Origin of the sequence: Corynebacterium sp. c8Ua_99 (assembly GCF_039907185.1) — a bacterium.
Classification (GTDB): Bacteria; Actinomycetota; Actinomycetes; order Mycobacteriales; family Mycobacteriaceae; genus Corynebacterium; species Corynebacterium jeikeium_D.
In genome coordinates this window covers 1-57671 of sequence record NZ_JASBOG010000009.1, presented here as the reverse complement: position 1 = coordinate 57671, position 57671 = coordinate 1, and the positions used below count along the sequence as shown (strand labels likewise).

53 protein-coding genes (1 of these 53 running past the window's edge) are annotated in these 57671 nt (G+C 59.3%); 15 read left to right on the top strand and 38 right to left on the bottom strand.

Going from position 1 to position 57671, the window contains the following annotated elements:
* The 4 genes from mtrA to QKE19_RS06740 form a co-directional block, all read right to left on the bottom strand.
* Positions 1-559, bottom strand: partial view of an MtrAB system response regulator MtrA gene (gene mtrA / locus QKE19_RS06755; RefSeq protein WP_016422206.1) — the 5' portion only. The gene continues 116 nt to the left of window position 1, outside the view; only the first 559 of its 675 coding nucleotides appear in the window; it begins with the start codon at positions 557-559; its stop codon lies off the left edge, out of view.
* Between the two features lie 54 nt (positions 560-613).
* The gene (locus QKE19_RS06750) at positions 614-1243 is read right to left on the bottom strand and encodes a dTMP kinase (RefSeq protein WP_284847196.1); all 630 of its coding nucleotides are present in this window, start codon (positions 1241-1243) and stop codon (positions 614-616) included.
* 45 nt (positions 1244-1288) lie between these two features.
* Positions 1289-2743: an adenosylhomocysteinase gene (gene ahcY, locus QKE19_RS06745; RefSeq protein ID WP_049172800.1), complete on the bottom strand. Its 1455-nt coding sequence runs from the start codon at positions 2741-2743 to the stop codon at positions 1289-1291.
* Between the two features lie 67 nt (positions 2744-2810).
* Positions 2811-3185, bottom strand: coding sequence for a DUF4259 domain-containing protein (locus QKE19_RS06740; protein ID WP_049191146.1), 375 nt, complete (start codon positions 3183-3185; stop codon positions 2811-2813).
* A 349-nt stretch (positions 3186-3534) separates the two neighbouring features.
* On the opposite strand from QKE19_RS06740, the gene QKE19_RS06735 reads away from it, so the two are divergent.
* On the top strand, positions 3535-4311 hold the full coding sequence (locus QKE19_RS06735; RefSeq protein WP_284839796.1) for a hypothetical protein: 777 nt from the start codon (positions 3535-3537) through the stop codon (positions 4309-4311).
* On the opposite strand, the gene manA is transcribed toward QKE19_RS06735, so the two are convergent.
* The 4 genes from manA to QKE19_RS06715 form a co-directional block, all read right to left on the bottom strand.
* Positions 4308-5510 (bottom strand): mannose-6-phosphate isomerase, class I, encoded by a 1203-nt coding sequence (manA, locus tag QKE19_RS06730; protein WP_048731660.1) that lies wholly within the window; start codon positions 5508-5510, stop codon positions 4308-4310. The two genes, QKE19_RS06735 and manA, sit on opposite strands and share 4 nt — an antisense overlap.
* Before the next feature lie 87 nt (positions 5511-5597).
* The gene (locus QKE19_RS06725) at positions 5598-6614 is read right to left on the bottom strand and encodes a hypothetical protein (protein ID WP_070643144.1); all 1017 of its coding nucleotides are present in this window, start codon (positions 6612-6614) and stop codon (positions 5598-5600) included.
* 38 nt (positions 6615-6652) lie between these two features.
* Positions 6653-8032 carry a phosphomannomutase/phosphoglucomutase gene (locus QKE19_RS06720; RefSeq protein ID WP_080985611.1) on the bottom strand — a complete coding sequence of 460 codons (1380 nt, stop codon included), beginning with the start codon at positions 8030-8032 and terminating at the stop codon, positions 6653-6655.
* Between the two features lie 116 nt (positions 8033-8148).
* Complete coding sequence (locus tag QKE19_RS06715; RefSeq protein WP_005509890.1) at positions 8149-8556, bottom strand: DUF3499 domain-containing protein; 408 nt, start codon at positions 8554-8556, stop codon at positions 8149-8151.
* A 172-nt stretch (positions 8557-8728) separates the two neighbouring features.
* Here QKE19_RS06715 and QKE19_RS06710 point away from each other — a divergent pair, with 172 nt between their 5' ends.
* The gene (locus QKE19_RS06710; protein WP_016422197.1) at positions 8729-9211 is read left to right on the top strand and encodes a metallopeptidase family protein; all 483 of its coding nucleotides are present in this window, start codon (positions 8729-8731) and stop codon (positions 9209-9211) included.
* 372 nt (positions 9212-9583) lie between these two features.
* Here QKE19_RS06710 and QKE19_RS06705 read toward each other — a convergent pair whose 3' ends face one another.
* From QKE19_RS06705 to rfbD, 4 genes are all read right to left on the bottom strand, one after another.
* On the bottom strand, positions 9584-9952 hold the full coding sequence (locus tag QKE19_RS06705) for a WhiB family transcriptional regulator (RefSeq protein ID WP_005510060.1): 369 nt from the start codon (positions 9950-9952) through the stop codon (positions 9584-9586).
* A gap of 320 nt (positions 9953-10272) precedes the next feature.
* Positions 10273-11430, bottom strand: a complete 1158-nt coding sequence (locus QKE19_RS06700) for an NDP-sugar synthase (RefSeq protein WP_048731655.1) — start codon at positions 11428-11430, stop codon at positions 10273-10275.
* Positions 11431-11471: 41 nt separating this feature from the next.
* Positions 11472-12395, bottom strand: a complete 924-nt coding sequence (locus tag QKE19_RS06695) for a glycosyltransferase family 2 protein (RefSeq protein ID WP_070706035.1) — start codon at positions 12393-12395, stop codon at positions 11472-11474.
* Positions 12396-12406: 11 nt separating this feature from the next.
* Positions 12407-13381, bottom strand: coding sequence for a dTDP-4-dehydrorhamnose reductase (rfbD, locus tag QKE19_RS06690; protein WP_347890661.1), 975 nt, complete (start codon positions 13379-13381; stop codon positions 12407-12409).
* 274 nt (positions 13382-13655) lie between these two features.
* Here rfbD and QKE19_RS06685 point away from each other — a divergent pair, with 274 nt between their 5' ends.
* Positions 13656-15152, top strand: a complete 1497-nt coding sequence (locus QKE19_RS06685) for an LCP family protein (RefSeq protein WP_224783753.1) — start codon at positions 13656-13658, stop codon at positions 15150-15152.
* On the opposite strand, the gene QKE19_RS06680 is transcribed toward QKE19_RS06685, so the two are convergent.
* Both QKE19_RS06680 and QKE19_RS06675 read right to left on the bottom strand, forming a co-directional pair.
* Complete coding sequence (locus QKE19_RS06680; RefSeq protein WP_070603458.1) at positions 15149-15409, bottom strand: HypC/HybG/HupF family hydrogenase formation chaperone; 261 nt, start codon at positions 15407-15409, stop codon at positions 15149-15151. The genes QKE19_RS06685 and QKE19_RS06680 overlap by 4 nt on opposite strands.
* A 4-nt stretch (positions 15410-15413) precedes the next feature.
* Entirely contained in the window at positions 15414-16769 is a 1356-nt protein-coding gene (locus tag QKE19_RS06675) for a nickel-dependent hydrogenase large subunit (RefSeq protein ID WP_347890660.1), read from the bottom strand.
* Between the two features lie 40 nt (positions 16770-16809).
* Here QKE19_RS06675 and QKE19_RS06670 point away from each other — a divergent pair, with 40 nt between their 5' ends.
* Positions 16810-17169 (top strand): hydrogenase maturation nickel metallochaperone HypA, encoded by a 360-nt coding sequence (locus tag QKE19_RS06670; RefSeq protein ID WP_172954599.1) that lies wholly within the window; start codon positions 16810-16812, stop codon positions 17167-17169.
* Here QKE19_RS06670 and QKE19_RS06665 read toward each other — a convergent pair.
* The 6 genes from QKE19_RS06665 to QKE19_RS06640 all read right to left on the bottom strand — a co-directional run bounded on the left by QKE19_RS06665 (position 17166) and on the right by QKE19_RS06640 (position 23562).
* Complete coding sequence (locus QKE19_RS06665; protein WP_016422188.1) at positions 17166-17804, bottom strand: hydrogenase maturation protease; 639 nt, start codon at positions 17802-17804, stop codon at positions 17166-17168. The two genes, QKE19_RS06670 and QKE19_RS06665, sit on opposite strands and share 4 nt — an antisense overlap.
* A gap of 7 nt (positions 17805-17811) precedes the next feature.
* Positions 17812-19080, bottom strand: a complete 1269-nt coding sequence (gene cybH, locus QKE19_RS06660; protein ID WP_016422187.1) for a Ni/Fe-hydrogenase, b-type cytochrome subunit — start codon at positions 19078-19080, stop codon at positions 17812-17814.
* Positions 19077-20825, bottom strand: a complete 1749-nt coding sequence (locus QKE19_RS06655) for a nickel-dependent hydrogenase large subunit (RefSeq protein ID WP_049193295.1) — start codon at positions 20823-20825, stop codon at positions 19077-19079. Before QKE19_RS06655 ends, cybH begins: the two co-directional genes overlap by 4 nt.
* A gap of 13 nt (positions 20826-20838) precedes the next feature.
* A complete protein-coding gene (locus QKE19_RS06650) occupies positions 20839-22077 on the bottom strand; it encodes a hydrogenase small subunit (protein ID WP_016422185.1) in 1239 nt (412 codons plus the stop codon).
* A 332-nt stretch (positions 22078-22409) separates the two neighbouring features.
* Positions 22410-23228, bottom strand: coding sequence for a hydrogenase nickel incorporation protein HypB (hypB, locus tag QKE19_RS06645; protein WP_049193294.1), 819 nt, complete (start codon positions 23226-23228; stop codon positions 22410-22412).
* Between the two features lie 16 nt (positions 23229-23244).
* Positions 23245-23562, bottom strand: coding sequence for a hydrogenase maturation nickel metallochaperone HypA (locus tag QKE19_RS06640; protein WP_081636710.1), 318 nt, complete (start codon positions 23560-23562; stop codon positions 23245-23247).
* 76 nt (positions 23563-23638) lie between these two features.
* Here QKE19_RS06640 and QKE19_RS06635 point away from each other — a divergent pair, with 76 nt between their 5' ends.
* Positions 23639-26047: a carbamoyltransferase HypF gene (locus QKE19_RS06635; RefSeq protein WP_347890659.1), complete on the top strand. Its 2409-nt coding sequence runs from the start codon at positions 23639-23641 to the stop codon at positions 26045-26047.
* Here the strand turns inward: QKE19_RS06635 and hypE are convergent.
* A complete protein-coding gene (hypE, locus tag QKE19_RS06630) occupies positions 26044-27186 on the bottom strand; it encodes a hydrogenase expression/formation protein HypE (protein ID WP_049172775.1) in 1143 nt (380 codons plus the stop codon). The two genes, QKE19_RS06635 and hypE, sit on opposite strands and share 4 nt — an antisense overlap.
* Positions 27187-27309: 123 nt before the next feature.
* Here hypE and QKE19_RS06625 point away from each other — a divergent pair, with 123 nt between their 5' ends.
* Both QKE19_RS06625 and hypD read left to right on the top strand, forming a co-directional pair.
* Positions 27310-27579, top strand: a complete 270-nt coding sequence (locus QKE19_RS06625; protein ID WP_049172773.1) for a HypC/HybG/HupF family hydrogenase formation chaperone — start codon at positions 27310-27312, stop codon at positions 27577-27579.
* A 16-nt stretch (positions 27580-27595) separates the two neighbouring features.
* Positions 27596-28747: a hydrogenase formation protein HypD gene (gene hypD, locus QKE19_RS06620; protein WP_049172770.1), complete on the top strand. Its 1152-nt coding sequence runs from the start codon at positions 27596-27598 to the stop codon at positions 28745-28747.
* Here hypD and QKE19_RS06615 read toward each other — a convergent pair whose 3' ends face one another.
* From QKE19_RS06615 to QKE19_RS06550, 14 genes are all read right to left on the bottom strand, one after another.
* Positions 28748-29611 (bottom strand): CoA ester lyase, encoded by an 864-nt coding sequence (locus QKE19_RS06615; RefSeq protein ID WP_016422177.1) that lies wholly within the window; start codon positions 29609-29611, stop codon positions 28748-28750.
* Between the two features lie 133 nt (positions 29612-29744).
* Entirely contained in the window at positions 29745-30953 is a 1209-nt protein-coding gene (locus tag QKE19_RS06610) for an acetyl-CoA C-acetyltransferase (RefSeq protein WP_347890658.1), read from the bottom strand.
* A gap of 58 nt (positions 30954-31011) precedes the next feature.
* A complete protein-coding gene (locus QKE19_RS06605; protein WP_005509864.1) occupies positions 31012-31680 on the bottom strand; it encodes a CoA transferase subunit B in 669 nt (222 codons plus the stop codon).
* The gene (locus QKE19_RS06600; RefSeq protein WP_016422175.1) at positions 31681-32433 is read right to left on the bottom strand and encodes a CoA transferase subunit A; all 753 of its coding nucleotides are present in this window, start codon (positions 32431-32433) and stop codon (positions 31681-31683) included.
* Between the two features lie 4 nt (positions 32434-32437).
* A complete protein-coding gene (locus QKE19_RS06595; RefSeq protein WP_070601221.1) occupies positions 32438-34192 on the bottom strand; it encodes an AMP-binding protein in 1755 nt (584 codons plus the stop codon).
* A 102-nt stretch (positions 34193-34294) separates the two neighbouring features.
* Positions 34295-35173 carry a CoA ester lyase gene (locus tag QKE19_RS06590; RefSeq protein ID WP_069359444.1) on the bottom strand — a complete coding sequence of 293 codons (879 nt, stop codon included), beginning with the start codon at positions 35171-35173 and terminating at the stop codon, positions 34295-34297.
* Between the two features lie 7 nt (positions 35174-35180).
* The gene (locus QKE19_RS06585; RefSeq protein WP_069359443.1) at positions 35181-35723 is read right to left on the bottom strand and encodes a MaoC family dehydratase; all 543 of its coding nucleotides are present in this window, start codon (positions 35721-35723) and stop codon (positions 35181-35183) included.
* 2 nt (positions 35724-35725) lie between these two features.
* Entirely contained in the window at positions 35726-36895 is a 1170-nt protein-coding gene (locus QKE19_RS06580) for an acyl-CoA dehydrogenase family protein (protein ID WP_069359442.1), read from the bottom strand.
* A 79-nt stretch (positions 36896-36974) separates the two neighbouring features.
* Positions 36975-39068 carry an acetyl/propionyl/methylcrotonyl-CoA carboxylase subunit alpha gene (locus QKE19_RS06575; RefSeq protein WP_069359441.1) on the bottom strand — a complete coding sequence of 698 codons (2094 nt, stop codon included), beginning with the start codon at positions 39066-39068 and terminating at the stop codon, positions 36975-36977.
* Positions 39069-39122: 54 nt separating this feature from the next.
* Complete coding sequence (locus QKE19_RS06570; protein WP_347890657.1) at positions 39123-40703, bottom strand: carboxyl transferase domain-containing protein; 1581 nt, start codon at positions 40701-40703, stop codon at positions 39123-39125.
* 307 nt (positions 40704-41010) lie between these two features.
* Positions 41011-41604 carry a TetR/AcrR family transcriptional regulator gene (locus QKE19_RS06565; RefSeq protein WP_016422168.1) on the bottom strand — a complete coding sequence of 198 codons (594 nt, stop codon included), beginning with the start codon at positions 41602-41604 and terminating at the stop codon, positions 41011-41013.
* Positions 41605-41803: 199 nt separating this feature from the next.
* Entirely contained in the window at positions 41804-43351 is a 1548-nt protein-coding gene (purH, locus tag QKE19_RS06560; protein WP_016422167.1) for a bifunctional phosphoribosylaminoimidazolecarboxamide formyltransferase/IMP cyclohydrolase, read from the bottom strand.
* Positions 43348-44001, bottom strand: coding sequence for a phosphoribosylglycinamide formyltransferase (purN, locus tag QKE19_RS06555; RefSeq protein ID WP_016422166.1), 654 nt, complete (start codon positions 43999-44001; stop codon positions 43348-43350). The genes purH and purN overlap by 4 nt, the downstream gene beginning before the upstream one ends.
* Before the next feature lie 57 nt (positions 44002-44058).
* Complete coding sequence (locus tag QKE19_RS06550; protein WP_016422165.1) at positions 44059-45888, bottom strand: DUF6350 family protein; 1830 nt, start codon at positions 45886-45888, stop codon at positions 44059-44061.
* A gap of 536 nt (positions 45889-46424) precedes the next feature.
* On the opposite strand from QKE19_RS06550, the gene QKE19_RS06545 reads away from it, so the two are divergent.
* Both QKE19_RS06545 and QKE19_RS06540 read left to right on the top strand, forming a co-directional pair.
* On the top strand, positions 46425-47132 hold the full coding sequence (locus QKE19_RS06545) for a M23 family metallopeptidase (protein WP_070851171.1): 708 nt from the start codon (positions 46425-46427) through the stop codon (positions 47130-47132).
* A 151-nt stretch (positions 47133-47283) separates the two neighbouring features.
* Positions 47284-47775 carry a hotdog fold domain-containing protein gene (locus QKE19_RS06540; protein WP_347890654.1) on the top strand — a complete coding sequence of 164 codons (492 nt, stop codon included), beginning with the start codon at positions 47284-47286 and terminating at the stop codon, positions 47773-47775.
* A 66-nt stretch (positions 47776-47841) separates the two neighbouring features.
* Here QKE19_RS06540 and QKE19_RS06535 read toward each other — a convergent pair whose 3' ends face one another.
* A complete protein-coding gene (locus QKE19_RS06535) occupies positions 47842-50541 on the bottom strand; it encodes a UvrD-helicase domain-containing protein (protein ID WP_347890653.1) in 2700 nt (899 codons plus the stop codon).
* A 65-nt stretch (positions 50542-50606) separates the two neighbouring features.
* Here QKE19_RS06535 and QKE19_RS06530 point away from each other — a divergent pair, with 65 nt between their 5' ends.
* A complete protein-coding gene (locus QKE19_RS06530) occupies positions 50607-50981 on the top strand; it encodes a chorismate mutase (RefSeq protein WP_049171980.1) in 375 nt (124 codons plus the stop codon).
* A 22-nt stretch (positions 50982-51003) separates the two neighbouring features.
* Here QKE19_RS06530 and QKE19_RS06525 read toward each other — a convergent pair whose 3' ends face one another.
* Positions 51004-52485, bottom strand: coding sequence for an NAD-dependent succinate-semialdehyde dehydrogenase (locus QKE19_RS06525; RefSeq protein ID WP_347890651.1), 1482 nt, complete (start codon positions 52483-52485; stop codon positions 51004-51006).
* A 224-nt stretch (positions 52486-52709) separates the two neighbouring features.
* On the opposite strand from QKE19_RS06525, the gene pgi reads away from it, so the two are divergent.
* Positions 52710-54347 carry a glucose-6-phosphate isomerase gene (gene pgi, locus QKE19_RS06520; RefSeq protein ID WP_070545722.1) on the top strand — a complete coding sequence of 546 codons (1638 nt, stop codon included), beginning with the start codon at positions 52710-52712 and terminating at the stop codon, positions 54345-54347.
* Positions 54348-54439: 92 nt separating this feature from the next.
* Here pgi and QKE19_RS06515 read toward each other — a convergent pair whose 3' ends face one another.
* On the bottom strand, positions 54440-54853 hold the full coding sequence (locus QKE19_RS06515; protein ID WP_049171975.1) for a YccF domain-containing protein: 414 nt from the start codon (positions 54851-54853) through the stop codon (positions 54440-54442).
* A gap of 171 nt (positions 54854-55024) precedes the next feature.
* On the opposite strand from QKE19_RS06515, the gene QKE19_RS06510 reads away from it, so the two are divergent.
* The 4 genes from QKE19_RS06510 (at position 55025) to QKE19_RS06495 (ending at position 57605) form a co-directional block, all read left to right on the top strand.
* A complete protein-coding gene (locus QKE19_RS06510; protein ID WP_038627816.1) occupies positions 55025-55780 on the top strand; it encodes a 3'(2'),5'-bisphosphate nucleotidase CysQ in 756 nt (251 codons plus the stop codon).
* Positions 55781-55796: 16 nt separating this feature from the next.
* Positions 55797-56633 carry a thymidylate synthase gene (locus QKE19_RS06505; protein WP_070545720.1) on the top strand — a complete coding sequence of 279 codons (837 nt, stop codon included), beginning with the start codon at positions 55797-55799 and terminating at the stop codon, positions 56631-56633.
* Positions 56634-56656: 23 nt separating this feature from the next.
* A complete protein-coding gene (locus tag QKE19_RS06500; RefSeq protein WP_070545717.1) occupies positions 56657-57187 on the top strand; it encodes a dihydrofolate reductase in 531 nt (176 codons plus the stop codon).
* A gap of 139 nt (positions 57188-57326) precedes the next feature.
* Complete coding sequence (locus tag QKE19_RS06495; RefSeq protein ID WP_038627805.1) at positions 57327-57605, top strand: mycoredoxin; 279 nt, start codon at positions 57327-57329, stop codon at positions 57603-57605.
* Positions 57606-57671 lie beyond the last annotated feature (66 nt).

Sequence of the window (57671 nt, the reverse complement as noted above, 5' to 3'; positions counted from 1 at the left end):
CCGAGGTGTGCTGATATCCCCAGACCTTTTCCAACAACTCATCACGGGAAAAGACCTGCTTCGGACGGGATGCAAGAGTGTGCAATAGGTCAAACTCCAACGGGGTCAGAGAAATCTCCTTGCCATCACGGAACACGGCGTGACCGGGCACGTCGATGGTCAAGTCGCCGACCTCGAGAGTCTCACTCGGGCTGTCTTCTTGACGACGCAGCCGAGCGCGCACGCGCGCCACGAGCTCCTTCGGCTTAAAGGGCTTCGTGACATAGTCATCCGCACCGGATTCCAGGCCGAGGACCACATCGACCGTGTCGGTCTTCGCAGTCAACATGATGATCGGCACCGCCGATGTCTCTCGCACAGTGCGACAGACATCGACACCACTCATGCCCGGCAACATGAGATCCAGCAGAATCAAATCTGGGTTCTCCCGCTCTGCTGCCTTGACAGCTTCGAGGCCATCGTCGACTACTACTGTGTCGAAGCCCTCGCGCTCCATCACCATCGTGAGCATTTCGGCGATGGCCGGATCATCATCAACAACCAGGATTTTTGAGCTCATGCGTCATATTCTAAACGTAAAGCTATCTAGTTCTGTAGTTTCCAGTTGAGGTGGCTAGCGCAGGCGTGCACTAATCCATTCCACAAGGCGGTCCGCCCCATCGTCTCCCGTAAGCATCAGCCATGGTGACTGCCACGAGCCCTCCGCGAACTTTTGGTACGCCGCCAGCGTGCGCTCCTGCAAACCCGAGTCCTTTTCGTAGGCATCCCTCGTTCGCTGCACATCAGAGGCTTCCCGCTTGCGTGCGCGGTCGGCTGCCACTCCCACCGACGTGGCCAGACAGACCTGAACGTCGGGAAGCGGAAGTTGGAAATCTCCGAATTCGGTCTTCTCAATCCACCCGACGATCGCCGGATCCTGTGTGCGCGCCAGGGAGTATGCCGCATTGGATGCGACGTAGCGATCGATAATCAGAACATCGTTCTCGCGCGCTGCATCAACAATCGCTTCACGACGTTCTTTGCGGTCCAGAGCGAACAGGAGTGCCATTGCCCAAGCGGAGTCCGCGGTGTCGCCGAGCTGACCGTGCAAGGCTTGATCGGCGAAATCAGCGAAGATTGTCTGCCGGTACGCCGGAAAGGTCATCGAAGAAACGGAGTGTCCTTGACTTCGGAGTTGATTGGTAACAGCTGTGACAAGCGTGTTCTTGCCAGCACCGTCGATTCCTTCGACTGCGATAATCAAATTCTTCTCCTCGCACACATGGCTACGGCCTAGCCTTGGCTAGAACTAGTAGCGGTAGTGCTCTGGCTTATACGGGCCCTCGACGTCAACGCCGATGTATTCGGCCTGTTCCTTGGACAGTCGGGTGAGCTCACCGCCGAGTGCCTCGACGTGAATGCGAGCGACCTTCTCATCCAGAATCTTCGGCAGACGGTGGACAGTGTTGTCGTACTTATCACCGTTGCAGTAGAGCTCAATCTGCGCGATTGTCTGGTCGGCGAAGGAGGTCGACATTACGAAGGACGGGTGTCCGGTGGCATTGCCCAGGTTGAGCAGACGCCCCTCGGAAAGCACAATCAGAGAGCGCTCCTCGCCGTCTGCATGCGGGAAGATGTACTCGGTGACCTGCGGCTTGATTTCCACACGACGGACATCATCGCGGTGGTGCAGGCTGTGCATGTCAATCTCGTTGTCAAAGTGGCCGATGTTGCCCAGCAGCGCGTGGTTCTTCATCTGCTGCATGTGCTCGAAAGTGATGACGTCCTTGTTGCCTGTGGCGGTGATGACAATGTCGACATCTGCGATGACGCTCTCAGTAGCGACGACGTCGAAACCGTCCATCAATGCCTGCAATGCGTTAATCGGGTCGGCCTCGGTGACCTGAACGCGAGCGCCCTGCCCCGCCAGCGCCTCCGCGCAGCCCTTACCCACATCGCCGTAACCGCAAACCAGCACATTCTTGCCGCCAACCAGCATGTCGGTACCGCGGTTAATGCCGTCCAGAAGGCTGTGGCGGGTGCCGTACTTGTTATCGAACTTGGACTTGGTGACGGCATCGTTGACGTTCATGGCCGGGAATGGCAGCACGCCCTGCTCTGCGAAGTGGTAGAGGCGGTGGACACCAGTGGTGGTCTCCTCTGTGACACCCTTGACCGACTTTGCAATTCGGTGCCAACGGCCGGCATCCTTCTCCAAGCTGGCGCGAAGCATGTCCTTGAAGGCAATAAACTCGTCCGAATCCGACTCTTCTGCAGGCGGCACCAGGCCAGCATCCTCGAATTCCATACCCTTAATGACAGCCATGGTGGCGTCGCCGCCGTCGTCCAGAATCATGTTGGCATCTTCATCGCCCCAGTCAAAGATGCGGTCGAGGCACCACCAGTACTCCTCCAGCGTCTCGCCCTTCCAAGCGAAAACCGGAACACCCTGCGGATCCTCCGGAGTGCCGTTTCGCCCAACGACGACAGCCGCAGCGGCCTCATCCTGAGTGGAGAAGATGTTGCACGAGGCCCAGCGGACCTCTGCGCCCAGCGCCGTCAAGGTCTCGATGAGCACTGCGGTTTGAACCGTCATGTGAATGGAGCCGGAAATACGGGCACCGGCCAGTGGCTGCTGCTCTGCGTACTCTTCGCGCAGCGCCATTAGGCCTGGCATCTCGTGTTCAGCCAGACGAATCTGGTGACGACCGGCCTCAGCCAGGGAGAGGTCTGCAACCTTGAAATCAATGTTCTTCGAGGACATGTAACGCTTTCTCTAGATTCTTTGACGTGAGATTCTTCTTAAAGAATCAGTACTGGGGACGCGAGAATTACTCTACCGCTTCGACGCAGTTTTCCAGCGCCGCCTGGTCAGACTCACTGAGTTCCCCCAGAAGACTATCGAACACCTCGGAGGCGATAGCCAACGCATCCTCCTCGCTGCCGTGTGCCTCCGAGATTCCCTCCCGAATGAAGCTGTAGTCCTCCACAATGTCACCGCCGCTAAATGGCGCACCATTCCAAATTGCAATAATCACAGCCGCCGCGAGTGCGCATGCTTTCTCATCGCTACTTTCGGAATCCACCCCAATGCGGCCAGCATCAATCAATGCACCAACGCGATCCTGCGAGTCGAGATCCTGAACCTCATCGAACAGTTCAATGACCGAATCGCTACCAAAAACCTCAGTCTCCCAGATGGACATGATAGTTGGCCACGCTCCTTTCGCGCTTCGAACCAATTGCCAGTTTTCGTCTTCGACGAGCGCTTTCCAAAGAGCGCTTTTCGACGAGCCCACGGTAATCTGGCCGCCGACCTAATAGCTGTCGTCTGCACGCGCCGCTAGCCGGAAAACCGCATGTGGCCTTACCGAAGTTCTACCCGACTTTTCGCCACTTTTACAGTGCGAGAGACTTATTTAATCCCCTCAACACAATTTTCACCCTAGAGAGAAGATAACGGGCATGTTAAGTTAGTTCCCAGACCTCGTAATGCAACTGTTATCTTTTTCGTTACAGGGCGACCTCACGCACGACACGAAAGGAGTACCTACCATGGTGAAGAAGGCTTTTGGAGCTCTTCTGCTCGCAGCCCTTCCCCTGAGCGTTTCGCTCGTTGGCTGCTCCGATAGCAATGCTGCCGAGGGGGCGAATCCGGAAAACGCCGGCTCTCAGTCGAAAATGGAGACCTCTGCTCCACTACCTCCAGTTCCTAGTGATGCCGAGCTGCAGCAGAGCACTGAATCGAATTCAGATTCCTCGCTGACTGAGACGACTGGCAGTCTGGTACCTCGTCCGACCACGCCATCGAGCACCGAGATCGTTGAGGATCCGTACCTGCCACCGCAGGCGTACATCCCGCCGACTTCCACAAGCTCAAGTACGACAACTCCGACGTCGACGACATCAACAGCTCCGACGACCACGGAGACCACAGAGCCCACTTCTGACGACGTTTCTTCGCCGACGCCCAGCAAGCCGGTGCCACTGCTACCGGAAGATAACTCGGAAAAGCCGAACGACAGTCTTCCGGAAGGCGACGGTGGCGCAGCAGCTGAGCCGAAGCCGCCTTCATCGCAGGCGCAGTCCCAGTCGGGTACGCAAACCACAACTCCGTCCGAGACTCCTCAGAAAACTCCTTCGAAGGAGCCGACGTCCCCGAAGGAGCCGACACCTCCGAAGGTGCCGACACCGCCGAACAACCAGGCCCCTTCGAAGGAGAAGGACACCGCTGGCGGCAACGGGGCTAGCAATAGCAAGATTTCCCCAATCCCGGAAAAGCCAAAGGACTCCGGATTCCTGGGAAATCTCTTCGATAACGACGAGGACTAACCCACCCGCGGGACGGTCGCGACAAAGACGGTTGCCCCGTCTTGGCGCGCAGTCAGCTCAATATCGGCTGCGTCGACAGCCGGAACCCAGGCCGCATGGCCGCTGGGGACCTCAACCACGGAGTCGTCGTGACGCAACGTAACCGTGCCCGCTGTAGACAACACAACCGTGGCGGAATCTTCGTCGAGCAGAACATGTTCGCCCGGCTCCAGGTCCCGCGAACGGAGGCGGAACTCGCGCACCGGCGCGTCATAGTCATTCCAGCCATCATCGGTCAGCCGCGACTGCAGCACCGGATCTGGCAGCGGGCGGAAAGAGAGCACGCGCAGTAGCTCCACGACATCGACATGCTTAGAGGTCAGGCCTCCGCGCAGCACGTTATCGGAGTTGGCCATGATTTCCACGCCCATGCCATTGAGGTAAGCATGCAGCTGTCCCGCACCAAGGTAGATGGCTTCGCCCGGCTGTAAGCGAAGGCGATTAAGCAGCATCGAGCCCAGGACTCCCGGGTCCCCCGGATACTTTCGAGCCAGTTCGCAGGTGGTCTCGGCTACTCGCGAGAACTCCTCGTCCTCGCCACTGTAATCCGCGCACTTGGCAGCCACGGCTTCGACCAGCTCATCGAGGACATCCTGGGGCAACGTCAACCACGTTGTAAACAATGCCCGCAGAGCGCTCTCGTCATCGGCGGCATCGAGCAGTCCCATGTAGTGGTCGAACTCCGGTACCGCCAGCGCCGCGAGCAACTCCTTCGTGCGCTCCACCGGGCGGAATCCGGCCAACGCGTCGAAGGTAGTCAGGGCGACAATGAGTTCTGGCTTGTGGTTATTGTCCCGGTAATTGCGGAAATGTGCAGTGGCCGGAATGCCCTCCGCATTTTCGCGTGCAAATCCCTCCTGAGCTTCTGCCAAGGTGGGGTGTGCCTGCAGCGACAGCGGCTCATCGGCTGCGAGCAGTTTCAACAGGAACGGCAGCCTGCCGTTGTCGGTGTCAATTGCGCATCCGAGCGCAGCCGCCGGATCCTGCGCAATGAGCTCATCCAGCGGCGTGCCGGCTACGGTGGCCGATGCCAGTGCATGCGCACCAAACCACAGTTCCGCCCAGGGCTTCGATGTGGGAGCGTCCGCACCGGTGATTCTCGCCAAATGTGTACGAGACCCCCAGGGGTACGACTGCAGCACGGGGTCCAACAGCTCCATGCCCGTATCACTCCTCTAATAGTCACTACTGGCGCAAGCACGCCAATCTCACCGAAGCCCCCAAAAGCCTTCGGTGACACCCGGCGATTACGCAGAAAACGCCGCAATCGCACCAACTCTGGCTGCAGTAACACATACTTCAACCAGTGGATGATGAGTCTCCGCATCGAGCGCAGGGCACTCCACACGAGCCCATCCAGCTTCGCCGTAGTGGTCCCGGTAGTGGCTCACATTGTTCGGCGCAGCTAAAACAATCGCCCCCAACGGTAGCACTGTCGCCCCTTCATCCCCACCATCAATGAACGGGTCATAGAAAATATCCCGGCTTGCCTGGGGTTCTGCAGCGAGCAATGCGCCCACGCTAAGAGACAATTCGCTTATCGACGACGCTGCCGAGACCACGCCTGCCTCGAGCATCTGTAACGATGCCAGCTCCGCTACCGGCGCCAGCGCCGAGGTCGTCGACACTGCAAGCATTCTGCGGCCTGCCAACCACTGCGCTACCTGCCGCGCGGGGTTAACTGTTTCATCTCGCTGCGGAGCACAAGCGGCAATATCGGCGTCCACCGCATCGGCGACTTCCTCGACTATCCCAGCCGGAGCCAGAGCGGTGGCGCCACATTCGGTGAGCGCGCTGGCGATGGCACCGACATAGGCGGTAAAGGACGCCGACTCCGCCATCGCCGGGCGCGGAACCACAACCGTATCGGGGCTACCTGCGGCACGCAATGGCCCTTCCCCGGGATCCACCACGACCGTGGCTGCTCCTCGCCTATCAGCTTCAGCCAGAGCTGCACCCAGTGGGCTGCCGGGGTTGTCGTCACAGACGATGACCAAATCGAGGGCGCCGACATAACTGGGCAACTGATGCGCAATTACGACCGGGCAGCGGATGTCGTCGGCAAGCGCGCGCACGGATTCGGCGGCGAGCTGCGCCCGACGATTTCCCACGAGGATGACCGCGCTGCGCGGCAGTGGAAGTTGAGCAAACGCTCCCCCGCGAGTCGCGGAGGCAGCAGCTCTGAGACCTGCGCCGGCAGTGGCCATACGGTAGAACAGGGCCTCTTGGCGCGGGTTATGGGAGGAGTCGAATGACGAGGTCATACTCCCAAGCATGCCTGAAAACGGGCGTGTGGGGTTGATTAACCGCGGATGATGCCGAGAACTTCGTCGACAAGAGCGTCGACCTCAGCACGCGTCGGCGCCTCGACGTTCAGACGCAACAGCGGCTCCGTATTGGAGGCCCGGACGTTGAACCACGCCTTGGAGTCCGCCAGCTCAATGGTCAGGCCATCCATCCAGTCCGAGGACTCGGTGCGATCGGCAAACGCAGTCTCGATTTCCTTCTGCTTTGCCTGCTGCTCCTCTGCGCTGCCCAGGCGGGAATTAATCTCACCGGAGGCCTCGTAGCGGTTGTACTCGGCCATGAATTCGCTCAGTGGCTTGTCCTGCTCTGCCAGTGCGGCCAGGACGTGCATGGCGGCGAGCATGCCGGAGTCAGCGTTGAAGAATTCCTTGAAGTAGTAGTGTGCCGAATGCTCGCCACCAAAAACAGCACTGTGCTCGGCCATTTGCGCCTTAATAAAGGAGTGCCCAACACGGGTACGAACCGGGGTTCCGCCGTTTTCCACAATCATCTCCGGCACGACGTGTGAGGTGATCAGGTTATGGATGATAGCCGCGCCCGGGTTCTGCTCCAGGTAGCGGGTGGCCACCAACGCACAGATGGCCGATGGGCTGACCGGGTTGCCCTTCTCGTCGACGACGAAGCAGCGGTCAGCGTCGCCATCGAAGGCAATACCGATGTCTGCGCCCTGCTCCACCGTGAACTTCTGCAGGTCAACGAGGTTGGCGGGCTCCAATGGGTTGGCCTCGTGATTCGGGAAGTTGCCGTCGAGCTCAAAGTAGAGGTCAGCAACATCCATGTCTTCTCCGAGCACTGCCGGGACTGTCAGTCCTCCCATACCGTTACCGGCATCGACTGCGATCTTCAGGCGACGGCCAGAGCGGATGTCGACCAGCCCATGGAGGAACGCCGCGTAATCCTGCAGAACATCCTCGTGATCAATTTCGCCCGGAGTGCCGGTGTACTCCGGGATTCCGTCGACAAGCAGATCCTTAATCTGAGCAAGCCCTGTCTCCTGCCCGATCGGGCGGGCGAGCGAACGGCACATCTTGATGCCGTTGTATTCAGCTGGGTTGTGGCTGGCAGTGAACATCGCGCCCGGGCATTCCTTTACTCCGGAGGCGAAATACAGCTCGTCCGTAGAGGTCAGGCCGAGCAGGGTGACGTTGAGCCCCTGTGCAGCCGCGCCGTCGGCGAAACTAGCCGCCAACTCCGGTGAGGACTCACGCATATCGTGGCCAACTACGGCACGTGTTGCGCCCTCTGAACGCATGATGTGTCCGAAGGCGGCGCCGATGGCTCCGACAAGATCCGCGTCGATGCCCTCACCGACAACACCGCGCACGTCATAGGCCTTGATGACGGCATCCAAATCGGAACGATTGTAAGTGCCCACGAAAAACCTCTCTGGGTAAGTATCAGTTTTGTGAAAAATGATACTAGCCACAGAGAGGCTCTCACAAAGAAATGCCGCGGCAAGATGGCATGAGCTGGGGCACGGCGCCCGACCCGTTAGTCGTCCGAATCCTCCGGATCGCGAACTACATGCAGGTGACCGCGCGCGGATTTCCGCGTCGACGGGTGGCGGCTGGAATCAATCTTGTAGGTCTGCGGACGGTTGTCGACCTCATCCCGCAGCACCAGGCCAGTCGCGTTGCGGCCAGCTTCACGGACGGCTTCCGCCAGTGCGGTCAAATCATCATCGTCCTGGGCGGGCGTCGGCACGTCGTAACGAACGAGCTCCCACCCCAGCGGTGCGGTGATAGAACGCGCGTGCTTCTCACAGAGATCCCAGCTATGCGGTTCGGACGCGGCGGCGAGCGGACCCACCACAGCCGTCGACTCCGCGTAGGCATACGTCAACGTAGCTACGGCAGGTTTGCCACAGCCGGGCCGGCAACAACGTCTAAAAACACTCACGGCATCAAAGTCTAGACCCTAACTTTAAGTTTCGATAGTTTTTCTCCCACTCGGGCGTTTTTCGCTTTCCGACGCTCCCCCGGGGCACCCCAGCCTTACCCAGTAAACCTGCGACATGGCCGGAAGCTGGCCTCACCCACGTTGACGATCCGACCGATTAAGCTCAACAAATATGAATTCATCGGCTTATACTCCGCGCTCTTTGCGACGCTCACTGCGACGCGGTCGCGGACCTCGGGGACCTCTGTTGCCGCCGGAGGTACCCCGCTGGAAGAGCCGTTCAGAAGCTTTTGACCAGGCGGTTATTGACGCCTACGCCCCATTGGATCAGCGCTGGTCCCGACAACTGTCACACCTGGACATCGCCATCGACACGATTCCTCGCATGCAGTTACGCCCGGACATGTACTTCCCGGAAGAGATTGTCGCTGACGGACCTGTACCACTGGGACGGCTTATCCCCGCTGGCATTGACCGCGTAGGCAACCCCACCCGCCCCTGCGTAGTAGTGTTCCGCCGCCCCATTGAGCGCCGTGTCTCGGGCCGAGTGGAACTCGACCAGATGCTGCAATATGTACTGACCCGCCTGGTAGCGGTATATCTGGGCATTGACCCGGTTGAGGTGGACCCTAGTTTCAACGAGAACTTCCTGTAGAAAGCTTTCTCCTAAGGAGCTCCCTAGAGACCGGGTTAATAGACAAACAGTGTGTGATTCTCAAGATAGTAACTGGTCAGGCCCCATAAATTACCGGCTGCACGCGTGAATACGGGCTGCAAATGTGAAACTGTGTGAGTTTATGATACTTTCAGGCCATTTTTCGGGCGATTTTTGTCATAAACGCAGTCAGTAACTCGCATTAAGAACTAAGCAACAAAAGGGCCCACCCAGCGACACGCTGAGCGGACATATTTTCGTCTATTAACCCTAGAGAGCGGAGAAAAACTCGTTCACCGAAAAATCCCCCAGGGTATTACCCAAGGGGAAACTGCGAGGTCGAGCGAAGGATAAAATGCAGACCCGGCTGCCCTAGCCAATCTGCCGCTTCAAACGGCGGCGCTCACGCTCAGAGAGGCCACCCCAAATACCGAAGCGCTCATCATGCTCGAGAGCAAACTCCAGGCACTCATCTCGCACACCACAAGCACGACAAATACGCTTTGCTTCGCGAGTGGATCCACCCTTCTCAGGGAAGAAAGCTTCTGGATCGGTCTGGGCACACAGAGCTTGCTCCTGCCAGTCCTGATCGACGGCTTCAAACAACCCCGAAAGGTCATCTGCCCACTCTGTCAACGGCCGAGGCTGGTTTTCAGAGGAGCTATCATTCACAGCGATGTCACCCGCATTCGTCTCACTATCCACAGCAGAGCCGCCATCAAACATGCTGGACTTTTCCATGCCGAGGGCCTCCTGATGATTGTTGCTGCGGGTCTTTAAATTGGGCTTAGTGTGCGAAACACACATTTGTGATTACACACGTGTAACCCACCATCGGTCAAGCCGAATAGAGAATTTGCCCCAATACTTTTCATTGCCCCTGAAGCCCCTCCCCCCGCGTTGGGGATTAAGTTCAGGTTGAAGGATGGCCCCCGAACTCTAAACCTGCCACCTGAACTCAATCACATTCGCCACATGCCTCTCACCAGCACCTTTGGCGACACTTCGGCAACTCTAATCAGATATTGCCGACAAAAGTCTGACACGCCGAAGGCTGCAGACTAGACATCCGTCGAAAAACGTACTCCGTGATCTGGAATCTGGACGCCCGGCCACACACGGATACCGTTGATCAATTCACAGCGCGCACCAACGACGGCACCCTCGCCGATAATGGCATCACTGATGACCGTTCGCGGGCCAATATCGGCACCATCGGCAATCACAGAGCGCTCGATCACAGCACCGGCACCGATGCGTGCGCCGTCGAAGATCACCGATTGATCAATCCGAGCTCCCGCACCAATCTCCGCCCCACGGCCGACAACAGAGCCACCGTAGAGAAGAGCGCCGCCACCGACCGACGCAGATTCGTCGACAAGCGCTTCGCCGTGCTTACCCTCTAGAAGTGGTGACGGCGCGATACCGCGGACCAAATCGGAGGAGCCGCGGACGAAGTCACCCGGAGTCCCCATGTCACGCCAGTAGGCGTAATCAACGTGACCGTAGACGTTCATACCGCGGTCAAGCAGCGCTGGGAAGATTTCACGCTCAACGCTAATGGGGCGACCAGCCGGAATCGACTCGATAATCTCGCGGCGGAACACGTAGATACCGGCATTAATCTGATCGGTCGGCGGATCCTGGGTCTTCTCCAGGAACTCCAGGACGCGCCCATCCTCATCGGTCGGAACACAGCCAAACGCGCGTGGATCCGGCACACGGACGAGGTGCATCGTAACGTCCGCATCCTTCTCCGCATGAGTACCCAATACCGCGCGCAAGTCGGTACCGCCGAGGACATCGCCGTTGAAAATCATCGCGGTGTCATAGCGCAGCTTGTCTAGGACGTTTCGGATACCGCCACCGGTTCCCAGCGGCTCAGCCTCAAAGACGTATTCAATTTCGAGACCCAAATCCGAACCGTCGCCGAAGTGTTCTTCAAATACTTCAGCTCGGTAGGAGGTGCCCAATACCACGTGCTTCATACCTGCTGCACGAATGCGGCCAAGCAGATGCTCCAGGAATGGATGCCCTGCCGTGGGCAGCATCGGCTTCGGCGTATTCACGGTAAGGGGACGCAAACGCGTACCTTGCCCGCCAACCAGAATGACAGCGTCAGTCTGTTCAGCCAACGTGGCTCCCGCCTGCTGTGCAGCATCCGCTCCCGGCTGGAAGGCGGAGCCATGCCCAGCACTCGGACGAACTTCGGTAGTCATGAAATCGGTAACTTTCTTCGATGGATCATTCCAACAGTTAATTAATTCCTACGCTTTTTGACCGCGATTATGACTTTGCCACGCAGGAACAGCCCCAAACGCAATGCCAGTCGCACAGGTGCCAGCGCCGGCCCCGGCAGGCGATCTGACATAAAACGGTATGCCGACTCGTGATGGGCCTTTACGGTAATTTCCGGGTGCTTACTGGCAGAATGTCCCTGCGCGTGACGAATCTCTGCACGGGGACAGAAAATATTGATCCAACCGGCCTTGCCCAGTCGGTCACCCAAATCCACGTCCTCCATGTACATGAAGTAGCGGGTATCAAAGCCATCAATCTGGTCGAACGCATCCCACCGCAGCAGCAGGCACGCGCCCGACAACCATCCCGCCGATCGCTCACGATCCATATCCGTGTCATCCCGGTAGCGCCGTGAGAAAGGGTTAGTAGGCCAGATATCGGCAAGCAGCGCGTGCCCGATACCGCTGACAAGTTTAGGAACCGCGCGTGCCGACGGGTACACGCTGCCATCCGCCTCGCGAATCAGCGGACCAATCGCTCCGGCTTTGGGATTGCGCTGCGCGCATTCCAACAGAATATCGATTGCGCCAGGGGCAAACACCACGTCAGGATTGACCAGCATGACGTAATCAGGATTGATTTCACCGGCACGGCGAGCCCGCCCCAGCTCCGCAATGCCACGGTTGGCGGCCGCGCCATAGCCAATGTTGCCGCCGGTGCGCAGAAGCTGAACATCCGCTCCGGTCTCCTTGGCCCGAGCTTCTTCCTTCTCCACGGAACCATCCGTCGAGCCGTTGTCGGCCATAATCAGGCGCGTGGAGGCACTGGCGGCGGGGCCCAGCGAATCCACCAGCTTGCTCAAGTGCTCACCGGGCGAAAAGGTCACGGTGACCACACCGAGCGGAAGCTGCGAGGGTTGCGGGGAATTCGAGGTTACATTCACAAACCTAGACCCTAGGTCAGGACTGCCCGCAAAGTGTCCTGCCACTCCGGAAGCGCATGTAGACCTACCTCACTCCATGCCGAACCATCCAACACGGACCAGGCCGGACGCGGGGCCGGACGTGGGAACTCACTGCTGGTACAAGCCGCCACACGCTGCGGATCGTGACCGGTGAGCCGAAACACTTCGCGAGCCACTTCGAACCATGTCGCCTCACCGCTGCCCGTGACATGGAAGGTGCCGGTCGGTGCGCTGCTCGGTTCGGACAACACACGTTCGGACAACTCCCAGATAGCTCCGGCGAGATCACCGACAAATGTGGGGTTTCCGTGCTGATCGTCAACGACCTTAATAATTGCCGGATTGCCTTTGTCGTCAGTCGCCGTCTCTGCCAGACGCATCATCGTGGAAACGAAGTCCTTGGCCTCCGGCTGTGTGGGCCCCGACCAGACCCACGCCGTGCGCAAAATAGCGAAACGCGCACCCGAATCACGCACATTATTCTCCCCCACTAACTTGGTACGTCCATACATAGTCCGAGGCGCGGTGAAATCATCAACTCGCAGCGCTCGGCGCTGCCCCGTCATCTCATCGACTGCTACATCACCGAAGACATAGTCGGTGGAGATGTGAATGAGATACGCGCCTTCTTTTTTCGCCCGAGCCGCCAAGTACTTCGGTCCAAGTGCATTGATAAGGTGCGCCGAACCGGGATCGGATTCTGCGCCATCGACATCGGTCGCCGCTGCCGCGTTAATGATGATGTCGACGTCGTCAAGCAGAGGCGTTGCCTCCACAGCAGCCGAATCAGTGATATCCAACTGCGCCCGCGTAAGAGCGCGCACCTCAACATCGGCGGCGAAAGAATCACACTGAAGCGCAGTACCCAGCTGTCCCGCCGCGCCAGTTATGGCGACAATGGGACACCGCGAGTTGCTGTGGGTTGGTCCAGGAGTGGCGAAATGCGAGACTGAAATTTCAGACATATTCTTCTTTATCACTATCGTAGATACGATTGACACTGTGTTGAGGTGCAACCGCACACGGTTGGACGGTTAAGGTTTATGTAGTTTCCGCAGCTGCTTACTGCCCTCCACGATGTGTGGAATGCCCACGCAGACATGCAGCACAAATTATATTTTCGAAAAACGGTTTAAGAGGAGCCCCGGTTTGAGCAGCCACACGCCACGCGCGCGTCACGCACGCGATATTCAAGCGCCACCGTCCTCTGCAGAGAGTACAGCCCAAGCTTGGCCGCCGATGCTGCGCAATGCGCTTGTGCTGCTCTCAGCCATTATCCTGGTTATTTCCGCAGTTGGCTGGTGGACACTTGGTAGGACCACCGACAACTTGGGTTCAGGTGGCGACTTCGGTCTGGGCAGTGAGAAGGACGGTGCAACCGATATTCTGCTCGTCGGCTCCGACTCTCGCACCGATGCCCAGGGCAACCCGCTGACTCCGGAAGAAGTTGAGCTTCTGCGTGCCGGCGACGAAGAAGCCACGAATACAGACACGATTATTGTGATTCGTGTTCCTGCCGATGGTTCCTCAGCGACGGCAATTTCCATTCCGCGCGATACCTATGTCCACACCAATCGCCTAGGCAACACAAAGATTAATGGTGTCTACGGCAACACAAAGCAGATGGTCGAAGAGGAACTCGCAGGAAGCGGCGCCTCGCCGGAAGACATTGAGCGTCGCTCGACCGAGGCCGGACGTAGAGCTCTAATTGAAACCATTAGCGATCTCAGCGGTATCACTGTTGACCACTACGCAGAAGTTGGCCTGCTCGGCTTCGTCCTGCTCACCGATGCCATTGGTGGTGTCGATGTATGTCTGAATGAGGCTGTCTACGACGAGTTCTCGGGTGCAGATTTCCCAGCGGGCTCACAGACATTGAAGGGCGCCGACGCGCTCTCATTCGTCCGCCAGCGCCATGGTCTGCCCCGCGGTGACCTCGACCGAATTACTCGCCAGCAGGTCTTCATGGCCTCGTTCACCAATAAGCTGCTCGGCGCTGGCACGCTGTCTAATCCCGCGAAGCTGTCTGAACTGGGCAACGCCGTCCAGCGTTCGGTGGTGCTCGACGACAACTGGGATGTCACCGGATTTGCCACCCAGATGCAGGGCCTCAGTGGTGGCAACGTGAAGTTTGAAACTATCCCGGTGACCTCGATTGACGGTGTCGGTGACTATGGCGAGTCGGTGGTCACAATCGATAAGGGCCAGGTTCACAAGTACTTCGAGACCCTGCTGGGCACCAAGGAAGAAAAAGCTCCGGCGAAGGAAGAAGACGAAAAGAAGGCTGACCCCAACGCGGCTGAAACTACGGTCAGCGTTTACAACGCCACAGGCATTGAAGGTTTGGCCAGCGGCGTCTCAGGTTTCTTAACGGAAAAGGGCTACACCCAGGGAGAGGTCGGCAACGCTGAGTTCGCCGGCGTTGCCTCCAGCCAGATCAATGCGGCTGACCCAGAGGATCCGGCAGCGCAGGCCATCTCTGAAGCACTCGGTGGCGTACCGATTGTCCACGATCCATACCTCGATCCACACCACATCTCAGTGACAATTGCCGGTGACTACGAAGGCCCGGGATTGACATCAGAGGGAATGGCCGCTGATTCGGGCGACGGTGCCGAACCCGCGCCTGAAGTCGAAGATGGTTCCAATGGCGATGTCATCGGCCAGGAAGGCGGGGCAATTCCGCAGGAAGATCGCCCCGCTATCGACGCCGCCGGCGTGACCTGCGTGAACTAGGCCCGTCCCTTCGGGGAGACCTCAGCGACATGTTCGATGAGGTTATATTCCTCAATTGCGGCCAAGGACTCCTTGGCCTCCTGTTCGTCCAGCACGTTCATGATGAACCCGTTCTGGACGAACACCCAATCACCTGCCACCAGCTCAGGCACGTACATCGCCGAGCATTGCCGCTTCTGCCCCGCCATATCCACCGTCGCCATCGGCAATGGACCATCGGCGATTGCCAAAACCCGGGCAGGAATTCCAAGACACATCGTGTTACTTCGTCCTCTCCACTACAGTGGGGGCGTCTGCCGAACCAGGGCTATCCGTTGTTATATTGTCCGCAGGTGCACCGGCATGTTCCTGCATCGTGAATGTCATCACTCCCGCAGGTGCCGAGCTACACGGTAGGCACGGATCAGCGGCCCAGATGGACTTCTCGACCCCCGCAGTCTCCCCGCCACCGCACAGCTGCTCGGTGAGCATACGCGTCAGCCAGGGTTCATTCTGCGCAGTTGGCGTCATAATCTGACAATCCGTGATGATGCCGTCAGCTCCTGCCGTATAACGATGCACTAACAGCCCGCGCGGCCCGTCGATCATCCCGACACCACTGCGATGCCCTTCAAAGTCAGCATTCTCAATCGCCGCCGCGGCATTCGGTTCGCACACATGGTCGCCGAGCAGTTCCCCGTCGGCAAACACCCGCTTCGCCCAAGCCACGGTGTCGGCGAGAAGCTGGCGTTGGGCGTCGCGTGGGCTGATTCCACGCTTATCGACGACAACCTGCCTGGAGACCGGCCCCACCCGGTAGAAATCTGCCCGCTGACCTTCACAGCCATCCTTGCCCAGCTCCTTCGAGGCATCAAACACCGGTCTGGGAGCGGCATCGCCCGGACGGGATTCCCGAACACGTGTAGGCCAATCAGCAGCCGGGAAAATCTGCGCTGCGGTATCGGTGTCGTGCCGCGCGACTGCCAGGTAATTTCCCAGCGGAGCCAGCTCACCGTCAGCATCGACGACTGCGACGTCGAGACCGTCAAAAGTATCCGTCCAAGCATCAGGAGCATCAGGGGCGACAAGAGGCGCCACTTCCTTGATTACCGCCATCTCAGCCAGCGCCTCCAGAGCACTTTCTGCCTCAGTAACTAACGTCGTATCCACTGCCGCGCGCACACCGCCAGGGACGGCGACATCTGGGAAATGCGACGGTGCCCCCGCTGCACGCATCAGAGCTTTTCCCGCACGCTTCATTGCCCGCGCCCCCTCGCGGTCGGCGGCCACAAACTTGGTCGCTAGATTATCCAAGGTCGACCCGGCCGCCAGCAGCTCTCGAATCAACTGTGCGGTGCGGGGAATATCGGAAATCCCGTAGAGGTCCTCCACCGCCCGTACACCTGCAAGATGATGCACAACCGGGCACAGGCCACACAGCCGCTTGGTGATATCTGGCACATCTAATGCCTGCTTGCCCACGAGCATCCCGTCGATACGCGGCAGCCCTGAAAGGTCGAAGGACACCTGTGTGATGGCGCCGTTGTCATCGCGATAGACATCCAGTCGTGCCTCGAATGGGTCAACAAGCTCATCGAGCTGGATGTGCTGGGTAACCGGAACGGATTTGGATGACATGGTCCGCCTGCGCCTCCTTCGCGCTGAGTACTTCGCCATAATGGTATCTGTGCATGAGCTTGGATTGTTGACCAGCGTGGTGGAAAAGATTGCCGAGGTCTGCCCGGGACGTACCGTGACAAAGGTGTCAATGCGTGTGGGCGACCGCTCCGGGGTCGTCTACGATTCCCTCATCGCCGCATGGCCTGTGGCCAGTGCCGCGACGCAGTGTGAGGGCGCCGAGTTAGATGCCGAGCTCATTGTCTCGACGGTCTACTGCCCCACCTGCGAGGCTGAGCATGAAATTGATGAATTCTATGCTCTAACCTGCCCTGTCTGCGGCACCCCAACTGCGGATTTGCGGCACGGCCGCGAGTTTGAAATCTCCAGTATTGAGGTCAGCGCTGAGGGCGAGGGTTAGACGTCACTGGCGCGCTCGTCGGCAAGCCAGCTGTCGATGAGCTCGCGCGCAACCTCAGTCGCCTCCTCAATGCCGCCAAGTGCCGTGTTGCTGAGCCCCACCACCATGTCGGCAGACTCGTAGACCACTCCCACCACACCGACGCGCTCAGGCTCCTGCCCCAGCAGTCGCGCCGCGGTGAGCAAATCCAGCAAGCCGACCTGATGCGCGGACAGCTTTGCCGCCAATAGTCTAGGGATCTGGTCACCGACGAGCTTGACGACGGTACCGGGATCCCCCGGACCAGCGAGAGCGTCGAGCAACAATAGGTTCTTGGCCTCCTGCACGATGGGCAGCAACTCCATACCGCAGGTGCCACCATCGATGTAGGCAACCGCACCCGTCCATTCGTCCCCTCGCCCGGCGAGGTTCGCAGGATCATCGAGGTTGGAGGGCGACCAGACCAGATGCGCAGAATCCCCGGCCTGCGTTGTCTGCCCCATGCCTGCAGATTCCAGTTCTGGGGCAAGGCGCCTCAGCAGCTCGAGACCAATGCCGTCGTCGCCCATGACGGGGTTGCCGATGCCAAGAACCGTCACCAACGGAGTGCCAGCATCAGCACCGGTGACTGCGTCGGACACCTTATCGTTACCCAATGATCTCCTATCCAATGCGTGGAGAGTCAACCGGTTGCGTGCCGCGCGGTAGCCAGACAGAGCCACCAATCATCGAGGACAGACCACCGTGGTTGTGTACCGCATCAGAGCGGATAACCAGGTAGACGTGAATGATGGCGAAGAGCCAAATCAGGTACATGATGATTGTGTGAATCAGGCGGAAGTAGCCGATGCCAATCCAGTGCGTGGGCATAGCCAACAGCTGGAAGAACCAGTTGGACTGGTCCATCATCGCGTATAGCGACAAACCTGTGAGCATCTGGATGAAACACATCGCGTAAATGCCGGTGTACGCCAGCTGCTGCAGCGGATTGTGTGCGAAGTAGAACGGCCCTTCCTTGCGCAGGAAGAGGTAGTACTGCATCGTGTGCCAGAGGTCTTTAACATCCTGCTTGTTATAAATCGGCCATAGCGCACGCCATCGTGTTTGTCGGTCGTGGGTAACAAACAGCAGAATGACACGCCATAGCCCCACCGCGATCCATAGGAATCCGGCTAAGAAGTGCGCGAAACGGACATATCCCATCGCGAATCCCGCGGCCGAGCCGTCATAGGTGCGCTCAGTCAAATAGGGCTGCATGATGTACCAGCCAGTAAAGGTCATCACCAACATCAGCGCCAGGTTCAACCAATGTTGAACGCGCAGCGCCCATCCCCACAGGTGAACCTCGACCCACGAACCGGAGCCCTTCTTGTTCTCCGCAATGGCCTCGTCGAGTTTCCGCAGCCCCATTGCCACGAATCCTTCGAAGATGAACTCTCCGATGATATTTCCGTCTTTGTCAATGGGCGCAAGCGCGACGCCCATGCTGCGGTGCCCGCGACCATGATGCATGTTCGCGTTACGACGAAGTAGAACGCCTTCCTCACGGGACATCGTGGATGCCTCAACGACCGCATTCAATTCACCGCGCATGATGGCGACATCGACCGTTTGATCCGCAATGTTGAGGCCGTGCACCTTGGCAATGGAGTAACGGCGGTCAGGCGTCGCCGGGTCGTAGGAATCCGGGGTCAGTTTCATCAGTGGCGTGCCGTCGAGGTGGAAAAGATCGTCACGACGACGACGCAAGCTGACCTTTAGCGCAAGGTCGACAGGATCGCGGGAGTCGTCCGGGACAATTGCTGCGGCCTGAATGACCTCGGATGGCGACAACCAGTGGCTGGTGTGTGCGTCAATAACCGCAATAACCAGGGGGTTGCCCTTGGAATCTTTTAGTCGCAGTTCCGGATTTTCACTCACTGGGGGTGTCATGCCGTCGTCACCTTAAACATTTCCTGACCAGCCGGATCCAAAATGTGGACTGCGCAGGCCATACATGGATCGAAGGAATGAATCGTGCGAAGTGGTTCAAGCGGCTGCTCGGGATCAACCAGCGGATGTGTGCCATCGCCAGCCAGCGCGTGCTCGTATGGGCCAAGCTGCCCCTTCGAGTCACGGCCACCGGCCAGCCACGTGGTGGGAACCACGGCTTGGTAGTTGGTCACCTTGCCATTTTCAATTTTGACCCAGTGGCTGAGCATGCCACGAGCGACCTCGAGGAAGCCCACGCCCTGGCACTTTTCCGGCCACGTGGTCGGCTCCCAACGGCTGTTGTCGAAGACATCGATGTCGCCGTTCTTCAGGGCCTCAACGAACTCCGGGAAAATGTGATCTGCCAAGTAATTGGCGGTGGTCACAGACTCCACAGCACGTGCGTAGGTGCGTCCCGCAGTGGAGTTCATCTGCTCAATGCGCAGGTCGAGCTTATCCATGACCTCGTCGACCAGGCGCATTGTCTCCGGCTCCTTCTGCAGGTATGCCAACAGCACACGAGCAACCGGGCCAACTTGAACAGCGCGACCGTCGTAACGCGGCGCCTTCGACCAGGTGTACTTTTCATTGTCCGACAACCACTCGTACGGCGGCTTCGGGCCGGTGTAGTTCACAGTTGTTTCGCCGTCATACGGCTTGAGGCCGACATCATCGCCGGCTTCCTGCGTATACCAGGCGGAGTTGATGAATTCCTCGATCTTTTCCGGCTGGAATGGGTGGAGCTTGGTGTAGTCACCGTCGAGAATGACACCGGGCTTGATGTCTGGATGCACGGTCTGGACACGGGACTTAGCCGGGTCGCCGGAGTAAGTGGCGCCGGCCATGCCTACCGCCAGGAAGCTGTCGGAGGAGCGACCGATGTCGAAGTAGTCCTTGTAAACGCTCATGATGGCGACTGCATCTGGGTAGAAGCAGTCATTGACGAACTCCACAATCTCGTCGATCCAGGACTTGATCTGATCAATGCCGACTTGGTTGACCGTCTCAGAGCGTTCCGGGTCGATGGAGCACGCCATGCCTCCGACCAGGAAGTTCGGGTGTGGATTCTTACCGCCGAAGACGGTGTTAATGCGGATGATAGAGCGCTGGAAAGCCAAGGCGTCGAGGTAGTGCGACACTGCCATCAGGTTGGCCTCAGGCGGCAAGCGGTAGTCCTCATGTCCCCAGTAGCCGCCGGTGAAGATGGACAGCTGGCCGGAGTCCACAATGCCCTGCACGGTCTCCTTGACCCGGGCGAAGGTTTCTTCGTTGTTGCCCTTCCACGTCGAGCCGATCGACTGCGCGAACTCAACGGTCTTCTTCGGATCTGCCTCGAGAGCCTTCGTGACATCAATCCAGTCCAGACCGTGAAGATGGTAGAAGTGCACGACGTGGTCGTGAATCTCCTGCGAGCCAATCACCAGGTCGCGAATACGACGTGCCTGCGGGGGCGGTGTCGAGCCAATGGCATCTTCGACAGCGGCAATGGACGCCACCGAGTGAGTACCCGTGCACACACCACAGATACGACCAACGAATGCCCAGACATCGCGAGGATCGCGGTTTTTCACAATGGTTTCGATACCGCGGAACTGAGTAGTCTCACTCCACGCGGTTTTGATCTGGTCTCCCTCGCGTTCCAGCTCAATGCGAAGGTGTCCCTCGATTCGGGTAATCGGGTCGATTACAACTTTTTCCGTAGCCATGTCCTATGCCCCCTTAGTTGTCCTTCGAATCGGATGCTGTCTCGCTCTGCGTGCCTGGTGCGTTTGAAGGAAGGTCGACCATCGGTGGCTTCCGGCCTTCCACACCACCAAACGCAGCCAACACCTTTTCTTCGCCGTTGGAGCGCCTTATCTTCAGTTCCTTCACCAGTGTGAGTCCGCCATGGACCGCGGCACCTGCGGCAGTGGCAGCCAGCAGTCCAACGCCGACCGTGTTCACGCTGGACTCCACTCCAATACCCGGGATTCCCGGCAGCTTGTCGTAGAACGGAGTGAACTGGTCGAAGAAGTCCTTCTCAGTACAGCCAATACATGGGTGACCAGCACCAATTGGCCAACCGGACTTAAGGTTCCACTGCACGATTGGGCATGGGCTAAACGTGGATGGCCCCTTACAGCCGACCTCGTAAAGGCACCAGCCGTTTCGTGCGCCTTCGTCGTCGAAGGTTTTCACGAACTGACCGGCATCGTAATGCGCACGACGCGGGCAGGAGTCGTGAATACGCTGGTCATAGGCAAACTTTGGCCGCCCCTCAGCGTCGACCTCCGGTGTCTTGCCATAAGTGAGTACGTACGTCAGGGTGGCCGTAATCACCTCACCAATCGGCGGACAACCAGAGACGTTAATCACCGGCTTGTCCTTGATAATCTCATCGACACCCTTGGCACCGGTCGGATTCGGCTTAGCAGCCTGGACAGAACCCCAGACTGCGCAGGCACCAACGGCCAGGATTGCCGTGGCCTTCTCAGCGGCCTCGAGCAGCACCTGTTCTGCCGACTTACCGCCAATGGTGCAGTACGCACCGTTCTCGCCGGTCGGAATCGAGCCATTGACCACCAGAATGTGATCCTCGGCATTCATGTCGTCCAAAGCCTTTTCAGCCGCATGCCCGGACGGTGCCATGAGCAGCTCGTTGTAGTCCATCGAAACCAGGTTCAGCACCACATCTTCAGCAGTGGTGCCTCCGGAACGCAATACGGATTCCATACATCCGGTACATTCCTGCAACTGCAGCCAAGCCACCTTCGGCTTCTTTACAGCCGAGAGCTTATCTGCGATTTCCTCCGCCGAGGGAGTCAGTGACTGCGCCGCAGCCTCACCGACATTCGGAGTTCCGGCGGCAAAAATTGCCGCCATAGTGCCACAAAACTTCATGAAACTGCGCCGTGAGACACCAGCTCTAGCGAGGTTTTCGCCGAGGGTCCCTTCCTGCCAATTCGCGCCACTAATCATTTTTTCGCTGCGCCTTCTGCTTAGTTATTAGGAATATTGGTTTCGAGGTTTTACAACTACCAAGGCCCATTGCCTATACATGGCCAAGTATAGCGACCTAAGAACAACCTGAATAATGGTGCTGCGCTGCGGTTATAACAAAATAATATGCAAGATAAATGTTGCGTAAATATAGCTCCAGGTACAGGTAGTGAACGTGAAAAACCGCCGCAGATTACAGCGGGATATCACCTATCCCCCACTAAGGTGGAGCGAAGCGAGGGGGGGGTAACGGGGCCGTCGTCAAGCATGCCGTGACGCCCCCATTGCTTCACGACGGCCCCGGCGCGCGCTTAATCAACCAGCGCAGGGTTGACCCAACGGAGCCATTCGTCGATGCCCTCCCCGGTCTTAGCGGAGACCTCAATCACCTTCACGCCTGGATTGACCTTTTCCAGGTTGGCGCGGAAGAGCTCCATGTCGAAGTCAAGGTACGGGGCAAGGTCCATCTTGTTGATAACCACCACCTGTACAGAGCGGAACATCACCGGGTACTTGACCGGCTTATCCTCCCCCTCGGTGATGGAGTAGACCATTGCCTTGCGAGTCTCACCGACCTCAAACTCAGCCGGACAGACAAGGTTTCCCACATTTTCAATCATGACCAGGTCAAGCGTGGACAGATCCAGCCCCTCGAGCGCGCGGGAGACCATCGGGGCGTCCAAGTGGCATTCACCACCGAATCCGTTGCCCGTGTTCAGCAGCGAAATCTGTGCCCCATAACCCTCCAGGCGGTCGGCATCGAGAGCCGTCTCAATATCGCCCTCGATAATGCCGACGCGCAGCTTTCCCTGCGCAGCCGCCAGTGTCTTCTCCAACAGCGCAGTCTTGCCTGAACCCGGGGAGCTCATCAGGTTGATGGCTTCCACGCCATGCTCAGCAAGCAGCTCGCGATTATGCTCCGCGCGGTGGTCGTTCTCGCTGAAGATGTCCTCGAGGATGGTCACGCGTTCCACGCCGGTTTCATAACCCGAGTGGTCGCCGTGGCTAGTGTCATCGGGATCGGCGAGATGAACGTGGTCATGGCCGTGATGGTGGTCATGGTCGTGGTCATGATGATGGTGGTGATGGTGGTGTGCGTCATCGCCGTCATGCCGGTGGAAACGTCCCATGATAAAACCGTCTTTCCTACTTGTGCGTGTCGACGTCGATGTCGACGATTGTGAACTCTTCCCCCGAGATTACGCGTCCCGGCTTTCCACACGTGGGGCACAGCAGGCCGTCGAGTGGCCCCACCTGTTCGCGATGCCCGTGCGCGCATTCGACAACCGCAGGTACCCAGTCAATATCCAATTTCGCGTCCCCCAAACCGGTATCGCGACTGACGAAATCCCACGCGTATGAAAGGGTTTCTGGCACAACCTGCCGTAGAGCGCCTATCCGCAGGTGCACAGTGCGTACAGTTCGACCTTCGGCTGCTCTCGTGACAACCTTCGCTAACTGCATGCTCAACGCTACTTCGTGCACAATCTCCAAACTAGCAGTGCGAACGGACCCGAGCCGCTTACGTAAAGTTGAATGCATGGAAAAGGCAGGCGCGACCGGGGCGGGGATGGGTACGAGCATTCAACGCATTCGCTGGCGTATCGAAGGTATCGTCCAGGGGGTCGGATTCCGCCCTTTTGTCGCCACCATCGCCCGGCGCGCGGGTCTCGTCGGCTTCTGTGGCAACGATGAGCAGGGCGTATTCATCGAGGTAGAAGGCACGTCGGACGCCCTCGCTGCCTTCCGCAGCCAGCTTTTCACCGAACTGCCGGCGCTTGCCCGCATCATCAATCACTCCGCCGAGCACATCGCGACACTGGGCCATGAGCGCGAGTTCACCATCGTGCCCTCTCGCCACAGCTACTCCGGCCGCGCACTGCTTCCGCCCGACACTGCACTGTGCCCGGACTGCCGCCGTGAGTTTTTCGACCCTACCAACCCGCGCTACCTCTACCCTTTCATCTCCTGCACCAACTGCGGACCGCGCCTGTCCATCATCACTGAACTGCCCTACGACCGCCCGCGCACCACTATGGCGGCCTTTCCGATGTGCACCCCGTGCGAGCGCGAGTACACCGACCCCACCGACCGCCGCTATCACGCTCAGCCAATCAGCTGCTTCGACTGTGGCCCGCGTCTGAGCTGGCACGATGCAGGCGGCACCACCACCGCCACCTCCCGCGAGGAGGTTCTCGCGCTCTTTCGTCGCGCACACGCACTGCTTGACGACGGCGCCCTGCTCGCCGTCAAAGGTATTGGTGGTTTTCACCTGGTCTGCGATGCCACCAATGACGCTGCCTGCGAGAAACTACGGATGCGCAAACGTCGACCCGACAAACCGTTGGCGGTAATGGCCCCCACTGTTGACACTGCTGCCCAACTGGTTGAGTTAACTGAGCAGGAGAAGCGTTTCCTCGACTCCCCTGAGGCACCGATTGTGATTGCACCGAAGCAGCGGTCGGGGCCGCTTTCCAATCTCATCGCACCGGGCCTCGACAGCTTCGGGATTATGCTTCCGTACTCAGGCATTCACCTGCTGCTTTGCGATCGCCCGCTCGTGGTCACCAGCGGCAACCTCAGTGGCGAGCCCGTGTGTACCGACAATGTCGATGCGCTGAAGAAACTCGGTCACATCGCCGACGCTTTCATCCTCCACGACCGCGAAATCCACGTACCCGTTGAAGATTCGGTTTTCATCGGCACCGCCCCATCACGCCGGTCCCGCGGCTTCGCTCCCGTCCCCGTTTCAATCACGCCCACCGATTCTCGTAGCCACACTGGCCCTGGCCCTGGCACTGACACTGGCCCTGGCACCAGCGCCCGGAACACGTCCCAACCCACCATTTTCGCGACCGGCGGAGAGCTGAAGAACACTTTCGCTATCGCGCATGGGGACCTCGCTCACGTCTCCGCGCACATTGGCGACATGGGTTCGTGGGCCAGCCAGAAGGCCTACCAGAGAGCAGTTGACCAGCTCCTTTCCATGCGCGATGCGACCCCGGATCTTGTCGTCTGCGATCTTCATCCGGGCTACGCCACTACCGCCTTCGCCGAACGCTTCGCCGCCGAGCACGACATCGAACTCCTCGCAGTTCAGCACCACTTCGCACACGCGCTCTCCCTACTCGCGGAGCACCGTCTCCTCTCCCCCAATGCGGGTCGCGCCGTCGTCGCCACCCTCGACGGCACCGGCTACGGCACTGATGGCACCATCTGGGGCGGCGAGATCCTCACGCTCAGTCGCAGTTCCGCAAACTGGGAACGCACCTGGCACTGCCCCACTTTCCCGTTGGTCGGCGGAGATCGCGCCGTCACACACCCGTGGCGGCTCGCCCTCGGTCTCACTCACGCATGGGAGCTTAACGACGACCACCTTGTGCGCAACCTCTCCAACGAGCGCGAAGTAGCCCTGGTTAAAAGCCAGTTGGCGACGGGAGTTGGCACAGTGCAAACTTCATCTCTCGGCCGCATATTCGATGCCGCCGCAGCACTGCTGCTTCCTCGCTGGCGCGGTGGCGGAGCCATCAGCTACGAGGCGCAAGCGGCCATGGTGTTGGAGGCAGCGGCGACTCGCTACGTGAGGTCACATGCGGAAGCGCTTGGAGCGGTCAGTTCAGAGACCAAGCCAGTGCCCTTCCAGGACGTCATTCGGGAAGCGGTAGCTTCGCCTGACGCTGAGCAGGCCGCATTTGTGTTTCACGGTGGGGTCGCGGGTGTCGTCGGCAAGCGATTGGTGCAGGCTGCGGAGGAAGCCGGCACCGATGTTGTCGGCGTCAGCGGGGGTTGCGCGAATAATGCGCTGTTGATGGAGCTGCTGCGGCGCGAAGTTGCAGCTGAGGGCATTACTCTGTTGCAGCATCAAATTGTGCCGCCGGGCGATGGCGGATTGAGTCTTGGTCAGGCGGTGGCCGGCCGCCTGCTGGCGGCAACGGGCATGGATGTCTAGCAGATGCGCGGCAGCGGGTCGCCGACCAACATGTCCACCATGCGGGTGCCACCGAATCCGGTGACCAGTACCACGGAAGCGGCGGGCTCGTCCTCGATGGAGCCGATATCACAAGCCTCGGAAGCCCCGGCTGCGTGGAGCGCACTGAGCGCTGCCTCGGATTGCCCGGCGGGGACAACGGCGACGAAGGTGCCTTCATTGGCGACGTAGAGCGGATCTATGCCGAGCATGTCACAGGCGCCACGGGTCATTTCACGGACCGCAATGGAATCGTCGTCAAGTACGACACCAAGACCGGTGCCACGGGCGAGCTCGTTGGCGACCGTGCCGAGGCCGCCACGAGTGGCATCGCGCATCCAGCGAGTGCCGGGGGCAGCTTCAAGTAGTGCCTCGACCAGGCCGTTGACGGCACGGGTATCGGACTCGATAGGCGCGGCCAGAGCCAAGTCGCCGCGGGCGAGCATGACGGCCATGCCGTGATCGGCGATTGGACCGGAGACGAGGATGCGGTCTCCGGCCTCGATGTTTGCGTAGACAGATCCTTTCGTAGCGGCACCGGCGTAGTCGCCGCGGACCACGCCCATCCCGGCCGTGGTGATGTAGACCTGGTCACCTGCGCCCTTCGGCACAACCTTGGTGTCGCCGGCGACGATGCTCACCCCTGCGGCATCGGCAGCGACGCGCATACTCGCCACAATGCGGCGCAGAGTCGCAATCTCCAGCCCCTCTTCCAGAATGAACGATGCGGTCAGCGCCAGGGGCCTGGCTCCAGCTACCGCCAGATCGTTAATCGTGCCGTTGACGGCCAAATCCCCGATGTCGCCGCCCGGGAACTCGATGGGATTGACCACATAGGAGTCGGTGGACATTGCCAACCGCGCCCCACCATGTGCAGAAGCTGCCGCAGCCTCGACGACGGCTTCGGCAGCGAACAGCCCGGAGTCGCCACCCTGCCCTAAAATTTCATTGCCATAGGCGTCGAAAAAGACCTGTTCAACCAGAGCTGCGGAGGCCTTTCCACCGGAGCCGTGTTGCAAGGTGACGTAATCGTCGAGAAGCCTGAACGGACGTGCCCGAACGCGACCAATATTGGTGTTTACCTTGGCTTCGTTGGTGTTCAGACGATTCTTCGGCTGCATGCTCACTATCCCTAACTTCACAGCTGGTGGCGGACAAAACTGCTTGCGTCACTCGTCCTTCGAAAACGAGGTTCGCTGCCTCTGATGGTAGTCTCGATAAGTATTGCAAACGAGGAGAAGCGTATGTGTCTTGGTGTCCCTGCCGTCATCACAGAAGTCCACGATGCTGCCCGTGCAACAGTGGAAATTGGTGGCGTCGCACGCATGATTTCCACCGATTTACTTGTTGACGAGAACCTCACCGCCGGTGACTGGGTTCTCGTACATGTCGGTTTCGCCATGAGCAAGATCGACGAGGAAGAAGCCAGACTTTCGCTCCAGCAAATCAAACAGCTAGGCGGCGACACTTACGAGGATGAGCTGGAATCCTTCTCATCGTCACAGATCAACTGAGGGGCTGGACGGCACCATGAAATACGTTGACGAATTCCGCGACCCCGCCGCTGCGAAGAAGCTGCTCGCACGCATTGAACGCGAGGCCACCAAGCTGGAAAAGCCCATCGCGCTGATGGAAGTCTGTGGCGGGCACACGCACACCATTTACCGTTACGGCTTGGAAAACCTCCTACCCGAGAACATCGAGCTGATCCACGGGCCCGGCTGCCCCGTCTGCGTCATCCCCATGGGCCGCGTCGACGATGCCATTTGGCTGGCACAGCAAGAAGACGTCATTTTCACGACCTTCGGCGACATGATGCGTGTTCCGGGGTCCGAAACGTCGCTGATGCAGGCACGTGCGCGCGGCGCCAATGTGCGCTTTGTCTACTCGCCTCTCGACGCGCTGAAGATTGCCACCGATAACCCCGATAAGCAGGTCGTTTTCTTCGCCGTCGGGTTTGAGACAACCGCCCCGTCGACTGCCGTGACCGTTGAGGCCGCGCGCCGGCAGGGGGTGGAAAACTTCTCCGTATTTTCCAACCACGTACTCATCGAGCCGCCACTGCGCGCCATCGTCAACGGCGGCGAAACCAAGGTCGATGGTTTCATCGGCCCAGGTCACGTGGCTACAACCACCGGCACGGACGCCTTTGAGTTCCTGCCGCGCGAGTTTAATCTGCCAGTGGCGGTCACCGGTTTTGAGCCATTGGATGTGCTCCAGGCCGTCGTCATGCTGCTGGATCAATTCGTCAGCGGCGACGTTGCTGCCGGTAAGTCGCGGGTGGACAACCAGTACGCGCGCGTCGTTCGCTCCTCCGGCAACACCACCGCGCAGAAACTTATGGACCGCGTCTTTTCTCTCCGCGACACCTTCGAGTGGCGTGGCCTCGGCTGGATTGAAAACTCCGGCCTCGGCATCTCTGAGGAATACGCGGCATTCGACGCCGAGCGTCGTTTCCAGGTGCCGGGGCGCCGTATCCCAGATCCCGTGACCTGCGAATGCGGTTCTGTGCTCACCGGCCACATCAAGCCCTGGCAGTGCGCGGTCTTCGGCACTGCCTGCACCCCGGCGACCCCCATCGGCACCTGCATGGTCTCCCCCGAAGGCGCTTGTGCGGCGTACTACAACTTCGGCCGCATCGATCGGAAGGTCACCGAGAACCTGGCGAAATCTCGCCGCTAGTTACTCCGTAATTCCCGCTCGCGCGAGCGCTGCCACGGCTTGCTTTACGACGGGCGCGTCAATCATTTCACCATCGAGCTGGAAGGCGCCGGTATGCGTTCCAGCGTGCTTGACAATCTCCCGGGCGCGGGCCAGCGTTGCGTCCGACGGCTTGTATGCCTTACGCACCGGTGGCACCATCGCCGGGTGAATACAGGCAGTAGCCAGGAATCCGCACCCCACTGCGTCGAGTGCCTCGAGATACTGGCCACGCTCATCCCGGAAATCAGCGTGAATGGCATCAATGGCGGCAATGCCCGCTGCAGCTGCATGGACCTGAACAAGTGCTCGCGCCAGACGCTGCGGGTCTCGGTAGTGGCGACGTGGGTTTTCATCCACACTCTGCCGCGAGGACACCCCGCCGAGTTCGGCGGTCAGGTCTTCGGCACCCCAGAACAGACCCACAACGTCCGGGTGCGTGGCAATCTGCTGGATATTAATCATGGCCTGCGGGGTTTCAATCATCGCGATGATCTTCAACCCCTCGAGCTCTGCGGGGATGGAGTCTCGAATCTTGGGCACCATGACGATGTCGTAATCACATGCACGGGCAAAGGCGACATCCTCCGCGAAGGTCGGAGTCCCGGGACCGGTGATCCGAAGAATAGTCGTCTCCGGGTCGAGCGGATTGTTGATGATGTTCGCACGTGCCTGCTCGTGATTGTCAACGGCAGCGCCGTCTTCCAGGTCAATGATGACCATGTCCGATCGTTCAGCAGCTTTCTGGAAACGTTCCGGACGGTCAGCCGGGGCGAAGAGTAGCGCCGGGCCAGAGGGAAGCCAAGGGAAGGTCTGTTCACCATCGAGGGAGCTAAAGCCTGTCATAGCTCCTAACCTAATTGAAAACTCGAATCACCTTCGCGCAGGGGCTCCCCCAGGAGACAACAAAACCCGCGTTGTGGCATCCATAGAGTGGAAACCACAACGCGGGCTTGCTGAGTTTTTCAGCCTTTCGCGATTAGTCGCGGTACAGCAGCAGCGCATCGCCCTGACCGCCGCCACCGCACAGGGACACACCAGCGCGACCCGAACCGCGACGGTTCAGCTCCATCGCAGCGGTCAGAGTCAGGCGGGCACCAGAGCAGCCAATCGGATGGCCGAGGGCAATCGCGCCACCGTGGATGTTGGTCTTCTCCAGCGGGTAGTCCAGCTCACGCAGGGACTTGACGGCCACCGCACCAAATGCCTCGTTGATCTCGATGAAGTCGAGCTCCTGCGCGTCCCACTCAGCGCGACGCAGGGCCTCCTTCAAAGAGTCCGCAGGCTGAGCGTGCAGGGAGTTATCCGGACCTGCGGTCTGGCCAGCCTTGCCCACAACTGCGAGGTAGTCCAGTCCGTGCTTTTCTGCGTAAGCACGCGATGCCAGCACAACTGCTGCGGCACCGTCGGAAATCGGCGAGGAGTTACCGGCAGTGATGGTGCCGTTTTCCTTCAGGAAGACCGGGCGCAGCTTAGCCAGGGTCTCCACCGTGGTCTCCGGGCGAATGCCCTGGTCGGTGTCGACAACTACCGGGTCACCCTTGCGCTGCGGAATCTCGATTGGAGCGATTTCCTGCGCGAAAACACCGTCTTCCTGCGCCTTAGCCGCACGCTGGTGAGAAGCGGCCGCAACCTCGTCCTGCTGCTCGCGGCTAATGCCGAGGTCGCTGTTCGGACCGTCGGTAAGCGTACCCATGGACACACCATCGAAGGAGTCGACCAGACCGTCGCGCTCCAAGGTGTCCTCCAGCTTCAGCGCACCGAAGGACTTGCCCTGACGAACACCGCGTGCAACGTGCGGAGCGTGCGTCATGGACTCCTGACCACCTGCAACAACGACGTCTGCATCACCGAGACGAATCAAGCGAGCGGCGTGAATGACAGCGTTTAGGCCCGAGAGGCAGACCTTGTTAACGATCTCAGCAGTCGTATTCCATGGCAGACCCGCCTTAATGGCGACCTGTCGAGCCGGGTTCTGGCCAGCACCTGCGAGAATCACCTGGCCCAGAACGACGTGCTGAACCTCTTCCGGGGCAACACCGGAACGCTGGACAGCGTGCTTGACAGCATGAGCGCCAAGTTCGACGGAAGTAAGCGGTGCCAGCTGACCGAGCAGCTTGCCCTGCGGGGTGCGGGCACCAGCGAGGATAACGACATCATTCGGGCTGGGAGCTGGAAGGTTACTCATGGATGGATTCTCCTAAGTCAAAACTGATGAGTGTGGACTGACCATGATTGCTGCGTATTTAATTCTCGAGGTCAACCACGTATGCGGCTTCGGTGTTGGCCTCGATATCTGCCAGCGTCACCCCAGGTGCCAGCCTGCGTAGCACCAGGTGATCATCAGCGACATCGAAGCTTCCCAGGTTGCTAATAATCCTTTTCACTACTTTTGCACCTGTGAGGGGCAGTTCGCAGGCTTTTACCAATTTTGGTTTGCCATCTTTGGAAACATGATCGGTCAAAACCACCACTCGAGGGGTACCGGCGACCAAGTCCATCGCACCGCCCATGCCCTTGACCATCTTTCCCGGAATCATCCAATTGGCCAGGTCACCGCACTGGCTCACCTCCATCGCACCCAACACGGCCATTTTCACGGCACCGCCGCGAATCATGCCGAAACTGGTGGCGGAGTCGAAGATTGCCGCGCCCGGCACCAATGTCACGGTCTGCTTCCCCGCATTGATGAGGTCAGCATCCTCTTCGCCTTCATATGGGAAGGCACCCATTCCCAGAATTCCGTTTTCACTCTGCAGCAGAACGCGCACGCCTTCGGGAATATGGTTTGCCACCAGTGTCGGAATGCCGATACCCAGATTCACATAGTCGCCATCGCGCAGCTCTTCAGCGGCCTGCTGTGCCATCTCGTCACGGCTCCAGCCCTTGTCCATAATTGTCTTCGCAGGTGCCATTTAAATCTCCTCCCCTGCTGCCGCGTCACCGGCATCGTGGCTGGAATCGGTATTGCGTGGCCGAGTTGTGCGCTTTTCAATGAGCTTCTCGCGTCCGTCACCGCGAACGATGTGCTGGATATACACACCCGGAGTCATCACCAGATCCGGGTCGATCTCGCCGCGGCCAAGCAAGTACTCCACCTCTGCAACGGTCACCTTGCCGGATGCTGCGCACAGCGGGTTGAAGTTCTGCGCGGTCCGGCGATAGACAAGGTTGCCGTCAATATCGCCGTGGTAGGCGTGCACCAGGCCGATGTCGGCAACGATGCCACGCTCCTGCACGTAGGTCTGTCCGTCGAAGTCGGCGTGGGGCTTGCCCTCTGCAACGAGCGTGCCGACGCCGGTTGCGGTGTAGAACGCGGGAATACCTGCGCCACCTGCGCGAAGACGCTCTGCCAGAGTGCCCTGTGGGGTGAACTCCACCTCGATTTCTCCTTCGAGGTACTGGCGAGCAAACTCCTTGTTCTCGCCGACGTAGGAGGCCACTACCTTTGCCACCTGCTTGTTCTCCAGCAGAATGCCGAGCCCAGTACCGTCAATGCCCATGTTGTTGGACACGATGGTGAGGTCTTTTGCCCCGGAGTCGCGCACGCCCTCGATGAGGGTATATGGCACACCGCAAAGGCCGAAACCGCCGACTGCCAGGGTCATTCCATCAGTGACGAGGCCTGCGACAAGCTCGCGACCGGTCTGATCAGTTGTTTTTGACATTGTTCTACACCCAGCCCAGGATTCGCGGAGCCATCTCACGCATCTCAACCTTGCGAACCTTGCCCGACGCGGTCATCGGAAACTCCTCGACGACGTGGACGTAGCGCGGAATCTTGTGACGCGACAGCTTTCCGTGGGCAAAGGCCGCCACGTCCTCAGCGGTGAGGTCTTCCACATCGTCGTGCAGAATTACCCATGCCATGATTTCTTCGCCATACTTGTCATCCGGCACGCCGATGACCTGTGCATCGACAACAGCCGGGTGAGCGAACAGGAACTCTTCAATCTCGCGCGGGTAGATGTTCTCACCACCGCGGATGAGCATGTCCTTGATACGTCCGGTGATGGACAGGTAGCCCTCGTCGTCAAGCACACCCAAGTCGCCGGTGTGCATCCAGCCGTCGGCGTCGATGGCCTCGGCAGTCTTTTCCGGGTGCTCCCAGTACTCCTTCATCACGGAGTATCCACGGACGACGACCTCGCCCTGTTCACCTCGTGGTAGGGTCTCGCCGGTTTCTTCACAGATGATGCGGGCTTCCAGGTGCGGCATGATCTGCCCGACGGTGTTGACGCGCTTTTCCAGCGGGGAATCCGCGCGGGTCTGGAAGGACACCGGCGAAGTCTCGGTCATGCCGTAACAGATGGCAATCTCACGCATATTGAGCTTGTCCATCACATCACGCATGGTCTTCGACGGGCACGAGGTACCTGCCATCACACCTGTGCGCAGCAGCGACAGGTCGTAAGGGGAGCCGTATTCCTCCTGGTCGTGGGCTTCTTCAAGCTCATTGATGAACATCGTCGGCACGCCGTAGAGGCTGGTGGCCTTAGCCGAGTGCACAGCCTTGAGCGTTTCACGCGCCTTAAACGACGGAGCCGGAATGACAATAGCGGCACCGTGGGTGAAGGCAGCGAAGGTGCCAATCACCATGCCGAAGGTGTGGAAGAACGGCACCGGCACACAGATGCGGTCGGCCTCGGTGTAGCCCAACAGCTCACCGATGAAGTAACCATTGTTCAGCAGGTTGCGGTGCGTCAGCGTAGCGCCCTTGGGAAAGCCTGTCGTGCCCGAGGTGAACTGGATGTTGATCGGATCATCCGGCTTCAGCTGGGAGGTGTACTCGCTCAGGTCATCGATTTCGCTGTGCATGTGCTCGTACCACTCGGAGGAGCCGAAGTAGATGACCTTGTCCAGGCGCACACCGCGCTGCTTGGAGGCCTCGATCAGCATGGTTCGGTAATCGGAGTCCTTGTAGCGGCGGGCGGCAAACACCATACGCACACCTGCCTTTTCCAACACGTAGTTCAGCTCGTGCTGGCGGTAAGCCGGGTTGATGTTGACCAGCACCAGGCCGATGTGGTGGCAGGCGTACTGCACCACGGTCCACTCCCAGCGGTTGGTGGACCAAATGCCGATACGATCTCCTGGACGGTAGCCCTCACGGATGAAAGCGCTGGCCAGACGCAGAACTCGGTTGTAGAAACGCTCAAAGGTAAAGGAGACATCCGCGTAGACGTCAACGACGGCGTCGCGAGACGGGAATTTCTCCACAATCGCACGCAGGTTCTCACCGAGAGTCTCATCGCGAAGTGGAGCGGCACCTTGCTCGACACCGGCGCCGAACACGTGGCTCATCTTGTTGCCATCGGCATCGACAACATCCTTGCCGTATGGTGCCGGCACAGTGGTGAAGCCCTCCGGCAGCTTCGAAGGATCAGCAGTGCGCTGTTCTGCGTGGTTCTTCAATGTCGCGGTCATGGGGAGATCTCCTTGGTTTAAGTGACTCCGCATAGTGCGGAGTGTGAGAGGGAATTGTGTTCTTTAGGGGGGATAAATCAGTGGTAGTTACCGGCTGTGGGACTAACCGGTTACAGCGGCTCGCCGAGCAATGGCTTCTGCTTGACGGAAGAGCGGCGCATCCACCATCTGGCCGTCTAAACTGAAGGCACCGGTGTTCTTTTCCGCTTCCGCCAAGAGCCGACGCGCCCAGTCAATCTCCTCGTCGCTAGGGCGATAAGCCTGGCGGATTGTCGGGACCTGACCTGGGTGAATACAGACGGTGGCAGCGAATCCCAACGCAGCGGCATCGGCTGCCTCCGCAGCTAGCCCATCCGCGTCGGAGATATTGACGTAGATGGAATCCAGACTGGCCTTACCGTGCGCCGCTGCCGCCAGGTGAACGTGGCTGCGGGTATGTACCGCCACACTGCGGTAGCTGCCCGCATAGATACGGCCCGGCGCGAGTGCAGCCTCTGCTTCGCTAAAGCGTGATGACGTTCCCGCCAAGCCCGCCACCAGGTCCTCTGCGCCCCAGAACAGCGCAACGACGCCATCGGCCTGCGCCAGCTCTTCGGCGCGCATGACCCCAAGCGGAGTTTCGATAAGGGCAATGACCTGGGTCTTCTCCCCCAGTGCCGCTACCAACTCATCCACTTGCTGCGCCGAGGAAGCCTTGGGCAGCATCACCTGGCGGAAAGCGGTGCCACGCAGCATGTCAATATCCGCTGCGTAGTCCTCAACCTCCGGTGGATTGACACGCACAATGGTGCGGGCCGGATCGAGGTCACAGGAGACGATAGCCTCGCGGGCAGCCTCACGGTTTTCTGCGCGACAGCCGTCCTCCAGATCCAGAATCACCATGTCGGCGCGGTCAGCAGCTTTGCCGAATCGCTCTGGCCGATCGGCCGGCGCAAACAGAATTGCAGGGCCCAGCGGCTGCCAGGAGTTATGCGTAGACATGAGCCACTCACTTCCCCGCTGAAGCTGCGTTCTCGGAGCCGTCGTCAAGCGAAGTCGGTGCGCATTGGACGAGCGTGGAACGGACTGCGCGGCAGACGACGGTGCCGTCCTGGTTGCGTCCGATGTGCTCGAGCTCGACGATGCCCTGGTTGGGGCGGGACTTGGACAGGCGCTTGTTACGGCAGACGGTCTCTGCGTACAGGGTGTCGCCGTGGAACATCGGTGCGGGAAACGCCACTTCGGTGAAGCCGAGGTTGGCGACGATGGTGCCGAGCGTCAGCTGCCCGACAGACAGCCCGACAACCGTCGACAGCGTCCACATCGAATTGACCAGGCGCTCGCCTCCGAATCCCGGCTGCTGGCTCGACCAGTGCGCATCCAGATGCAGTGGCTGGGTGTTCATGGTCAGCGTCGTGAAGAGGACGTCATCGGTTTCAGTGACGGTTCGCCCCGGACGGTGCAGGTAACGCGCGCCAACCTCGTACTCTTCGAACCACAGTCCGCGCTGGACGACGTCGTGGGTGACTTCGGTTGCGTTGTTGTCAGCCATTTTTACAGCCCCAATCCGCGCGCGATCAGCATGAGCTGCACTTCTGTGGTGCCCTCGCCGATCTCCAGGATCTTGGAGTCGCGGTAGTGGCGTGCCACGCGGTACTCGTTCATGAACCCGTAGCCGCCGAAAATCTGCGTCGCGTCGCGCGCGTTGTCCATCGCAGCCTCCGAGGCAATCATCTTGGCGATGTACGCTTCACGACGGAACTCTGCGCCCGCGGCCATCTTTGCGGCTGCGTCGTACCACGCCATACGTGCGGCATGCGCACGCGCTTCCATTCGTGCGATCTTGAAGGAAACGGCCTGGTACTCACCAATCGCACGGCCCATGGAGTGGCGCTCCTTGGCGTGGCGGACCGACTCATCAACACAACCCTGCGCAGCACCGGTGGCAAGCGCTGCGATTGCGACACGCCCCTCGGCCAAGATGGACAGGAAGTTAGCGAAGCCGCGACCACGGGTGCCCAGCAGGTTCTCCTGCGGGACGCGAACATCGGTGAAGGTCAGTGGGTGGGTGTCGGAGGCATTCCAACCGACCTTGTCGTAAGCCGGTTCCGCGACAAAGCCCTCCGTGCCACTCGGCACGATGATGGTAGAAATCTCCTTCTTGCCATCTTCCTTCTGGCCGGTGACTGCGGTGACAGTAACCAGCGAAGTAATATCCGTGCCGGAGTTGGTGATGAACTGCTTGGCGCCGTTGATGACGAAATCATCGCCGTCTTCACGGGCTGTGGTGCGGGTGGCGCCGGCGTCGGAACCTGCATCCGGCTCGGTGAGACCAAAGCCAGCGAGCTTCTTACCAGCAGTCAGCTCGGGCAGGTAGATCTCCTTCTGCCTGTCATTGCCGAAGTGGAAGATTGGCATGGCGCCCAAACCAACGCCGGCTTCCAGGGTGATAGCGACCGACTGATCGACTTTAGCCAGCTCCTCCAGGGCGATACCGAAGGACAGGTAGTCACCGCCCATGCCACCGACTTCCTCGGGGAATGGCAGACCGAACAGGCCCATTTCGCCCATCTGCGAGACAACCTCGTACGGGAAAGTGTGGTTGCGGTCGTGCTCGGCGGAAACCGGGTCGACAACTTCGTTGGCAAATTCGCGAACTACTTTCTGCAGTTCCACGTATTCGTCGTCGAGGATGGCGGTTGCAATCTTGGTGCTTTCGGACATGATGAGTGCTCCTTAAAAGATTTTGTAGGTGTGGGACTTGATTGGCGTTAGACCTGGTTGGTGCGTTTCGTGTGGGTTTTTATTCCTCGGCTTCGGCCACAGTGATGACCGCCAGTTGCTGGTCACCGGTGACCTGATCGCCCGGCGCGACGGTGAAGCTAACCTCACCTGCAATTTCGGCAGTGAGAGTGTGCTCCATCTTCATGGCCTCCATGACCAACAGAGCCTCACCAGCTTCGACGCGGGCTCCCTCCTCCACCGCCAACGCGATAATCGCGCCGGGCATCGGAGCTTGGATGACGCCAGAGCCGCCTGCATCGGCTTCGGCACCGGTGGTGACTACCTCGGTGCGGGGCAATACCCAGGTGCCGTGGGCACCGGCGACGACGTACTCTTCGTGGTTCGCCGACCCCGCATTGTCGATGGTCTCGACCAGGAAGTGCTGTGCGACTCCGTCGCGGACGATGCGCAGATGTTCCCCGTCGCGAAAGACCGAAACTTTGTAATTTCGCGGTTCTGGAACGTCGATATCTTCGTTCTCCGCTTCGGCCGACAGACCTGCGACTACGTCACCGACAACGACGTCAGCACTCGCCGGGGTGCCCACAATCGAGATCAGACGCGAGTCCTCCCCTGCCCCAAAGCGAATGCGCTGCGCGGCAGGCGCACTGGCACGCCAGCCATCCGGGGTCAGCCACGGTGAGTCGGTGGCTTGTTCAAAGCGGGAAGTCAGCCAGTCCATCGCAGCGGCGAGGTAGACATCGTCCGGTGTTTCGGAGGTGGCGAAGCCTTCCGCCACGCGGTCGAGCAGACCGGTATCAAGATCGCCGGCGCGAACCTCGGGGACGTTCAGCAGGTAGCGACAAAAGTCGATATTGACTCCGACACCTGCGACAACGGTGTCTCCGAGCGCTCGGTCCAACCGCTCGAGCGCCTGCTCACGGTTTTCCCCATGGGAGATGATCTTCATCAACATCGGGTCATAGAGAGATGAGACCTCGGAACCGTCGACAATGCCGGAATCCACCCGGATTCCCGCCCCGCTCGGCTCGACGACACGTGTGACCGTGCCACCGGTGGGCAGGAATCCCGCCGCCGGGTCTTCGGCATACACGCGAGCTTCAATCGAGTGACCGGTGAGAGTTACATCTTCCTGAGCAACCGGCAGTGGGCGTCCCGAGGCAATGTCAACCTGCAGCGCCACCAGATCCAGGCCGGTGACCTGCTCAGTCACGGGGTGCTCAACCTGCAGGCGCGTATTCATCTCCATGAAGAAGAACGACGACGGGTCCTTCGCCGGCACAATGAACTCCACCGTGCCCGCGCCGACGTAGCCGACCGAGCGGGCCGCGTCACAGGCCGCTTCACCAATTGCGCTGCGCGTTTCCTCATCCAGCAGAGGGCTCGGTGCTTCCTCGATGACCTTCTGATGGCGTCGCTGCAGCGAGCACTCACGCTCGCCCAAGTGGATTACATTGCCGTGTTTATCTGCGAGAATCTGCACCTCGATATGCCGCGGGGTGTCGACGAAGTGCTCGATGAACAGGGAGTCATCGCCGAAGGCACCCGCCGCTTCACGACGGGCCGTCGCGAGCGCAGCCGGCAGGTCAGCAGCGTTTTCCACGCGGTGCATCCCCTTGCCGCCACCGCCTGCCGACGGCTTAATCAGTACCGGAAAGCCAATCGATGGGGCTGCCTCAATGAGGTCCTCGTCGCTAAGCCCGGGGCGAGACAGACCCGGCACGGTGGGAACATCGCGGGCTTCGACGGCAGCGCGGGCGGAGATTTTGTCACCCATGGTGTTGATGGCACTGGCCGGTGGGCCAATGAATTCAATACCTGCTTCCTCACAGGCGGTCGCGAAGTCTGCGTTTTCAGACAGAAAGCCGTAACCGGGGTGGATTCCGTCTGCGTCGCAGCGGCGAGCGGCATCGATAATCTTGTCGATAACCAGGTAGGACTCACGTGCCGGAGATGGGCCAATGTGGATGGCCATATCCGCCATGCGGACGTGAGGGGCGTCGGCATCGGCATCCGAGTAGACCGCGACGGAGCGAATTCCGTTGTCACGAAGGGTTCGAATAATGCGGCAGGCAATCTCCCCGCGGTTTGCGACCAATACGGTACTCAGGCTGCCGCCAGCTGCGTGGGGCTGCGTGTTGTGCGCTGTCATGTGCCCTGTGTTTCCTTTCCAGAAAATGCGGTGTCGAGAGTTTTTAGCTGGTTACTACATGCGGAAGACGCCGAAGCCCTGTTCATCCAGGGGCGCGCCACTTGCCACATCGAGGGCCATGCCAAGAATTCGGCGGGTATCTGCGGGATCGATGACACCGTCATCCCACAGGCGAGCCGATGAGTAATAGCAGTGCGACTGGCGCTCAAACTGCTCGCGGATCGGAGCTTCAAACTCCTCCTGCTCTTCCTGCGACCAGCTCTCACCTGAGCGTTCAATCTGGTTGCGACGAACCGTCGACAGCGTCATCGCCGCCTGTGGACCGCCCATGACGGAAATGCGAGCATTCGGCCACATCCAGAGGAAGCGCGGCGAATATGCGCGACCGCACATGGAGTAGTTGCCGGCGCCGAAGGCACCACCGATGACTACGGTGAACTTGGGCACGCGGGTGGTAGCCACGGCGTTGACCATCTTGGCGCCGTGCTTTGCGATACCGCCGGCCTCGTATTCGCGACCAACCATGAAGCCCGTGGTGTTCTGCAGGAATACCAGTGGGATGCCGCGCTGATCACACAGCTCGATGAAGTGCGCGCCCTTCTGCGCAGATTCCGCGAAGAGAATGCCGTTGTTGGCGATAATGCCGACGCGGTGGCCGTGGATGCGGGCGAAAGCAGTGACCAGGGTCGTACCAAATTCGGCCTTAAACTCCTGGTATTGACCTCCATCCACAATAATTTCAATAACCTCGTGAACGTCGTAAGGCACTTTGGCATCGACGGGGACGACATCGTAAAGATCGGTCTGGTTGCGAGTCGGCGAGACGGTGGATTCTGTGTCCCACGGAACTTCCGGGTCCTTGGGGAGCGTTGCGACGATATCGCGGACACGACGCAGTGCGTCGGCATCGTTAACCGCGAGGTGGTCAGTAACGCCGGAGGTCTTGGAGTGCAGTTCGCCGCCACCGAGTTCCTCTGGTGTGACATCTTCACCAGTTGCAGCCTTAACCAGTGGCGGGCCTGCCAGGAAGATGGTGCCCTGGTTTTTCACAATGACCGCTTCATCGCTCATCGCCGGCACATAGGCGCCACCGGCGGTACAGGATCCCATCACGGCGGCAATCTGCGGAATCCCGCGAGCGGAAAGGTTGGCCTGGTTGTAGAAAATGCGACCGAAATGATCGCGATCAGGGAAAACTTCATCCTGGTTGAGAAGCATGGCCCCGCCGGAGTCGACCAGGTAAATGCACGGCAAGTGGTTAAGGCTGGCAATCTCCTGTGCGCGCAGGTGCTTCTTGGCAGTCAACGGGTAGTACGTTCCGCCGGAAACGGTTGCGTCATTGGCTACAACCAGGCAGCGACGACCTTCGATGATGCCAATGCCGGCGATGACGCCAGCAGCCGGAACCTTGCCGCCATACATTTCGTGGGCCGCTAGCGGTGCGACCTCAAGGAAAGGGCTGCCGGGGTCAAGCAGTTGGTTGATGCGCTGACGTGGCAGCAGCTTACCGCGGGAAATATGGCGAGCACGGGCACGTTCGGAACCACCGCGTGCTGTTGTGCTAAGCAGCTCTTTGAGCTCTGCGACGAGCTCTTCGTGGCGCTGTCGGTTGGTCAATGCTGGAGCGTGAGTCATGGGCGAAATACTTTCCGTTAATGACTATTAACTTTCTTGACGAAAAGATTAATGTGACCCCAGTCACCTCACAACAAATTTTGTTTCTTAGACCACACTTTCACCCCCGGAAGTCTTTTATGCAGCTTGAAATACACACCTCTCCCCGAGGTCGCAACATGTTTCCAATAGAGATTTATGTTTCCCCTAGAAATCTGTTTCGGGGGTGAATTCAACTGAATGTGAGCGCCCTGCACCGCACAACAAAGCCGCCTGACCTCACACTGCTGAGCACAGTGAGGCCAGACGGCAGAAGAATGAATACGGATTATTGGTTGTTAATGCCCAGCGCAGCGAGGGCCATCTCAAAGGCATTTTCCCTTGTCGCCTCGGGGCCCGCCCATTTGAGCACATGCCTGGAAGAGTTAATCAACCCAGCGGTGAGCTGGACTTTAAGCTGCGCCTCGTCGGAGGTGAGTTCGGGCTGTAGTTCACGCAGAGCGTCCACCCATAAGACCATGTAAAGACGCTGCAAGGAACGCACTTTTGCGCTCTGCTCTGGCGCCAGATTTCCCCCTTCGCGCTCTTGGACACGAATGCGATCGGGCTCCGTGACTGCAAAATGCACGTGATGCGCAAGGAGGCCCCGAAGAGTCTCCTCTGGCTCCCAATCATTGCTCTTTGCTCGATCGAGAACTGCTCGCGCACCATCGACAAGTCGGATAGAAATATCGATGAGGATCTGCGCCAACAGCTCTTCCTTGCCGCTGAAGTAACGGTAAAGAGCTGGGCCAGAAATGCCGACAGCGGAGCCAACATCCTCCAACCGAGTCTGATGAAACCCTCGGTCGGCCAGGATCGCAGCAGCAGCGGAGAGAATCTCTGCTTCTCGACGCCGTCGCGCTTCGGTTCTACGTGACATAAGCCCTTATGTTAAACGCATTGGAGCCATTTCGTCTGCATAATTATCACCAGCGCCTGCCCTCAGCGTGTGTTCACATAGACCACGGCTCGACAACAGACACACATCCTCGCCCACAGGTCCCCACACGTCCGGGTAGAGAAAAACCGCCGAGGTGACAGTTAGCACCGCGGCGGTTAGCCCCTAATCCAGTAAGGAATTAGTGGAAGAAGTGACGAGTACCTGTCATGTACATGGTGACGCCAGCTTCCTTGGCAGCAGCTATGACCTCTTCGTCACGGATGGAACCACCTGGCTGGACAACTGCCTTCACACCGGCATCAATCAGGACCTGCAGACCGTCAGCGAACGGGAAGAAGGCATCGGACGCAGCGTAGGCCCCCTGAGTACGGTTTTCTCCGTCGGCAAGCGTATTTGCGCGCTCAACGGCGAGCTTTGCGGAGTCCACGCGGTTGACCTGGCCCATGCCGACGCCGACGGTGGCGTTGTTCTTGGACAGCAGGATGGCGTTGGACTTCACAGCGCGGACGGAGCGCCATGCAAACTCGAGCTCAGCCAGCTCTTCAGCATTCAATGCCTCGCCGGTGGCCAGCTCCCAGTTCTCCGGCTTATCACCCTCTGCCTGGTAAGTATCCGGATCCTGGGTGAGCAGACCACCCGAGATAAACTTGTTCTCGGTGGTCGGTGCTTCGTACTCGGCGACGAGAATACGCAGATTCTTCTTGGCCTTCAGCACCTCAACGGCACCGTCTTCGTAGGACGGAGCGACGATGACCTCGGTGAAGATGTCCTTGACCTGTTCGGCCATCTCAACGGAGACCTCGCGGTTGACGGCAATGACACCGCCGAATGCGGACATCGGGTCACATGCGTGAGCTGCGCGGTGAGCTGCGGCGATGGACTCATCCGAGACTGCGATGCCGCACGGGTTAGCGTGCTTGATGATTGCCACACACGGGCGCTCGTGATCCCAGGCGGCACGCCATGCGGCGTCGGCATCCTGGTAGTTGTTGTACGACATCTCCTTGCCGTTCAGCTGCTTGGCGTTTGCCAGCCCCTTGGTACCAATGCGGGTCAGAGTTGCCGACTGGTGAGAGTTCTCGCCGTAGCGCAGCGGAGTCGGAGTGGATCCCTCAGCGCCACCGAGCTGCTCAACAAACCAGTTGGACACAGCTGCGTCGTAATCAGCGGTGTGCAGGAATGCGTCGCGAGCGAACTCACGGCGCTGCTCGAGGGTGAAGCCGCCTTCCTTCACGGCGGTAGCGACATCGCCGTAACGAGCCGGGTCGACGACGATGGCAACCGACGGGTGGTTCTTCGCCGCAGCGCGAACCATCGACGGGCCTCCAATGTCGATCTGCTCCACGCATTCGTCGTAGGAAGCGCCCGAGGCAACGGTCTCCCGGAACGGGTACAGGTTAACGACAACGAGCTGGAAAGCCTCCACACCGAGCTCCTTCAGCTGAGCCAGGTGGTCTTCCTTGCGGGTATCAGCCAGAATGCCGGCGTGAACACGCGGGTGCAGCGTCTTCACGCGGCCCTCGAGGCACTCCGGGAAACCAGTGAGATCCTCAACCGGGGTCACAGGCACGCCAGCTGCAGCAATCTTGCCAGCCGTGGAACCGGTGGAAACGATTTCCACGCCAGCCTCGTGCAGGTCGCGAGCCAGCTCCTCGAGCCCAGTCTTGTCGTAGACGCTAATCAGAGCGCGCTTGATCGGTTTACGCTGCGTGTTGTCGTTGGTCATTTCAGATAAGCCTTTCGTCCGTCACGCTCAATTCCGTGATCGGCAATCGAGTGCAATACATCAACCAGGAGTCGGCGTTCGACAACCTTGATTCGTTCGTGCAGGGTCTCCACCGTGTCGTCGTCCTCGACGGCCACTGGCTGTTGCGCCAGAATCGGCCCGGTGTCCACTCCATTATCAACGATATGCACGGTCGTGCCGGTGACCTTCACCCCGTAGTCAAGTGCATCCGGTACCGCACGCGCCCCTGGGAAGGACGGCAGCAGCGCTGGGTGCGTATTAATGATGCGATTGCTGTAGGCCTCCACAAATGATGGCCCCAGAATGCGCATGAAACCCGCCGAGACAACGATATCCGGCGAAAAACTGTTCACGGCCTCTAAAACACGAATATCCCAACCTTCTCGGTCCTTCTTTGCCTCAGCATCGAAAGGCACCCGAAAAGTTGGGATATTGAGGTTTTGAGCCCTCTCCAGCGCCGGACAATCCTTGTCCGAACCAACCGCGACAATCTGAACCTTTTCAGCGTCCAGCAGTTCCAGCATCGACTGCAAAAGGGAGCCCAGGCCAGAGGCCAGGACTACGATGCGGAGCTGCTTGCTGGAGGAATTATTGTGCGAAATTTCTGCGACGGGCTGTGCTTCAGTCACGGCGTTTAGCTTACCCAGCCCGGCAGAGACCCCAAATTCCGCTCCCCCTAAGTTGGCTTAGCTCTTTTGGCTTGACGACGGTTCCCCGTCGCCGCCTTCCTCCGAGTCTTCGGTGTCCTCATCGGATTCGTCCTCGTCGGTCGCATCTACTTCGCCCGATGCTTCTCCGCCTGCGGCGCTTTCTGAATCCTCTTCAGAGTCGTCCGATTCCTCAGCGTCTTCTGAAGTGTCTTCAGACTCAGCACCGGACTCTGATTCCTCCTCTGTGTCGGACTCGGCTTCGTCTTCGGAGGTCGCTTCATCTTCGGAGGTCGCTACGACTTCCCCGTCGACAATCTCCTCCGACTCCTCCGAACCGCTCCCGTCATTGTCGGACTTATCGGCGTCGCCGGCATCCTCAGCCTCAGCATGACCGTTTCCATCTCCCGCAGGCTTCGGCGGGAACTTCTCGGCGGCCACTTCCGAGACTCCCTTGTCCCTACCAAGTGACGGCACACCGGTCATCGCAACAACCACGATGGCCCCCGGAACAACCAGCCACATCGAGCCGAGCAGTCCAGTCAGCCACCAGGAGGCACCGGCCCACCCAAAGATGCCAACCTCACCGCCGAGCAGCCAAGCCAGCCCCATGAGGAAGATGATCGACCACACGGCAGCGAGAACGACGACCAGGTAGGGCTGCTTCGGTGCAGATTTCTTCAGGAATGCCACGACGCGCCAAGCCGCAACGGCTGGCGGTAGCACAATCAGCACTCCGAAAGCCCAGTGCACCAGCGACTGAGGCATGGCAGCCAAAATCGGCAGCGGTGGCAGCTGAGCCGGGTGCACTGCGAACAGCCCAGCCTCCGCTGGCCCAAACGTCGATTTTCCGCCCACCAGCACACCGACAGCACCGAAGGCCACATTTGGCAGGTACAGCAGCGAGAGGCCGCTGACCGCAACACTTTCACCGACGGTATCCGTGATTGCAAATGTCTCTGCCAGCAACTCTCGATGCCAAATCAGCGAAACGAGTGTCACCACAACACCGGCCAGCCACAGCCATGCCACGTAGCTGCCCGCCAGACGGGCCGACCCGAGCAACCACTCCGGCAGCTTCCGGCGCAGCAGTAGTGCACGCAGCAACCGCTGCCCCATTCCCAGCACCAAGGCCACGAGATTTACAAGCAGCGCGGCTGCAATCGCAAGGCCGAAACTAGGGGTCTGAACGCGGGGAAACACCTTCGACGCGTCGTAAAGCATGAGCCACGCGATGATGGTGAGAACAATGGGCGTGCCCAGATACGCGCCGACCAACGCGCGGACATCCTTGATGCTGATGCGGTCAGCGACTTCGCGGCGTACACGCCAGGCGATGAACAACACCATCAGCACCGCGGGCAGTGCTGGTGTGAGCCCCAGCGTCGTGCCGTTAAAACGGAACGGCGCGAGGTTAAAGATCATCCACATCGACGCGATACTCGCTGGAAGCGGAGACATTCCAGCGCCACTGACGATGACGCCAATCAGAGCTACCGAGATGATGAACAGCAATACGACGCCGTAAGAACCGGCAACAGACAGCCCAAACCGGCGTGTACGAGGCGAGTTAATGAAACGACGGAACCCCGAGGGACGCCCCTTGCGTGACGACGTTCCGGAGCCCCCCGCTTTCATCTTCGTCGTGGCGGCTCGATTGCTGTCGGCACCGACGCTGCGCGCACCGCCAGTCTGACCGGCCTGCGTATTCTGCCATGCGCGGGCAGTGCGCTCGCTGCGGACGCTACGGGAACCCCCGCCGCTGCCACCGGCACCGGTGCGGCTTCGCCGATTTCGATCGCTACCGGAGGAACCTCTCCGCGAATCCGCGCCTTTCACAGTGACATCGTCCTTCCCGCGTCTAATCATTGACAGCTGATTGCCCACCTATATAGATAGGGTGCCACGCAAGGGTGCGTCACAGCCATGGCCATATAGTGCCATACATACAACGCCTCTTTGTTTAGGCATTGCAGAGTCTAATTTGAAGGTACGGATCCCAGGACGGACGGTATCCGTTGAGTCCGATCTCCTTTTGCCCCCTCCCCCCCCCCAAAGTGGCTTCACCTTTGGTTTCCATTTGTCAACGCCGATGGGTTACTTTTTGCCACCCCCGCGACCACACCCTTAGTTCACCCGGAAACTACTTGCCGATCCCCCTACCCAGCCCCTCGATTAAGGGGCATCCGCCATAAATCCCCTGGCAACACACCGGTTGCGCTTCACCGGATCCGTGATACAAGACAACAGCCCCACGGCCACAGCACGGCCCTATTGAACTGAAACTGACGAATCAGCGAACAAGTTCTCTAAAAACAAGTTGCTTGCCCTATATCGAACCGTTATTATCGCAGAAGTTAGATAACAGTTGGGTTACAAAGAGTTTCGTTGGCAGGGAGATTGAAGTGACGTTTTTCAATGCTCGTCGCGGAGGCGGAAAGCACCGCAAGGTAGAGGTTTCCGCAACTTCTCGCGCAGCACTGGTCGCACTGTCCGCATCGACGATCGCTTCCTCCAACGCGGTCGCCCACGCAGCTGAGACCGAGAATAAGGCTCCGGAGAACTCAGCTTCGACTCAGACCCGCGCTGCTCAGCCGAAGAACAACGCTCCGATGGTGCTGGCCTCCAGCTCCTTCAATCCGAGCACTAACCTCAGCGACCACCTCGCTACGGCGTTGCAGTACAACCAGGAGCGCGTTGCTCGCGACCAGGCTGCCCGCGCTCCGAAACTCTCCATCCCGACCGTGGGGCTGCTGACCTCACCGTTCGGTCCACGCTGGGGAACCTTCCACTACGGTGTCGACCTGGCTAACGTCACCAACACCCCAATCATGTCCGTCATGGACGGCACTGTTATCGATGCCGGCCCGGCTCAGGGCTACGGCCAGTGGATTCGCGTTCGCCATGACGACGGCTCTGTTTCCGTCTACGGCCACATCGAGTCCATCTACGTTGCTGTCGGAGAAGCTGTCCGAGCTGGTCAGGTCATCGCCGGTATGGGCAACCGCGGCTTCTCCACCGGTACGCACCTCCACTTCGAGATCCACCCGGATGGCACCACTCCGGTCGACCCGGTGACCTGGTTCATCCAGCGTGGTCTGAACCTGAACTAATCAGGTATCGGCACAGGTACGAGCAAGCCTGGCCGCTCTGCGAAGGCCCTACCTGTGCACCGGCCCCTGTTTGACCGTGACTGAAAGCCTCGTCTGATCAATTTTTCAGAAACCGGCATCGCCGCCGGTACTGGGGCTTTACCCTTGACACATGGCAGAGACTCAAACATTCCGCATGTGGAAGAAGTTGGCTCCGACTCCGGTCGTCGGCAAGCGTCTATTTTCCTTAACCGCCGCATTGACGGCGCCATATTTCCGCACAATCTGCCCCAAGCTAGAGACGATGCAGCCTGGACTGGCGGTAGCGCGCATGCCCGCTTGGTGGGGCGTGCGTAATCACATTAAGTCCGTGCATGCGATTGCTGCGTGTAACCTCGCTGAATTCGCGATGGGCATGCTCTGTGAGGCCAGCGTACCGACAACGCATCGCTGGGTGCCAAAGGGCATGACGACGAACTACAAGCGCATCTCCGTTGGTGGCCTGACGGCTGTGGCCAAGGCTGAGTTGCCGGACTTCTCCACCATCACACCGGAGACTGGTGAGGTAGATTTTCCCGTCCACATTGTGCTGACCGATGCCAACGGCACCGAAGTGCAAGATGCCACCATCAACTGCTGGGTGACGGCGAAGAAGCCTAAGTAGCCTCCACGCGATAGTGGCACGTGCACGGCCGCGGGTAGGGACGGCCAGTCGGGCGGTGGTGGATTTTTACAACTTCTCCATGGGCACGCCGCCGATAAGCATCATGCGGACCTTACCTGCGGATCCAAAGTCAATCATCGCAGTTGCCCGGGGCGCGGCCCCTTGGACCTCAAGCACAGTGCCTAAGCCGTACTTGTCGTGAACAACCTTGTCACCGGGCTCTAGGTGCAAGACCTGATTCTTCTTTCGGGATGGCGCACCAGAGTTAGAGGATCCACCAGAGCCGAAGCCCGAGCTGGAACCGAAGCCCGACGAGGCACCATGGCCACGACCAAACGCGCTGCCCGCGCCGTAGCCACCAGAACCAAAACCACCAGAACCGGCGCCCCAGCTGCGAGCCGGAGCCTCGCGCAGCCAATCGATCAGGTCGCTTGGGACTTCCCCCAGGAAACGTGAAGGCGGATTATTCTGCGGCGAACCCCACGAGGACCGAGTCACAGCGCGCGTGAGATACAGCTGCTTGCGAGCTCGGGTAATACCCACATAGGCCAGACGTCGCTCTTCAGCCAGCTCCTTCGGATCGCCCAGGGCGCGCAGGTGCGGGAACAGTCCGTCTTCCCAGCCAATGAGAAATACCACCGGAAACTCCAGGCCCTTAGCCGTATGTAGCGTCATCAACGTCACTACACCGGTGTCATCATCCGGAATCTGATCCGCATCGGCCACCAGAGAAACTCGCTCGAGGAATGCCTGCAGACTTCCCGGTTCCGCTTCCCCATCGTTGTCGAAGTCGGCCGCGAAATCACGCGCGAGGTCATTCGCGATTCCAGATTCCACCTCGGACTCGCCACTAGTATCAGCACCGCTTTCAGCATCAGCTGCAGCGCCAGAGCCTTCATTTACATCAGCGCTAATATCCACCGACGACATCATCCGCGCCTCTGCAGAGAACTCCCGCGCAACGCTGACGAGCTCATTGAGGTTGTCCAGGCGCGTGGCATCTTGCGGATCATTGGAGCGCTCGAGCTCCGACTTGTACCCACTGCGATCAATAATCGCGTTGACCAAATCACCGATATCGGCCAGTTCACCGGATGCCATATCCGCCGCCAAGCCATCAATCATCTCGACGAACGCCGCCATCGCGTTTCGACTCCGCGCCGCCACCGCCGGAACCTTACCCTCCGCTACGGCACGTAGCGCCGTGCCGAACGAGCACCTCTCGTCCTCGGCATAGAGCGACACATGAGCCACCGCACGGTCACCGATTCCGCGGCGCGGCGTATTGATAATGCGACGCAGCGAAACATCATCGTCGAAGTTCTCAATAACGCGCAGGTAGGCGACAATATCGCGTACTTCCTTACGCTCATAGAACCTGGTGCCACCAACCACCGTGTACGGAACGCCCATACGAATGAAGAGATCCTCTAGCGCACGGGAGGAATTATTGGTGCGGTAGAAAATCGCCACATCTGAATACGAGTACGGCCCGTAGTCGACCAATTGCTCAATCTCGTTAGCGATAAACCGAGCCTCATCGTGCTCATTGTCCGCCACGTAGCCCTTGATCTTGCCGCCCTCACCGAGATCGGTCCACAGCTTCTTCTCCCGGCGGTTCTCATTGCGCGCAATCAACGCATTGGCCGCCGACAGAATCGTCTGCGTCGAGCGATAGTTTTGCTCCAGCAGAATCGACGTGGCCTCCGGATAGTCCTTCTCAAACTCCTCAATATTGCGAATAGTCGCACCACGGAAGGCATAAATGGACTGGTCCGAATCGCCCACCACACACAGCTCACTCGGAGGCACATCTCCACCGGGCTTGCCGACGAGCGTCGAGACCAAAACATACTGCGCATGGTTGGTGTCCTGGTACTCGTCCACCAACACATGCCGGAAACGGCGACGGTAATACTCTGCAACCTGCGGGTGATTGGTGAAAATCCGAACGACCTCACCGATTAGATCGTCAAAGTCCACGGCATTAGCCGCCCGTAGCCTGGTCTGGTACTCCAGGTAAACCCGTGCAACGACGTCATCAAAAGGATTGCGCGTCGTCGACGCGTCCGCGAGGGCCTTCTCCGGGTCAATCAACTCATTCTTGAGATTGGAGATACGCGACGAGAGCACGCGGCCGGTGAACTTCTTGGCATCTAGGTCCATGTCCTTAGCGATCATGGACAGCAAACGCCGGGAGTCGTCCGAATCATAAATAGAGAAATTGGAATTAAGCCCCGGTACTAGCGCATGCTGCATGCGCAGTATGCGCACACACATGGAGTGGAACGTGGACACCCACATACGCCGCGCCTGGTCACCGACCAGTCCCGCCACACGCTCGCGCATCTCGGCTGCGGCCTTATTGGTAAAGGTAATAGCCAAAATTTGGCTTGGCAGGACCCCACGCGCACCGATCAGGTATGCAATCCTGCGCGTCAGCACAGATGTCTTTCCTGAACCCGCTCCAGCCACAATCAACAGTGGTGAACCAATGTGCTCCACTGCTTGGCGCTGCTGCGGATTAAGCCCCTCTAGCAGCGACTCTGAATCAAAACTGGGCTCGAAGCCACCGCCAAAACCGCCGCCAAAGCTGGCAGCGTCACTCGGTGCGCTATTGCTACCAGCGCTGGCGAAGTGGCCGAACCCACCACGGCCAGGCGTAGCACCGCCCGCCTCACCGTGGTTCGAACCAGCATGGCTATCGCCACTACGTCCATCGTCAGCATTGAAGGACCCGAACAGCATTCCAGTTTCATTTCCCATGATGGCTACTACAGTAGCCGAGCCCCCGGATTGGACTGTTCGAATCCTTTGGCACAATAAGAACTATGAGCGAAAACCCTGCGGACACTCGCGCCGCACACACCGACAACACCGACGGCGCCGAGCACAGCCAGCAGGCGGCGGCAGTATCCCCTTTTGAAGTCCGCACCCCCACCGGTACCGATGACCCGTTGAGCTCCGCGGAGATCGAACAGTACCGCAAGGAAATCAACCGCCTTGACGGGCTGATTATCGATGCCATTCAACGCCGCACCGCAATCAGTAAGGCCGTCGGCAAAACCCGCCTGGGATCTGGCGGCACGCGTCTCGTGCACGGCCGAGAGGTGCAGATCATCAACGAGTTCCGCGACGCACTTGGCCCAGAGGGCCCGGCAATCGCGTCGGCGCTGCTGCGCATGGGACGCGGTCGCCTGGGCTAACCCTCGCCAGCTACCTGTCCTGCTAGCCTTCCAGGGAAATCAGCTTTTCCTCTAGGAACTCATTGATACCGGTGAAGCCGCCCTCACGGCCAAGACCGGACTGCTTGACACCACCGAACGGCGCCGACGGGTCCGACAGCGAGCCCTTATTGACCGCAACCATGCCGGACTCCAATGCCTCTGCCGCACCAAGTGCCTTGGTCAGGTTCTCACTGAATACATACGCCGCCAGACCAAAGATCGTGTCATTTGCCTGCTCAATCGCGTGCTCATCGTCCGTGAAGGTTGTCACTGCAACCACCGGACCGAAAATCTCTTCGCGGACAATATCCGCATCCTCGGGCACATCGGTCAGAACTGTGGGCTCGAAGAAGTAGCCGTCGGAAAGCGCGCCGCCGAGATCTGGAATCTTGCCGCCGCACTCTACCTTCGCACCGCTCGTGACCGCATCGTCAACCAGATCACGAACCTTTTCCTGCTGATCGCGCAGTGCGAGTGGGCCAAGATCCGTGGCAGGATCGGTACCCTCGCCCAACTTCAGTTCCGCAAAACGCTTGACGACGCCCTCGACGAACGCATCCTTCTTGGATTCATGAACAATAAAGCGATTCGGGGCGATACACACCTGGCCGCCATTGCGGAGCTTGGCGTCACTGACTGCCTGCACAGCCTTATCAACATCACCATCAGAGAGAATGACAAACGGAGCATTCCCGCCGAGCTCAAGGGAAACTTTCATCGAAGTTTCCGCGGCCTTCGCAGCGAGCATCTGGCCAACTTCGGTGGAACCGGTGAAGGTGAACTTGCCCAGGCGGTCATCGGAAAGCAGGGCCGAAACGTTGGCTGAGTGCCCTGTTGGCAGGACGGAAATCACGCCTGCGGGAACACCGGCCTCGATAAGTAGTTTGCCCAGGTAGAGCATGGTCAGCGGAGTTTTGGACGCGGGCTTAATAATGACCGGGCAACCGGCGGCCAGTGCCGGGGCGATCTTGCGAGTCCCCATAGCCAGCGGGAAATTCCACGGCGTAATAGCCAAAGCCGGGCCGACCGGCTGCTTAATCACCGCGACGCGCGAGGTCCCGCTCGGAGAAATTCGGTAATCGCCGGAGATACGCACGGCCTCCTCAGCGAACCAACGAAAAAACTCGCCACCGTAGCCGACCTCAGCCTTGGAATCCGGCAACGCACGGCCCATCTCCAGGGACTGCAGCTGGGCCAACTTGTCTGCATCCCGACGGATGAGTTCAAAAGCGCGGTAAAGAATCTCGCTGCGCTTGCGGGGCGGGGTTACCTTCCACTCCTTCTGGGCTGCGACGGCGTCGTCAAGCGCCTGCCTGGCGTCCTCCTCTGTGGCGGAGGCGACCTGGACCAGCGGCTTATCTGTCGCGGGGTTAACGACATCGAAGGTCTCACCATTCGACGCGGGACGGAACTCGCCGCCGAGGAGAAGGCCTGTGGGGACATCTTTGAGGATGTTGTCGTAATCAGGGGTGAAATCAGTCATATTTTCCAGGGTAGGTGCCTTTGCTGAAGCGGGCTAGGGACTCGTAGGTGGCGGATAGTCGACGGATGGTCGGCGCATAGGCGGAGCATAGGCACCGGGGAATCGAGCTGCCAGCAGATTGTGGTCACGCCTGATCGAATACTGTCGCCCGGCGAGAGCGCCAAAACGCAACTAGTCTGGGGAGGTATAAAGTGCATTTCGTCAAAACTCACCTGGGAGCAGGAATGACTGTAGATATCACCGCAACCGAACAGTGGGCTCAGCTGGCTAAGCGCGTGGACAATGTTCGCGCCACCTCGCTGCGTGAGCTTTTCGCCAATGAAGATGGCCGCACTGAGAAGCTGACTTTCGATGCGGGCACTCTCCACGTTGACCTTTCCAAGAACTTGATGTGCCTCGACGGTTTTGCCGAGCTGGTTGAGCTCGCTCGCGCCGCTGGCATCGAAGAAGCACGCGAGAAGATGTTCCGCGGTGACAAGATCAACACCACTGAAAACCGCTCCGTGCTGCACACAGCGCTGCGCCTGCCAGCAGAGGAAAATCTGACCGTCGGCGACCAGGATGTTGCTGCCGACGTGCATGAGGTGCTCGGCCGCATGCGCGACTTTGCTCGCAGCCTCCGCAGTGGAGACTGGCTGGGATACACGGGTCACACTATTAAGACTGTGGTCAACATCGGCATCGGTGGCTCCGACTTGGGCCCGGCAATGGTGACCAAGGCGCTGCGCACCTACGCCACTGCCGGCATTGATGCCCGCTTTGTCTCTAACGTTGACCCATCTGATCTACATGCGGTTCTGGATGAGGTCGATCCGGAGTCCACGCTGTTTATCGTCGCTTCCAAGACCTTCACCACGCAGGAGACGCTCTCCAACGCTCACGCAGCTCGCCGCTGGCTTATCCAGCAGCTGGGTAGCGAAGATGCCGTCGCCAAGCACTTCGTCGCCGTTTCCACGAATGCCGAAAAGGTCGCCGAATTCGGCATCGACACTGAGAACATGTTTGGCTTCTGGGACTGGGTCGGCGGCCGCTACTCCGTCGACTCCGCCATCGGCCTGTCCATCATGGCAGTCGTTGGCCCGATGGACTTCATGCGCTTCCTGCAGGGCTTCCGCGCAATGGATGAGCACTTCCTCAACGCTCCGCTGGAGCAGAACGTGCCGGTACTGATGGGCATGCTGAATGTCTGGTACTCAAACTTCCTCGACGCTCAGTCGCATGCCGTGCTGCCCTACTCTGAAGATCTCTCTCGCTTCCCGGCGTACCTTCAGCAGCTCACCATGGAATCGAACGGTAAGTCCGTGCGTACCGACGGCAAGAGGGTGGACTACAACACCGGAGAAATCTTCTGGGGTGAGCCGGGAACGAACGGCCAGCACGCTTTCTTCCAGCTCCTTCACCAGGGAACTCGCCTAGTTCCGGCTGACTTCATCGGCTTTGCCCGTCCACGCCAGGATCTGCCGACGGCTTCCGGCGAAGGTTCTATGCACGACCTACTGATGAGTAACTTCTTCGCACAGACCAAGGTGCTGGCCTTCGGTAAGACCGCAGAAGAAATTCGCGCAGAGGGCGTTGCCGAGGAACTCGTAGAGCACAAGGTCATGCCAGGTAACCGTCCGACCACGACCATCATGGCCGAGGAACTGACCCCGGACGCTGTCGGTGCGCTGATTGCACTCTACGAGCACATCACCTTCGTCGAGGGCATTGTTTGGGGCCTGAACTCCTTCGACCAGTGGGGCGTCGAGCTGGGCAAGCAGCAGGCTGGCGACCTACTGCCTGCTGTTACCGGTGAAGTTGCACCGGATTCGGGCGATGCCTCCACCGATGCGCTGCTGACCTGGTACCGCGACAAGCGCTAACGTCTTCTGGCCAACTGGCCTAGATAACTAACAGTCCGCCCTCGGCTTGAACTGATTCTCGCTGCGGGCGGGCTGTTGTTATTTGTATCCCTCTAAATCTTCACCGCGTAGCCGTCCACACGGTAGCCCTTCACAATGTCCTTGCCGAATGGGAAGCAGGTCACCGGAATCATCTTGACGTTGGCCACCGCCAGTGGAATTCCAACGATGGTGACAGCCTGCGCCGCCGCAGTCATGATGTGACCGATGGCCAGCCACAGACCGGCGATGAGGAACCAGATTACATTCATCACACCGGCACTAACGGCACCGACCGCGCCCCGTCCGGAACGCTCCACCACGGAGCGTCCAAACGGCCACAGTGCATAAGAAGCCATGCGGAACGAGGCCACACCAGCGGGAATTGTGACAATCAAAATACAGGCAAGAACGCCGAAGAAAATGTAGCCCAAAGCAAGCCACAGGCCACCGAACAACAGCCAAATGATATTCAGCAAGGTCTTCATGCCACTTAAGTCTAGTCAGGATGCGTAGTCGGCATCTGGAGTTAGCGCAGCTCACCTAACGCCTGCGCAAAGTGAGGCATTAAGCCCATGGAGCCACTCGGATGCGGTGAGGATGGGGCGCGGCATCCCGTCGCAAAGCGGGGTTGGGAAAAAGCTAATAGTATCTAAGTCATGTCTGCCTACATTGAAGATGATGTTCTTGCCTATCGACTTGCCGTGGGCGCCAGTGAAATTCTCAAGGGTGTCCGCAACGTAGGCCTGCTGCGTGGCCGCATTCTGGGAGATGCCGGCGACGCACTGGCACAGGAGTGGATTGCCCGCGTACTGGAGCAGCACCGTCCGGACGACGGACTGCTGTCGGAGGAAGCCGCGGATAACCGTGAGCGCCTGGACTCAAAGCGGGTGTGGATTATTGACCCACTCGATGGCACGCGTGAGTTCGCTTCGGGCCGCCAGGACTGGGCAGTTCATGTCGCTCTGGTAGAGGACGGTCAGCCGACCCACGCTGCTGTTGGTCTGCCGGATCACGGCCAGGTTTTCCACACGGGTGAGGCCAAGGCTGTCCAGGGGCCGCGTGCGGGCAAGATTGTCGTATCGCGTACTCGCCCACCGGCTGTGGCAAAGTACGTCGCTGACAAGCTGGGCATGGAGCTGGTAGAGATGGGCTCCGCTGGTGCGAAGGCAATGCACGTACTGCTCGGTGACTACGACGCCTACATCCACGACGGTGGTCAGTACGAGTGGGATTCGGCAGCGCCGGTTGGTGTCGCTAAGTCCGCCGGTTTGCATGTCAGCCGCCTAGACGGCTCCGCGCCGACCTACAATAATGTCGATACTTTCCTGCCGGATATGCTGTTCTGCCGACCGGACCTGTCGGAGGAGATTCTGGCAGCGGTGAAGGAATTCAAGAATCAAGAGCAGAAGTAGGTAAGCTAGGGCGGCTATGACCGACTCCACTGACATCACAACACAGGCTCATCAGGGCATTCAGACTCCGTACGAGGATTTGCTGCGCGAAATTCTCGCTGACGGAGCAGCTAAATCAGACCGCACTGGCACGGGCACTCGCTCAGTGTTCGGCCGCCAGCTGCGCTTTGATCTGAACGAGGGCTTCCCACTGATCACCACTAAGAAGGTGCACCTGAAGTCCATCGTGTACGAGCTGCTGTGGTTCCTCCGCGGCGATTCGAACGTCCGGTGGCTCCAGGACCGCGGAGTGACTATTTGGGATGAGTGGGCAGACAACAACGGCGACCTCGGCCCGGTCTATGGCGTGCAGTGGCGCTCCTGGCCCACTCCGGATGGGCACCACATCGACCAGATTGCACAGGCGCTGGAGACTTTGAAGTCCAACCCGGATAGCCGCCGCAACATCGTCAGCGCATGGAATGTCTCCGAGATTTCCAATATGGCGCTGCCGCCATGCCATCTGCTGTTCCAGTTCTACGTCGCAGATGGCAAGCTCAGCTGCCAGCTCTACCAGCGCAGCGCGGACATGTTCCTGGGCGTGCCATTTAACATCGCTTCCTATGCACTGTTGACGCACATGATGGCGCAGCAGGCGGGCTTGGACGTTGGTGAGTTCATCTGGACCGGTGGTGATTGCCACATCTACGACAACCACATTGAACAGTGCGAACTGCAGGTCTCCCGTGAGCCACGCCCCTACCCCACGCTGAAGCTTCGGAAGGCCGACAGCATTTTCGACTACGCTTACGAGGACATCGAGGTCATCGGCTACGACCCGCATCCTCTGATTCGCGGTCAGGTGGCTGTCTAAGTCAGCGAAAGGTGAGTGTCGACATGAACGAGTCCACCGCTTCCACCAGCGCAAAGCCCCCGTTTGTAGGGATGATTTGGGCGCAGTCTCGGGCCGGCATTATCGGCGACGGCGCGACTATGCCCTGGCATCTGCCTGAAGATCTTCAGCATTTCAAAACAACGACGATGGGCGCACCAGTCATCATGGGGCGTCGCACGTGGGACTCGCTGAATCCCAAGTTCCGTCCACTCCCGGGTCGTCGAAACATCGTCCTTTCGCGCTCCGTGTCCGATTTCCCCGGCGCTGAATCCGCAGCCAGCCTCGAAGCGGCACTCGCAGCCGTCGCCGACGAGCCCGCAGCATGGATTATCGGGGGCGGACGTGTCTATCGCGATGCACTTTCGCTTGCCGACGAATGCGTGGTCACCGACATTGATACTGATGTCAATGTCCCGGTACCGGTCATGGCTCCCGACCTCTACGACTGGGTTCGTGTCGAGGATGGCCCGTGGCAGACGTCAACGACCGGCCTACGCTACCGCTTCTGCACGTGGCGGCGTCTAGAGGATTAGCTTCCTTTAAAAGCCTCGGAAGGAAAGCCTCCGAAGAGCATCTGGGAAGGGTGCCGAGCAAGGCTCTGAGGTGGGGCTACTGCCCGGCGGACGTATTGCGCAATGGAATATCGGCCTTGGTCCGCGCGTTGGACTAAGTATGACTGATGTGAAGACTCCACAGACCACCGAACACGTGACCATTTACGCTGCGGCCTGGTGCCCTTTCTGCCAGAACCTCATTGCTGGCCTGAAGGAAAACGGCACTCCGTTTGAGGCTTGGGACGTCGAAAAGCACGACGACCTTTCGAAGTGGGTTGAGTCCGTCAATGACGGCAACCGCGTTGTGCCGACTGTGCTGTACTCCGATGGCGAGCACGCCACGAATCCGTCTGTGGAGGAAGTCACCGCTAAGTACGCTGAACTCTCCAGCAAGTAAGCGCAGCATAAGCGCATCGGTACGTTCTTATTGCACAGCCAAAAAGCCGAGCCCCACTTTCGGGGC

What these genes read in the sequence shown, in the direction of transcription:
- ahcY (WP_049172800.1), bottom strand. Translation starts at nt 2,743, where the DNA reads ATGTCCTCGAAGAACATTGATTTCAAGGTTGCAGACCTCTCCCTGGCT.
- QKE19_RS06740 (WP_049191146.1), bottom strand. Translation starts at nt 3,185, where the DNA reads ATGTCCATCTGGGAGACTGAGGTTTTTGGTAGCGATTCGGTCATTGAA.
- QKE19_RS06735 (WP_284839796.1), top strand. Translation starts at nt 3,535, where the DNA reads ATGGTGAAGAAGGCTTTTGGAGCTCTTCTGCTCGCAGCCCTTCCCCTG.
- manA (WP_048731660.1), bottom strand. Translation starts at nt 5,510, where the DNA reads ATGGAGCTGTTGGACCCCGTGCTGCAGTCGTACCCCTGGGGGTCTCGT.
- QKE19_RS06725 (WP_070643144.1), bottom strand. Translation starts at nt 6,614, where the DNA reads ATGACCTCGTCATTCGACTCCTCCCATAACCCGCGCCAAGAGGCCCTG.
- QKE19_RS06710 (WP_016422197.1), top strand. Translation starts at nt 8,729, where the DNA reads ATGAATTCATCGGCTTATACTCCGCGCTCTTTGCGACGCTCACTGCGA.
- QKE19_RS06705 (WP_005510060.1), bottom strand. Translation starts at nt 9,952, where the DNA reads ATGGAAAAGTCCAGCATGTTTGATGGCGGCTCTGCTGTGGATAGTGAG.
- QKE19_RS06700 (WP_048731655.1), bottom strand. Translation starts at nt 11,430, where the DNA reads ATGACTACCGAAGTTCGTCCGAGTGCTGGGCATGGCTCCGCCTTCCAG.
- rfbD (WP_347890661.1), bottom strand. Translation starts at nt 13,381, where the DNA reads ATGTCTGAAATTTCAGTCTCGCATTTCGCCACTCCTGGACCAACCCAC.
- QKE19_RS06685 (WP_224783753.1), top strand. Translation starts at nt 13,656, where the DNA reads ATGCTGCGCAATGCGCTTGTGCTGCTCTCAGCCATTATCCTGGTTATT.
- QKE19_RS06680 (WP_070603458.1), bottom strand. Translation starts at nt 15,409, where the DNA reads ATGTGTCTTGGAATTCCTGCCCGGGTTTTGGCAATCGCCGATGGTCCA.
- QKE19_RS06675 (WP_347890660.1), bottom strand. Translation starts at nt 16,769, where the DNA reads ATGTCATCCAAATCCGTTCCGGTTACCCAGCACATCCAGCTCGATGAG.
- QKE19_RS06670 (WP_172954599.1), top strand. Translation starts at nt 16,810, where the DNA reads ATGGTATCTGTGCATGAGCTTGGATTGTTGACCAGCGTGGTGGAAAAG.
- cybH (WP_016422187.1), bottom strand. Translation starts at nt 19,080, where the DNA reads ATGACACCCCCAGTGAGTGAAAATCCGGAACTGCGACTAAAAGATTCC.
- QKE19_RS06655 (WP_049193295.1), bottom strand. Translation starts at nt 20,825, where the DNA reads ATGGCTACGGAAAAAGTTGTAATCGACCCGATTACCCGAATCGAGGGA.
- QKE19_RS06650 (WP_016422185.1), bottom strand. Translation starts at nt 22,077, where the DNA reads ATGATTAGTGGCGCGAATTGGCAGGAAGGGACCCTCGGCGAAAACCTC.
- hypB (WP_049193294.1), bottom strand. Translation starts at nt 23,228, where the DNA reads ATGGGACGTTTCCACCGGCATGACGGCGATGACGCACACCACCATCAC.
- QKE19_RS06640 (WP_081636710.1), bottom strand. Translation starts at nt 23,562, where the DNA reads ATGCAGTTAGCGAAGGTTGTCACGAGAGCAGCCGAAGGTCGAACTGTA.
- QKE19_RS06635 (WP_347890659.1), top strand. Translation starts at nt 23,639, where the DNA reads ATGGAAAAGGCAGGCGCGACCGGGGCGGGGATGGGTACGAGCATTCAA.
- hypE (WP_049172775.1), bottom strand. Translation starts at nt 27,186, where the DNA reads ATGCAGCCGAAGAATCGTCTGAACACCAACGAAGCCAAGGTAAACACC.
- QKE19_RS06625 (WP_049172773.1), top strand. Translation starts at nt 27,310, where the DNA reads ATGTGTCTTGGTGTCCCTGCCGTCATCACAGAAGTCCACGATGCTGCC.
- hypD (WP_049172770.1), top strand. Translation starts at nt 27,596, where the DNA reads ATGAAATACGTTGACGAATTCCGCGACCCCGCCGCTGCGAAGAAGCTG.
- QKE19_RS06615 (WP_016422177.1), bottom strand. Translation starts at nt 29,611, where the DNA reads ATGACAGGCTTTAGCTCCCTCGATGGTGAACAGACCTTCCCTTGGCTT.
- QKE19_RS06610 (WP_347890658.1), bottom strand. Translation starts at nt 30,953, where the DNA reads ATGAGTAACCTTCCAGCTCCCAGCCCGAATGATGTCGTTATCCTCGCT.
- QKE19_RS06605 (WP_005509864.1), bottom strand. Translation starts at nt 31,680, where the DNA reads ATGGCACCTGCGAAGACAATTATGGACAAGGGCTGGAGCCGTGACGAG.
- QKE19_RS06600 (WP_016422175.1), bottom strand. Translation starts at nt 32,433, where the DNA reads ATGTCAAAAACAACTGATCAGACCGGTCGCGAGCTTGTCGCAGGCCTC.
- QKE19_RS06595 (WP_070601221.1), bottom strand. Translation starts at nt 34,192, where the DNA reads ATGACCGCGACATTGAAGAACCACGCAGAACAGCGCACTGCTGATCCT.
- QKE19_RS06590 (WP_069359444.1), bottom strand. Translation starts at nt 35,173, where the DNA reads ATGTCTACGCATAACTCCTGGCAGCCGCTGGGCCCTGCAATTCTGTTT.
- QKE19_RS06585 (WP_069359443.1), bottom strand. Translation starts at nt 35,723, where the DNA reads ATGGCTGACAACAACGCAACCGAAGTCACCCACGACGTCGTCCAGCGC.
- QKE19_RS06580 (WP_069359442.1), bottom strand. Translation starts at nt 36,895, where the DNA reads ATGTCCGAAAGCACCAAGATTGCAACCGCCATCCTCGACGACGAATAC.
- QKE19_RS06575 (WP_069359441.1), bottom strand. Translation starts at nt 39,068, where the DNA reads ATGACAGCGCACAACACGCAGCCCCACGCAGCTGGCGGCAGCCTGAGT.
- QKE19_RS06570 (WP_347890657.1), bottom strand. Translation starts at nt 40,703, where the DNA reads ATGACTCACGCTCCAGCATTGACCAACCGACAGCGCCACGAAGAGCTC.
- QKE19_RS06565 (WP_016422168.1), bottom strand. Translation starts at nt 41,604, where the DNA reads ATGTCACGTAGAACCGAAGCGCGACGGCGTCGAGAAGCAGAGATTCTC.
- purH (WP_016422167.1), bottom strand. Translation starts at nt 43,351, where the DNA reads ATGACCAACGACAACACGCAGCGTAAACCGATCAAGCGCGCTCTGATT.
- QKE19_RS06550 (WP_016422165.1), bottom strand. Translation starts at nt 45,888, where the DNA reads ATGATTAGACGCGGGAAGGACGATGTCACTGTGAAAGGCGCGGATTCG.
- QKE19_RS06540 (WP_347890654.1), top strand. Translation starts at nt 47,284, where the DNA reads ATGGCAGAGACTCAAACATTCCGCATGTGGAAGAAGTTGGCTCCGACT.
- QKE19_RS06535 (WP_347890653.1), bottom strand. Translation starts at nt 50,541, where the DNA reads ATGGGAAATGAAACTGGAATGCTGTTCGGGTCCTTCAATGCTGACGAT.
- QKE19_RS06530 (WP_049171980.1), top strand. Translation starts at nt 50,607, where the DNA reads ATGAGCGAAAACCCTGCGGACACTCGCGCCGCACACACCGACAACACC.
- QKE19_RS06525 (WP_347890651.1), bottom strand. Translation starts at nt 52,485, where the DNA reads ATGACTGATTTCACCCCTGATTACGACAACATCCTCAAAGATGTCCCC.
- pgi (WP_070545722.1), top strand. Translation starts at nt 52,710, where the DNA reads ATGACTGTAGATATCACCGCAACCGAACAGTGGGCTCAGCTGGCTAAG.
- QKE19_RS06515 (WP_049171975.1), bottom strand. Translation starts at nt 54,853, where the DNA reads ATGAAGACCTTGCTGAATATCATTTGGCTGTTGTTCGGTGGCCTGTGG.
- QKE19_RS06510 (WP_038627816.1), top strand. Translation starts at nt 55,025, where the DNA reads ATGTCTGCCTACATTGAAGATGATGTTCTTGCCTATCGACTTGCCGTG.
- QKE19_RS06505 (WP_070545720.1), top strand. Translation starts at nt 55,797, where the DNA reads ATGACCGACTCCACTGACATCACAACACAGGCTCATCAGGGCATTCAG.
- QKE19_RS06500 (WP_070545717.1), top strand. Translation starts at nt 56,657, where the DNA reads ATGAACGAGTCCACCGCTTCCACCAGCGCAAAGCCCCCGTTTGTAGGG.
- QKE19_RS06495 (WP_038627805.1), top strand. Translation starts at nt 57,327, where the DNA reads ATGACTGATGTGAAGACTCCACAGACCACCGAACACGTGACCATTTAC.